48 protein-coding genes and 2 pseudogenes (2 of these 50 running past the window's edge) are annotated in these 57,671 nt (G+C 62.8%); 29 read left to right on the top strand and 21 right to left on the bottom strand.

The window, feature by feature from the left end:
* A protein-coding gene (locus tag PSH87_RS13310; protein WP_305434068.1) for a P1 family peptidase crosses the window boundary here: on the bottom strand, positions 1–730 show its 5' portion. The gene continues 374 nt to the left of window position 1, outside the view; only the first 730 of its 1,104 coding nucleotides appear in the window; it begins with the start codon at positions 728–730; its stop codon lies beyond the left edge, outside the window.
* Between the two features lie 152 nt (positions 731–882).
* Between PSH87_RS13310 and PSH87_RS13305 the strand changes: the two genes are divergently transcribed.
* On the top strand, positions 883–1,797 hold the full coding sequence (locus PSH87_RS13305) for an AraC family transcriptional regulator (RefSeq protein WP_305434066.1): 915 nt from the start codon (positions 883–885) through the stop codon (positions 1,795–1,797).
* Here PSH87_RS13305 and PSH87_RS13300 read toward each other — a convergent pair.
* Together PSH87_RS13300 and PSH87_RS13295 are read right to left on the bottom strand one after the other, a co-directional pair.
* Complete coding sequence (locus PSH87_RS13300) at positions 1,794–2,543, bottom strand: SDR family NAD(P)-dependent oxidoreductase (RefSeq protein ID WP_305434064.1); 750 nt, start codon at positions 2,541–2,543, stop codon at positions 1,794–1,796. The two genes, PSH87_RS13305 and PSH87_RS13300, sit on opposite strands and share 4 nt — an antisense overlap.
* A 105-nt stretch (positions 2,544–2,648) precedes the next feature.
* Positions 2,649–3,386 (bottom strand): class II aldolase/adducin family protein, encoded by a 738-nt coding sequence (locus PSH87_RS13295; protein WP_017739344.1) that lies wholly within the window; start codon positions 3,384–3,386, stop codon positions 2,649–2,651.
* A gap of 259 nt (positions 3,387–3,645) precedes the next feature.
* Between PSH87_RS13295 and PSH87_RS13290 the strand changes: the two genes are divergently transcribed.
* Both PSH87_RS13290 and PSH87_RS13285 read left to right on the top strand, forming a co-directional pair.
* The gene (locus PSH87_RS13290; protein WP_305434063.1) at positions 3,646–4,776 is read left to right on the top strand and encodes an LLM class flavin-dependent oxidoreductase; all 1,131 of its coding nucleotides are present in this window, start codon (positions 3,646–3,648) and stop codon (positions 4,774–4,776) included.
* An 11-nt stretch (positions 4,777–4,787) separates the two neighbouring features.
* Positions 4,788–5,849: an ABC transporter substrate-binding protein gene (locus PSH87_RS13285; RefSeq protein WP_124524463.1), complete on the top strand. Its 1,062-nt coding sequence runs from the start codon at positions 4,788–4,790 to the stop codon at positions 5,847–5,849.
* Here PSH87_RS13285 and PSH87_RS13280 read toward each other — a convergent pair.
* Complete coding sequence (locus PSH87_RS13280; protein ID WP_017739347.1) at positions 5,832–5,960, bottom strand: hypothetical protein; 129 nt, start codon at positions 5,958–5,960, stop codon at positions 5,832–5,834. The two genes, PSH87_RS13285 and PSH87_RS13280, sit on opposite strands and share 18 nt — an antisense overlap.
* Positions 5,961–6,116: 156 nt before the next feature.
* Between PSH87_RS13280 and PSH87_RS13275 the strand changes: the two genes are divergently transcribed.
* The 5 genes from PSH87_RS13275 (at position 6,117) to PSH87_RS13255 (ending at position 12,039) form a co-directional block, all read left to right on the top strand.
* Entirely contained in the window at positions 6,117–8,357 is a 2,241-nt protein-coding gene (locus PSH87_RS13275; protein ID WP_017739348.1) for a TonB-dependent receptor, read from the top strand.
* Positions 8,358–8,359: 2 nt separating this feature from the next.
* A complete protein-coding gene (locus PSH87_RS13270; RefSeq protein WP_305434060.1) occupies positions 8,360–9,541 on the top strand; it encodes an MFS transporter in 1,182 nt (393 codons plus the stop codon).
* 142 nt (positions 9,542–9,683) lie between these two features.
* Entirely contained in the window at positions 9,684–10,466 is a 783-nt protein-coding gene (locus tag PSH87_RS13265) for an ABC transporter permease (protein WP_305434058.1), read from the top strand.
* Positions 10,463–11,218 (top strand): ABC transporter permease, encoded by a 756-nt coding sequence (locus PSH87_RS13260; RefSeq protein WP_305434056.1) that lies wholly within the window; start codon positions 10,463–10,465, stop codon positions 11,216–11,218. The genes PSH87_RS13265 and PSH87_RS13260 overlap by 4 nt, the downstream gene beginning before the upstream one ends.
* A gap of 17 nt (positions 11,219–11,235) precedes the next feature.
* Entirely contained in the window at positions 11,236–12,039 is an 804-nt protein-coding gene (locus tag PSH87_RS13255) for an ABC transporter ATP-binding protein (RefSeq protein WP_305434054.1), read from the top strand.
* Between the two features lie 135 nt (positions 12,040–12,174).
* Here PSH87_RS13255 and PSH87_RS13250 read toward each other — a convergent pair whose 3' ends face one another.
* Entirely contained in the window at positions 12,175–13,242 is a 1,068-nt protein-coding gene (locus tag PSH87_RS13250) for a sigma-54-dependent Fis family transcriptional regulator (RefSeq protein WP_017739353.1), read from the bottom strand.
* 267 nt (positions 13,243–13,509) lie between these two features.
* On the opposite strand from PSH87_RS13250, the gene PSH87_RS13245 reads away from it, so the two are divergent.
* Genes PSH87_RS13245 through PSH87_RS13225 form a run of 5 tightly spaced genes read left to right on the top strand, consistent with a single transcriptional unit; the run spans position 13,510 to position 19,662 of the window.
* Positions 13,510–14,859, top strand: coding sequence for an amidohydrolase (locus PSH87_RS13245; protein WP_017739354.1), 1,350 nt, complete (start codon positions 13,510–13,512; stop codon positions 14,857–14,859).
* Positions 14,856–15,926 (top strand): PhnD/SsuA/transferrin family substrate-binding protein, encoded by a 1,071-nt coding sequence (locus PSH87_RS13240; protein ID WP_305434051.1) that lies wholly within the window; start codon positions 14,856–14,858, stop codon positions 15,924–15,926. Before PSH87_RS13245 ends, PSH87_RS13240 begins: the two co-directional genes overlap by 4 nt.
* Before the next feature lie 21 nt (positions 15,927–15,947).
* Positions 15,948–17,132 carry an LLM class flavin-dependent oxidoreductase gene (locus PSH87_RS13235; RefSeq protein ID WP_305434050.1) on the top strand — a complete coding sequence of 395 codons (1,185 nt, stop codon included), beginning with the start codon at positions 15,948–15,950 and terminating at the stop codon, positions 17,130–17,132.
* Positions 17,132–18,715, top strand: coding sequence for an ABC transporter substrate-binding protein (locus PSH87_RS13230; protein ID WP_305434048.1), 1,584 nt, complete (start codon positions 17,132–17,134; stop codon positions 18,713–18,715). The genes PSH87_RS13235 and PSH87_RS13230 overlap by 1 nt, the downstream gene beginning before the upstream one ends.
* Positions 18,712–19,662, top strand: a complete 951-nt coding sequence (locus PSH87_RS13225) for an ABC transporter permease (protein ID WP_305434046.1) — start codon at positions 18,712–18,714, stop codon at positions 19,660–19,662. The genes PSH87_RS13230 and PSH87_RS13225 overlap by 4 nt, the downstream gene beginning before the upstream one ends.
* Before the next feature lie 117 nt (positions 19,663–19,779).
* Here PSH87_RS13225 and PSH87_RS13220 read toward each other — a convergent pair whose 3' ends face one another.
* The 8 genes from PSH87_RS13220 to PSH87_RS13185 are packed head-to-tail and all read right to left on the bottom strand — an operon-like array spanning position 19,780 to position 26,877.
* Entirely contained in the window at positions 19,780–21,240 is a 1,461-nt protein-coding gene (locus PSH87_RS13220) for an ABC transporter ATP-binding protein (protein ID WP_305434044.1), read from the bottom strand.
* Positions 21,237–22,076, bottom strand: coding sequence for an ABC transporter permease (locus PSH87_RS13215; protein WP_305434043.1), 840 nt, complete (start codon positions 22,074–22,076; stop codon positions 21,237–21,239). Before PSH87_RS13215 ends, PSH87_RS13220 begins: the two co-directional genes overlap by 4 nt.
* A 5-nt stretch (positions 22,077–22,081) precedes the next feature.
* Positions 22,082–23,242: an LLM class flavin-dependent oxidoreductase gene (locus tag PSH87_RS13210; RefSeq protein ID WP_305434042.1), complete on the bottom strand. Its 1,161-nt coding sequence runs from the start codon at positions 23,240–23,242 to the stop codon at positions 22,082–22,084.
* Positions 23,243–23,290: 48 nt separating this feature from the next.
* On the bottom strand, positions 23,291–24,010 hold the full coding sequence (locus PSH87_RS13205; RefSeq protein WP_305434040.1) for a TonB-dependent receptor domain-containing protein: 720 nt from the start codon (positions 24,008–24,010) through the stop codon (positions 23,291–23,293).
* A complete protein-coding gene (locus PSH87_RS13200; protein ID WP_305434039.1) occupies positions 23,898–24,248 on the bottom strand; it encodes a TonB-dependent receptor domain-containing protein in 351 nt (116 codons plus the stop codon). The genes PSH87_RS13205 and PSH87_RS13200 overlap by 113 nt, the downstream gene beginning before the upstream one ends.
* Positions 24,245–25,522: a TonB-dependent receptor gene (locus PSH87_RS13195; protein WP_305434037.1), complete on the bottom strand. Its 1,278-nt coding sequence runs from the start codon at positions 25,520–25,522 to the stop codon at positions 24,245–24,247. Before PSH87_RS13195 ends, PSH87_RS13200 begins: the two co-directional genes overlap by 4 nt.
* 4 nt (positions 25,523–25,526) lie before the next feature.
* Positions 25,527–26,576 (bottom strand): ABC transporter substrate-binding protein, encoded by a 1,050-nt coding sequence (locus PSH87_RS13190; protein ID WP_305434036.1) that lies wholly within the window; start codon positions 26,574–26,576, stop codon positions 25,527–25,529.
* Positions 26,577–26,628: 52 nt separating this feature from the next.
* Positions 26,629–26,877, bottom strand: coding sequence for a hypothetical protein (locus PSH87_RS13185; protein ID WP_177325363.1), 249 nt, complete (start codon positions 26,875–26,877; stop codon positions 26,629–26,631).
* Here PSH87_RS13185 and PSH87_RS13180 point away from each other — a divergent pair.
* The 9 genes from PSH87_RS13180 to PSH87_RS13140 all read left to right on the top strand — a co-directional run bounded on the left by PSH87_RS13180 (position 26,876) and on the right by PSH87_RS13140 (position 39,976).
* The gene (locus PSH87_RS13180; protein ID WP_017739364.1) at positions 26,876–28,093 is read left to right on the top strand and encodes an acyl-CoA dehydrogenase family protein; all 1,218 of its coding nucleotides are present in this window, start codon (positions 26,876–26,878) and stop codon (positions 28,091–28,093) included. The two genes, PSH87_RS13185 and PSH87_RS13180, sit on opposite strands and share 2 nt — an antisense overlap.
* 83 nt (positions 28,094–28,176) lie before the next feature.
* Positions 28,177–28,713, top strand: a complete 537-nt coding sequence (locus tag PSH87_RS13175; RefSeq protein WP_017739365.1) for a sterol desaturase family protein — start codon at positions 28,177–28,179, stop codon at positions 28,711–28,713.
* A 172-nt stretch (positions 28,714–28,885) separates the two neighbouring features.
* Entirely contained in the window at positions 28,886–30,253 is a 1,368-nt protein-coding gene (locus tag PSH87_RS13170; RefSeq protein WP_305434034.1) for a cytochrome C, read from the top strand.
* Positions 30,250–30,762, top strand: coding sequence for a sorbitol dehydrogenase (locus PSH87_RS13165; RefSeq protein ID WP_305434032.1), 513 nt, complete (start codon positions 30,250–30,252; stop codon positions 30,760–30,762). Before PSH87_RS13170 ends, PSH87_RS13165 begins: the two co-directional genes overlap by 4 nt.
* A complete protein-coding gene (locus PSH87_RS13160) occupies positions 30,759–32,969 on the top strand; it encodes a GMC family oxidoreductase (protein ID WP_305434031.1) in 2,211 nt (736 codons plus the stop codon). The genes PSH87_RS13165 and PSH87_RS13160 overlap by 4 nt, the downstream gene beginning before the upstream one ends.
* Positions 32,970–33,289: 320 nt before the next feature.
* Positions 33,290–34,531, top strand: coding sequence for a multidrug efflux RND transporter periplasmic adaptor subunit MexE (mexE, locus tag PSH87_RS13155; RefSeq protein ID WP_305434029.1), 1,242 nt, complete (start codon positions 33,290–33,292; stop codon positions 34,529–34,531).
* A 15-nt stretch (positions 34,532–34,546) separates the two neighbouring features.
* The gene (locus tag PSH87_RS13150; RefSeq protein ID WP_017739370.1) at positions 34,547–37,726 is read left to right on the top strand and encodes a multidrug efflux RND transporter permease subunit; all 3,180 of its coding nucleotides are present in this window, start codon (positions 34,547–34,549) and stop codon (positions 37,724–37,726) included.
* Entirely contained in the window at positions 37,723–39,138 is a 1,416-nt protein-coding gene (locus PSH87_RS13145; protein WP_305434027.1) for an efflux transporter outer membrane subunit, read from the top strand. The genes PSH87_RS13150 and PSH87_RS13145 overlap by 4 nt, the downstream gene beginning before the upstream one ends.
* Positions 39,139–39,448: 310 nt before the next feature.
* Positions 39,449–39,976, top strand: coding sequence for a hypothetical protein (locus tag PSH87_RS13140; protein WP_305434025.1), 528 nt, complete (start codon positions 39,449–39,451; stop codon positions 39,974–39,976).
* Between the two features lie 722 nt (positions 39,977–40,698).
* On the opposite strand, the gene PSH87_RS13135 is transcribed toward PSH87_RS13140, so the two are convergent.
* Positions 40,699–41,715 (bottom strand): AraC family transcriptional regulator, encoded by a 1,017-nt coding sequence (locus tag PSH87_RS13135; protein WP_305434023.1) that lies wholly within the window; start codon positions 41,713–41,715, stop codon positions 40,699–40,701.
* 168 nt (positions 41,716–41,883) lie between these two features.
* Between PSH87_RS13135 and efeU the strand changes: the two genes are divergently transcribed.
* From efeU to efeO (PSH87_RS13115), 4 genes and pseudogenes are all read left to right on the top strand, one after another.
* Positions 41,884–42,717: an iron uptake transporter permease EfeU gene (gene efeU, locus PSH87_RS13130; protein WP_305434022.1), complete on the top strand. Its 834-nt coding sequence runs from the start codon at positions 41,884–41,886 to the stop codon at positions 42,715–42,717.
* Positions 42,718–42,727: 10 nt separating this feature from the next.
* Entirely contained in the window at positions 42,728–43,930 is a 1,203-nt protein-coding gene (gene efeO, locus PSH87_RS13125) for an iron uptake system protein EfeO (protein WP_305434020.1), read from the top strand.
* A 14-nt stretch (positions 43,931–43,944) separates the two neighbouring features.
* Positions 43,945–45,248, top strand: a pseudogene (efeB, locus tag PSH87_RS13120) (iron uptake transporter deferrochelatase/peroxidase subunit).
* A gap of 27 nt (positions 45,249–45,275) precedes the next feature.
* A complete protein-coding gene (gene efeO, locus PSH87_RS13115) occupies positions 45,276–46,094 on the top strand; it encodes an iron uptake system protein EfeO (RefSeq protein ID WP_017739377.1) in 819 nt (272 codons plus the stop codon).
* A 54-nt stretch (positions 46,095–46,148) separates the two neighbouring features.
* Here the strand turns inward: efeO (PSH87_RS13115) and PSH87_RS13110 are convergent, their stop codons facing one another.
* Both PSH87_RS13110 and pssA read right to left on the bottom strand, forming a co-directional pair.
* The gene (locus PSH87_RS13110) at positions 46,149–49,976 is read right to left on the bottom strand and encodes a hypothetical protein (RefSeq protein WP_305434019.1); all 3,828 of its coding nucleotides are present in this window, start codon (positions 49,974–49,976) and stop codon (positions 46,149–46,151) included.
* A 135-nt stretch (positions 49,977–50,111) separates the two neighbouring features.
* Positions 50,112–51,455 (bottom strand): CDP-diacylglycerol--serine O-phosphatidyltransferase, encoded by a 1,344-nt coding sequence (gene pssA, locus PSH87_RS13105; protein ID WP_305434017.1) that lies wholly within the window; start codon positions 51,453–51,455, stop codon positions 50,112–50,114.
* Between the two features lie 124 nt (positions 51,456–51,579).
* Between pssA and PSH87_RS13100 the strand changes: the two genes are divergently transcribed.
* Entirely contained in the window at positions 51,580–52,131 is a 552-nt protein-coding gene (locus PSH87_RS13100; RefSeq protein WP_305434307.1) for a TetR/AcrR family transcriptional regulator, read from the top strand.
* A gap of 55 nt (positions 52,132–52,186) precedes the next feature.
* Complete coding sequence (locus PSH87_RS13095; protein WP_305434015.1) at positions 52,187–52,666, top strand: nuclear transport factor 2 family protein; 480 nt, start codon at positions 52,187–52,189, stop codon at positions 52,664–52,666.
* A gap of 43 nt (positions 52,667–52,709) precedes the next feature.
* Here the strand turns inward: PSH87_RS13095 and PSH87_RS13090 are convergent, their stop codons facing one another.
* The 4 genes from PSH87_RS13090 to PSH87_RS13075 form a co-directional block, all read right to left on the bottom strand.
* Positions 52,710–53,867 carry a PQQ-dependent sugar dehydrogenase gene (locus tag PSH87_RS13090; protein WP_305434013.1) on the bottom strand — a complete coding sequence of 386 codons (1,158 nt, stop codon included), beginning with the start codon at positions 53,865–53,867 and terminating at the stop codon, positions 52,710–52,712.
* An 11-nt stretch (positions 53,868–53,878) separates the two neighbouring features.
* Complete coding sequence (locus PSH87_RS13085; RefSeq protein ID WP_305434012.1) at positions 53,879–54,193, bottom strand: hypothetical protein; 315 nt, start codon at positions 54,191–54,193, stop codon at positions 53,879–53,881.
* Positions 54,194–54,310: 117 nt separating this feature from the next.
* A complete protein-coding gene (lpxO, locus tag PSH87_RS13080) occupies positions 54,311–55,210 on the bottom strand; it encodes a lipid A hydroxylase LpxO (protein WP_026137134.1) in 900 nt (299 codons plus the stop codon).
* A gap of 203 nt (positions 55,211–55,413) precedes the next feature.
* A complete protein-coding gene (locus PSH87_RS13075; RefSeq protein ID WP_305434010.1) occupies positions 55,414–56,715 on the bottom strand; it encodes a Wzz/FepE/Etk N-terminal domain-containing protein in 1,302 nt (433 codons plus the stop codon).
* A 308-nt stretch (positions 56,716–57,023) separates the two neighbouring features.
* On the opposite strand from PSH87_RS13075, the gene PSH87_RS13070 reads away from it, so the two are divergent.
* A complete protein-coding gene (locus PSH87_RS13070; protein WP_017739386.1) occupies positions 57,024–57,416 on the top strand; it encodes a TIGR03067 domain-containing protein in 393 nt (130 codons plus the stop codon).
* Here the strand turns inward: PSH87_RS13070 and PSH87_RS13065 are convergent.
* Positions 57,406–57,671, bottom strand: a pseudogene (locus PSH87_RS13065) (class I SAM-dependent methyltransferase); it runs 538 nt beyond the window's last position. The gene PSH87_RS13070 and the pseudogene PSH87_RS13065 overlap by 11 nt on opposite strands.

The raw sequence follows: 57,671 nt of genomic DNA, 5'->3' as shown, positions 1-57,671 counted from the left end.
GGGTAATCACGATGGAGCCCATGCCAGGCACGCCGACATTCACCGGGCCGTGGTAAGGCGACGGCACATCCTTCAACACGCTGCCAACCGGGTAACCCGCCACCCGCAATGCGCCGCGCGCGCCGTAGTTGGCCTGCACCAGCACGCCGACGGTCCAGCCGCCCTCCTCCTCGCTCAGCACTCGTGACGACGTGCCGATGCCGCCCTTGAATTCATGGCAGATCATGCCGGTGCCACCGCCCACGCAGCCTTCTTCAACCGGGCCGCTACGGGCATCACACAGCGCCGCATGGACATGCTCGGCCGTCACATGCTGGTCCCAGATATCACTGAGGATGCCGTCATAGGTCTCCAGCACCACGGGCATGCACCAATAGGTGTGCTGCTTGCCCATGTCGCGCTCGGCGGCGACCAGCGCATCACGCACCACGCCGACGCTGTGGGTGTTGGTGTAGGCAATGGGCGTGGTCAGCAGGCCGGCTTCGCGAATCCACTCCAGCCCCGTGGCGTCGCCGTTGCCATTGAGCACGTGCACACCGGCAAAACACGGCGCCAGGTGCGCGGCAACCGCACGTGGCTCGATGACGGTCACGCCGGTGTGCATGGAACGGTCAGCGTGCTCGGCATTGAGGGTGTGATGGCCGACGCGCACGCCGGGAACGTCGGTGATGGCGTTGAACGCCCCCGGCTGGCCGTCGCCGATGGTGATGCCCAGATCTCGTAAACGCATGTTTTTACTCTCAATTGTCGAGTGAAGAACGTGCGGCGAGTCTAGGTTCACCCTGCGGCGGTGACGATAACCCTCTGTTGTTACCCCCGAGGCGTTAGGCCGCCAGAGGTGTAGACTCGTGCGGACTTTATTGACCGTCCCACAGGTGATGCATGGACCCGCTGTCCGAAGTGCTGTCCTTATTGAGAATTCGCAACTATCACAGCGCCTCGCTCACCTTGGGCGGCGCGTGGGCATTCCATTTTCCGCGTAGGGAAGGCATCAAGTTCACTGCCGTGGCCAAGGGCAGTTGCTGGCTGCACGTAGAGGGCGAACAACTGCCCCAGCGACTCCAGCAAGGCGATTGCTTCCTGATGACCCGGGGTCTGCCTTTCACCCTCTACAGCGACAAGTCGCAGCGCGTCCTGGACGCCGACGCGCACGTTCAAACACTGGCTGCCAACGAACTTTCCCTGCACTACGGCGGCGACGATGTGCAACTGGTCGGTGGCCGCTTTGACTTCACCGGCACGCCTGCCCAGTTGCTGCTCGGCACCCTGCCCCCGGTGGTGCATGTGCCAGGCAACGAGCCGCAGGCGTCGATCCTGCGCTGGGCACTCGAGCGTTTTATCGGTGAGCTGCAACACAAACGCCCTGGCCGATCGCTGATGAATGAACACCTGGCACACATCATGTTGGTCGAAGTCCTTCGCACCCATCTGGCGACACTGGGCAGTCACGGGATCGGCTGGTTTTTCGGTCTCGCCGACCGCAATCTCAACCTTGCCCTCAGCGCGCTGCATGACCAGCCGGCTCACCGCTGGACCGTGCAGGCACTTGCGCAACGGGCCAACATGTCTCGCTCGGCGTTCGCCCTGCGCTTCAAGCAGGTGGTCGGCACAGCACCCATGGAGTACCTCACCCATTGGCGCATGTTGCTGGCAAGTGACCGGTTGCAGAACTCCGATGATTCGGTCTCGACCATCGCGTTCTCGCTGGGTTACGAATCAGAGAGTGCGTTCAGCAGCGCCTTCAAACGCGTCATGTCCCAATCACCCCGCCATTACCTGCGCGAACACGTCGCCTAGTGCAGGCCGCCACCGATCACCAACACCTCGCCGGTGATCCAGCCCGCGTCTGCCGACGCGAGGAACGCTACCGCAGGCGCGATATCCTGGGGCTCGCCGATACGTCCCAGCGGCGTAATGGCCTCGATCTGCTGGCGGAACGCGTCCTCGAAAAAACCGCTGGCGTGCACGCCTTCAGTCACGACCAAGCCCGGGTTGATCGAGTTAACACGGATGCTCCTGGGCCCCAACTCATTGGCCAGCGTGCGGGTGATCGCATCCACGGCGCCCTTTGAGGCGGTGTACACCGTCGAGTTGGCTGGGGTGAATGCGGTCACGCTGGAGCTGATATTGATGATGCTGCCGCCAGCCGGATTAAACACCGCAACTGCCGCCTGGGTGCACTGGATCAGACCCAGCACATTCAGGTTGAACTGACGGTGAAACTCTTGCTCGGTGATCTGCGCCAGCGGGCTGGTGGCATAGACCCCCGCGTTGTTGACCAAGATATCCAGATGCCCGTGTTCATGCACAATCGCCTTGAACAGCGCCTTGACGTCGAGGCTGTTGGACACGTCCGCCTGGATCGCGTGAGCCCTGGCGCCGGTTTGCAGGATCTCTGAAACCACACGGTCGGCATCCTCGCGACTGTTGGCGTAGTTGACGATAACGGTGGCGCCCTCCTTGGCCAATTGCTTGGCAATCGCCGCGCCAATGCCCTTGGAGGCACCGGTGACCAATGCGATTTTCTTCTGCAGCTTTTTCATCTTCACTTCCCTCTCAGGCGGGTTCAAATCGATAGAAGCAGCCTAAGAGGTTCGGCATCTCGAGTTAATAGCCAGGCATCCAGGAAACATGCGTGATCGTCCAGACTAGCCTTGCTCAACCAACGCACGCCCCTGCTCCCACAACCCGGTCATGCGCCACTGCTGCTCCAGCACACCTTCACCGAATGGCCGCACGCCCCCAAGGTTTTCCCCAAGCGCTTGAAAGTACGCGCCCTCTTCAAACAACAAGATCCACTCGGCCGATTGCAGCAGGTCCGGCCCGAAGAACGTCGCGCCGCCATTGGCTTCCAGCACCGCTGGCGTGTGCGGGTTGGCGGCGAGCACGTCGAGGATGAACTCGGCTTCGGGCTGTCTGCGGTCGATGTACACCGGCAGCTCCCGGGCCAGCGTCACCCGTTGCGCCGCAGCATAGTTGAGCGGGAACACCCGATGCGCCGCCGCATAGCCGCCCAAATACGGCGTGTGCACATGGATCACCACGTTGACCTGCGGCGCGCCGCGAAAGGTCGCCGCATAACGTCGACCACCACCGCCCTGGCGGCTGGCGCTCAACGGCTGGCCCGGCACCAGGTGTTCGTCCAGATGCACCACGCCGTCGTAGCTGGCGACCACCGCGCGGATGCTCTGGTCATCGTCCCACGGGCCGGGCGTGGCCACGACGATCAACAGATCGGTGCCCGGCACCCGCACATGGGCCTGGAAGGTGTTGGTGGCGGTCAAGGTGCGGGTGTCCTTGAGCACCTTGAAAATCTTCGCGGTATCACGCTTGGTCTGTTCGACCTGGTGCAGCAGGGCTTCACTCAACGGGGCAGGCTGGCTCACTTGATGAACTCCAGAATCAGGGAATGGGTGACTCCACCTCTCAGCACGAGTTGTGCCAGCCGCCACAGGCCCGTGATCCGGGGCCTTGGCGCCGCGCGGATGTTGTCTCCCCAGCAACCACTGCTGACCGACTGCTGCCACAGCAGCACCCGGCCCCGCGCGTAGCCGGGGCGCGCCCGCAATTACGCTGCCCCGGGGGACTGGCATGGGCGTTGCTATCAGCCTCTGCAACGTTTTCCATTTCCTTTCGGGAGCCTGTATGAGCACGGAGTTTTTCTGGCGGTTGCCCCTCGGCACCGACGGCCAGCAACTGAGTACAGACCTGCACAATCGCGGCAGCTTCAACCGCAGCCCCGGGCATATCGCGCCGGGCCATCGGCCCAACGGCGAGCCGGACGGCTTCACCTACATCGACTACATCGCGCAAGTGGCCAAGGCCGCCGAGCTGGCCGGTTTCGAGGGCGCGCTGTTGCCCACCGGCCCGGAGCCGTGGATCGTCGCCGCGGCGCTGGCCCGCGAGACCCGGCGTATCCGTTTCCTGGTGGCGTTCCAGGCCACCTGGACCCTGCCCGCCTACGCCGCGCAGCAGGCCGCGATCCTGCAACACCTGAGCCACGGGCGCCTGGACTGGAACATCATCACCGGCGGCAACCCGGCCAGCCAGCGCGCCCAGGGCGACTTCCTCGACCATGACCAGCGTTACCGGCGCACTGGCGAGTTCCTCGACATCATCCAGGGCCTGTGGCAGCACGAGCAGTTTTCCTATGACGGCCAGGTCTACCAGCTGGAGAACGGTTCACTGCCCCCCGGCCTGCGTGCCGAACGCAAACCCGGCGTGTACTTTTCCGGTTTCTCCGAGCCGGCGCTGGACGTCGCCGCCAAGCACGCCGACGTGTACCTGAACTGGGCCGAGCCGCTGGACAAGCTCCAGCCGCACATGGACCGGGTGCGCGAGCGCGCCGCGCAACACGGCCGCGAAGTGCGCTTCGGCCTGCGCGTGGACCTGTTCGCCCGGGAAACCGAAGAAGCCGCCTGGCGCGACCTGCGTCGCCAGTTCGACGCCGTGGGCAATCGCGGCAGCAGCGAGGCCAAGGCCTTTGTCGGCGGCTCGGATTCGGTGGGGGCCGCACGCCAGACCGCCTATCACCAGAATGTCGACCGCTTTGAAGACCTGATCATCGGCCCCAACCTCTGGGCCGGTTTTGCCAAGGCCAAGCCCGGCCCCACCGTGGGCCTGGTCGGCAGCCATGAAAATGTCGCCGAACGCCTGGCCGAGTACCGCGACGCAGGCTTCTCGACCTTTATCCTCGCCAGCAACCCGCACCTGGAAGAAGCCCTGCGCATCGGCCAGGAAGTATTGCCGCTGGTGCAAGACCGCCCTTCGCGCTGAACAGGATGACCATGAGCACACCTTCTCTCGATACCCTCTGGTACACCCACAGCCCGGTGCCGACCGGCCTCGGCATCGCCGTGGAATCCGGGCGCCTGGCCGAGGCGTTCCTGCCGTCGGGCACCAATATCCAGGCCCTGCGCGAGTCCAGCGAGCGCGACATCCGCGAAGCCCACTACGACCATCACCTGCCCAACTCCGTGCGCCACGGCGGCAATATCCCGGCGATCTGGGCCTATGCCAATGGCGGCGACACACGCCTGCTGGGGTTGTCGTGGAGCGACGAAGTGCAGTTGATCCTGACCACCGTCGAAAGCGGCGTGAAAACCGTGCGCGACCTCAAGCACCGCCGCTTCGGCATCCCCAAGTGGGCCAACGTGCAGATCGACTTCACCCGCGCCCAAGCCCTGCGCGGCCTGGAAAACGCGCTGAAGCTCGAAGGCATGAGCGTCAGCGACGTGGACCTGGTGGACTACCCCTACGGCGGCACCTACAGCGATGAACAGATGCGCCACGTCCACGGCGCCCAGGTGTCGTTCGGCTTCAACCGCGCGCAACGGCGCAACAATGAACTGATCGGCCTGCTGCGCGGCGACATCGACGCGATCTTTCTCAAGGGCGCCCACGCCGTGCAACTGGCTGCCGAGTTCGGCTTGCATGTGGTGATCGACACCGGCTCCCACCCCGACCCGATGATCCGCTCCAACAACGGCACGCCGCGCACCCTCACCGTGGACGGGCATTTGCGCGAGCATCACTTCGACGCGGCGAAAACCATCGTCGACTGCGTACTGCGCGCCGAGCAATGGGCCTGGGCCAACCCCGAGAAAACCCGCCAGTTCCTCGCCCGCGAACTCAACACCAGCGAATACTGGGTGGCCACGGCCTATGGCGAAGATGCCCATCGGCGCCTGCGCACCATGCTCGATGAGCAGTCGATCCTGGCGTTGCAGGACTTCACCGATTTCCTCCATCGCTGGCAGTTCATCCCACGGCGTTTCGACGTGCGTGACTGGATTGATTTCAGCGTGCTGGAAAGTGTCCTCGGTGCCACTTCACGCTTGTCCGTCTAGTTTCATGACGCGCACCTCGGCCGGCTTGCCGGCCTTTTTTTCGCCCATGGAAAAGCCCGCCTGCTCATCCGCAAACAGCCCCTTGCTGACCGGCTGCTGCTGGGGCAGCAACACCCTCCGCAAGTCTGAATAAAACCTATAGATATCAACAACATAAAACTTGGCACAGGCCCTGCTATAGCGCTGTAGCTTTCCAGGTTTGCAGCGCACTTAAAAGACAACTTAAGCAGACCGAAAAGTACCAGCACCATTACTTTCGGAGGGGTTATGTACCGCATCAACAGGATCACCCACAGCCTATGGCTGGCCACCGCCTTGACCGGCACGCTGCACAGCCTGCCTGCACTGGCACAGGAACAGACGCCCGCCGCCGACGACAGCGGACCCACCCTCAAATCGGTGACGGTCACCGCCCAGCGCCGCGAAGAAAGCGTGCAGGACATCGCCAACGCGGTCAGCGCCGTGTCCGGCGAGAGCCTCGGCCAGACCGGCACCGACTACATCGGCAAGGCCCTCAAGTTCGTGCCCAACGCCCAGGCCAACAACCCGGACGGCGATGCACGGCCGCGCTGGTACATTCGCGGAGTGGGCACCGGCGACCAGGGCGCCGCCACCGTGTTCCCGGTGGGCGTGTACGTCGACGATGTGTACCTCAACGCGCCGCTGGCGGGCGGCGACCCGCTGTTCGACCTGGATCGCATCGAGATCCTGCGCGGCCCGCAAGGCACGCTGTATGGCAAGAACACCACCGGTGGCGCGGTGAACATCCTGACCAAAAAACCGAGCTTCGAGAACGACGGCTACGCCACCCTTGGCTACGGCAGCAAGAACGAGAAAATCGTCAATGGCGCCATCGGCGGCACCCTGGTGGAAGACCGCCTGGCCGCCCGCGTGTCGCTGTATTCCAAGGAGCGCGACGGTTTTATCAAGAACGTCTACGACGACAAGGATTACGACCGCGTCGACAACAAAGCCGTGCGCCTGCAATTCCTCGCCACGCTCAACCCCGACCTCACCGCACTCTGGACCCTGCACGACAGCCAGACCCGTGGCACCGCCGCCGGCCTGTTGCCGGTGGGCAGCTTCCCGTGGCTGGGCGGCTATAACCGCAGCAACCCGGACCGACGCTACATCGACAGCAACGTCGACAACAAATCAAAAATCGAACACGCCGGCACGGCCCTGACCCTCAACTACGACCTGGGTGACTACCGCCTCACCTCGATCAGCGCCTACGACGAAACCAAGCAACGCAGCATCAGCGACGATGACTTGTCGCCGGTGGAAAGCGGGCGCAACTACACCAACAACCGCTGGCGCCAGTACTCCCAGGAGTTCCGTATCGCCTCGCCCACCAGCGAAACCCTGCGCTGGATCCTCGGCACGCACTTCTTCCACGAAGACCTGCAAAGCGCCGGTGCCACCTCGGCCTTGCCGGATGAAGGCGCGTCCGAGGCCAGCTACACCGGCACCTCGTTCAGCCATAAAAACACCAGCTACGCGCTGTTCGGCAACCTGGCCTACGACTTCACCGACCAGTTCACCGTCACCGGCGGCCTGCGCTGGACCCGCGAGAAAAAAGCCATCGACCTGGACCTGGTGCAAACCACCGGCAGCAACTTCAACGGCGACTGGTGGGATTCAGGCTCCCTGCAAAACCCGGTGGACGTGACCGGTGCCGGCATCACCACCAACGGCAATGCCAAGCGCAACAAGACCTGGAGCGCGGTGACCTACGACCTGACCCCGGAATACCGCATCAACGACAACCTGCGGGTGTACGCCCGTTATGCCAAGGGCTTCCGTTCGGGTGCGTTCAACACCGGGCTGTCCAGCAGCCTGGAGCAGTTGAGCACGGTGCAGCCGGAGACCCTCAATTCCTATGAACTGGGGCTCAAGTCCGAGTGGCTCAACGGTCGCGTGCACGCCAACGCCAACGTCTTCTACTACGACTACCAGGACATGCAGGTCAGCGCGACCACCACCACCGCCAGCGGCAGCCTGGTGTCGTTGCTCACCAACGGCGCCGAAGGTACGGCGCGCGGCGCGGAGTTCGAACTGGAAGCCCAGGCCACCGACAACCTGCACCTGCAATTGGCCGCCTCGGTGTTTTCCAGCGAGTTCACCGGCGACCTGTGGAAGGGCAACAGCTTTATCCGCGCGCCACGCCACACCTACGCGCTGGGCGCCGACTACCGTTTCCCGCTGGATATTCCAGGCGCCCTGGTCCTGGGCGGCGACCTGCGTTACCAGAGCAAGGAGTACTTCATCTCGGCGTACCAGCAGTCGCAATGGACCTGGCTCAACCAGGGCGGCTACACCGTGAGCAATGCGCACCTGAGCTACACCACCGCCGACGAGAAGTACAACATCACCGGCTTCGTCAACAACCTCACCGACAAGCAGTACCAGAACCACGGCATTTCCCTCAACCGTGGCAGCGCGCCGTATTGGGCGTCGTTCGGTGACCCGCGCACCGCCGGCGTGACCGTGACGGCGAAGTTCTGAGGATGCCCGTGAACACCTCGCGCCCGGGTTTCCTGGTCAACTTCATGCTGCTGGCCACCTTCAGCGGCGCCACCATCGGCATGGCCAAGATCGTCACCACCTTGTACGCCCTGTCGCTGGGGGCAAACGCCATGCAGGTGGGGATCATCTCGGCCATGGAGTCCTTGGGCATGGTGTTTCTCACCTTGCCGGCGGGTTTCGTGATCGCCCGCTATGGCGCCAAGCCGATCTACTTTGTGTCGAGCCTCGGGCCGATGCTGGTCAACCTGCTGATCCCGCTGTTCAGCGGTTGGCTGTGGCTGGCGCTGGCGCAGTGGTTGATCGGCTTGTTCATTCCGTTTCGCATCGTCGCGATGAACAGCGCCTTCCTGCGCGAACTCAAGCACCTGGGGCTGAGCAAGGCCGGCTGGTATCGCGGCGCCTTGACCCTGGGCCTGGGCTTGCTGGGGCCGCTGCTGGGCAACCAGTTCAGCGGCGAAGGCCAGTTTCATTGGGCCTTCGTGCTGATCAGCCTGTGCTTTGGCGCGATGGCGGTGTACAGCCTGAGCTTCTGGGAAGGTGAACCGCCCAGCGAGCGCGCGCCCGCGCTCAACCTGTCGGCCATGTTCGGCGAAGCCCGTGGGCTGCTGGGGCATCGGGAGATCCGCGAGCCGTGCGCCATGGAGGCGCTCAACAGTGCGACCACCTCGGTGTTCAGCACGTTCATCATCCTCTATGCGCTACAGGAAGCGGGCCTGTCCCAGGACCGTGCGGTGGCGTTGGTGGTGATCGAAGGGGTTGGCGCGGTGCTGGCGCTGTTTGGCCTGGGGTACGTACTGCGCCACCTCAGCCAGGGTCTGGCCTATGGCTTGAGCCTGGCGTTCGGCATGGCGGCGCTGCTGCTGATCGGATTGAGCCACGGCTTTGCCTGGCTCGCCTTGGCGGGCGTGTTGTTGAGCCTTGCGGCCGCCGCCTTGCACCTGCTGAACATGAACCAACTCAGCCAGCAGGTGCAGGACAAGAGCAAGGTGTCGGGGCTGTTCCAGCTCGCCTCCATGGCCGGTGGTTTTGTCGGGGCGATGGCGGGCGGTGCGCTCAGTTACCTGATCGGCCTCGGCCCGCTGTTTGTGTGCTGGGCACTACTCATCCTGGTGATTGCGGCGGGCTGGTATACGGCGCGGCGCCAGGTGCCCGTCGCGGCCTGACTGCTGCTGTAGCAGCAGTGCACCAGCAACGCGTTGCCCGTGCAGCAGCGCGGTTGCCCGCCTTCACCCGTGTTTGCCGGGCCTTGGGCCTTGGCATACAAGCTGCACTATTGCCTTCAAGCAGACTGATAAGAGTATCCCCATGCCCCAACCTTCACTGCCGGTGCTTGCGTCCCGGCTCTCCTGGCTGATTTCGCCGCTGGTCTTGCTCGCACTGTGGGCCGGCGTCGCCGCAGCTGGCCTATTCCCCCGGCAATTGCTGGTGCCACCCGCCCAGGTGTGGCGCACCTTTGAACTGCTTATGGAAAACGGCGAACTGTTGGACCACTTGCTCACCAGCCTCGGCCGCCTGGGCTGGGGCCTGGGTATTGGCGCGGCGAGCGGGCTGCTGATTGGCTTGCTGATGGGCCTGTCGAAAACCGTGGAAGCCTATTGCGGGCCGCTGTTCCATAGCCTGCGGCAGATCCCCAGCCTGGCCTTGATTCCGCTGTTGGTGCTGGTATTCGGCATCGATGAAATCTTCAAGATCGTCATCGTCGCCGAAGCAGCTTTTTTCCCGCTGGCGTTGGCCACCAGCCAGGGGGTCAAGGGCATTCCCCGCAGCTATTTCGAGGTGGCGGCGGTGTATCGCCTGCCCTGGCTGAGCCTGGTCAAGGCCGTGGCGTTGCCAGCGGTGACGCCGCAGATTGTCACCGGCCTGCGCATCGGCCTGACCCGCGCCTGGGTGGTGCTGATCGCCGCCGAACTGCTGGCGGCCGACAGCGGCCTGGGGCAGATGATCGAGATGGCGCGGCAGATGTTGCGCATCGACGTGGTGATGGTCGGCATCGTCGTCACCGGCCTGGTCGGCTTCGCCCTCGACTGGTCCCTGCGCCGCCTTGAGCGCCGCTTGCAGCGCTGGCAACCGACGCGGGTGGCGCCATGAAACGCCTGCTCCGCCACGCCCGTGGCGCGCTTCTGCCCCTGCTGTTGCTGGCCGCCTGGGAATATGCCTCGCGCCAGGGTGCCAGCGGCGCCTATGCCGTGGTGCCGTTGGCGCAGGTGGTGGCCGGGTTGATGGAGATTGTCGGCAACGGCGAGCTGCTGACCAACCTGCTCGCCAGCCTGCTGCGCACCAGCCAGGGCCTGCTGTTTGGCGTGCTTGCCGGCACCCTGATCGGCGCGAGCATGGCGTTGTCCGCCTGGGGCGAGCGCTTGATTGCACCGCTGTTCCATAGCCTGCGCCAAGTGCCGATGCTCGCCTGGATTCCCTTGATCGCGTTGTGGTTCGGCAATGGCGAAAGCTCCAAGGTGCTGATCATCGCCCTCGCCGCCAGCTACCCGATGGCCCTCAACACCTTCGAAGGCTTGCGCCAGGTGGACGCGCGCCACCTCGAAGTCGCCCAGGCCCTGGTCCTCAGCCGCCGTCAACGCTTTGCCCTGGTGCTGCTGCCGTCGGCACTGCCCAGCCTGTGTACCGGCGTGCTGCAAGCGATTGCCTTCGCCTGGGTCACGGCGGTGGGCAGCGAATTGTTCCTCTCGGCCGGCCCCGGGCTGGGCAACCTGATGATGAATGCCGAAGCGGGCGCGCGTATGGAGATCATCCTGCTGTGCGTGATCAGCATCGCCGCCCTGGGCTACGGCATGAGTCTGTTATTCACCTGCCTGAGCCGCTACCTGCTGCGCTGGCGCCCCTGATTCTGGAAGGCTTGGACATGACTGCAATCGCACCGGACATTGTTTCCCTGACACCCCACATCCTGCCCGGCGCCCTTGAAATCAAAGGGTTGAGCAAGGACTACAGCCTCAAGGGCCAACGCCTGCCCGTGCTCGACGGCATCGACCTCAATGTCGCCCCCGGCGAGTTCGTCAGCATCGTCGGCCCCAGCGGCTGCGGCAAATCCACCTTGCTGCGGCTGATCCTCGGCCTGGACAACGACTACCGCGGCCAGATCCTCCTCGACGGCCAACCCGTCACCGGCACCAGCCTCGACCGTGGCATCGTGTTCCAGGACCATCGTCTGTTCCCGTGGATGACCGTCAGCCAGAACATCGCCCTGGCCCTGAAAAACCACCGCCTGAGCGCCAAGACCAAGCAGCAGTTGGTGGACGAACACATCGCCAAGGTCAACCTCGAAGGCTTTGCCGACGCCTACCCGCACCAACTCTCCGGTGGCATGGCCCAACGCGCCGCCATCGCCCGCGCGTTGATCAACACGCCAAAAGTGCTGCTGCTCGACGAACCCCTGGGCGCCCTGGATGCCCTCACCCGGGTGTACCTGCAACAGGAACTGCAACGCATCTGGGTCAAGCAGCGGTGCACGGTGATCATGGTCACCCATGACATCGAAGAAGCGCTGTACCTGGGGGATCGGGTGATTGTGATGCAGGCGCATCCGGGCAGGATTCGGCGGGAGATTGCGGTGGGTTTGCCCCATCCGAGGGATCATCTGTCGCCAGAGTTGCATGGGTTGAAGGCGCAGTTGCGCGCTGAGTTACTGGGCGAACATCAGGCCTGACACTGCCAACCCTGTGGAAACAGGCTTGTGTGGGAGCGGGCTTGCCCGCGATGGCGGACTGTCAGCCAATACCTCTGTTGACTGATCCACCGCTATCGCGGGCAAGCCCGCTCCCACAGGGGGGATGGTGTTGGGTCAGTCAACCTTGACCGGATACCCCCCAATCGGCGGCAACTCGCCAATCTTCTCCAGCCGCGCCCGCACAATATTGCGGCTGATCCCCAGCAACCGCCCCGTCTGCAACTGGTTGCCATGGCAGAACTGGTACGCCGTACGAAACACCTGCTCCTCGATATGATCGAACAGGTTGTCCAGGTTCTTCTCGAACAAACTGATCAACGCCGACTCCAGGTCAGCGCCGGCAGCAGGCAGCGCCTGGATCTCCTGGCGCACCGCCGCGCTCATCTCCACCAGGTGCAAATCCCCCGGTTGGATCAACTGCTGGCGGCACACCAGCAGCGCGTGATGAATGGCGTTTTCCAGCTCACGGATATTCCCCGGCCAGTTATGCGCCAACAGCTTGCGCTCGGCCTCGGGGCTGAGTTGCGCGCTGCTGTAGCCCAGGCGCCGGCAGTGTTCGGCGACAAAGAATTCGGTGAGCGGCAGGATATCTCCCGGGCGCTCGCGCAGCGGCGGCAGGCGGATGGTTGCCACGTGCAGGCGGTAAAACAGATCCTCGCGAAAATTACCCGCGACCACCGCATCCGCCAGGTTGATATTGGTCGCCGCCACCAGCCGCACGTTGATCGGAATCGGCGTGCGCGAGCCCAGGCGCACCACTTCGCGCTCCTGCAACACCCGCAGCAACTTGACCTGCATGCCCAACGGCAAATCGCCGATTTCGTCGAGGAACAAAGTGCCGCCGTTGGCCGCTTCAAACCAACCGGCCTTGTTCTGCGTGGCGCCGGTGAAGGCGCCCTTCTCATGGCCGAACAGTTCGCTCTCGACCAGGGTTTCGGGGAACGCGCCGCAGTTCACCGCGACGAAGTTGGCCTGGCTGCGGCGGCTCAGGTTGTGGATCTGCCGTGCGACCAGTTCCTTGCCGGTGCCGGTCTCGCCGATGATCAGCGCGTTGGCTTCACTGGGCGCCAGGCGCTCGATGCGGTTGAGCAGTTCCTGGGAACGCGGGTCTTTGAAAACCAGTACGGTGGCCCGCACCGTTTTGCTCAGTTCACGGGCGTTGGGGTGGGTGAGCAATGACATCTTACGGTCCTGTTTCCAAAGTACTTGGGCGCCATAGTGAACCAAGCCGCATAGATAAAATAATTATTAATTGGCATTTGAATATTCCAATAACGAATATGAGATTCACTGCTGCTGGAGCAGCAATCCATCAGCAACGAGGCGCTGCTGATTCAGCAAAAGCCCCCTCGAAAACGCCGTAAAACCCCGGAAACAGTGGATAGGGGCGCCTGGCATGCATTCTGCGTTGTCCCTCGGCATCTGTCGTTTGAACCCCGAGGCTTTTGCATGAATTTGACCCGCCCCCTCCCCGCGCTGCTCGCCGCCTTGCTCGTCGCGCCCCTGGCCAGCGCCGTTGAAATCGACCCGCAACGGTTGAGCCAACTGGACCAGGACATCCAGCGCGCCACCCCGCAGTTGATCGAACTGCGCCATGCCATCCACCAGCATCCCGAGCTGGGCAACCGCGAGTTCGAGACGGCCAAACGCGTCGCTCAGCGCTTGCGTGAGCTGGGACTGACGGTGCAGACCGAAGTGGCCCACACCGGCGTGGTGGCGATTCTGCGCGGCGGCAAACCCGGCCCGGTGGTCGCAATCCGCTCCGAACTGGACGCGCTGCCCGTCACCGAGCAAACCGGCCTGCCCTACGCCTCCACCGTCAGCGTGCCCTACAGCGGCAACGATTTCAGCCAGGCCGGCAAGACCGTCGGCGTGATGCACGCCTGCGGCCATGACGCGCACATCGCGATTGTGCTGGGGGTGGCCGAAGTGCTGGCCAAGCACAAGGACAGCCTGCCCGGCACCGTCAAGTTCATCTTCCAGCCCGCCGAGGAAGGCGTGCCGGTCGGCGAGAAAGGTGGCGCCCGCCTGATGATCGAACAAGGCGTGCTGGCCGAGCCGGCGCCCCAGGCGATTTTCGGCCTGCATGTGGGGCGTGGCGTGTCCGGTTCGCTGTCCATCAGCCGCGAGCGCACCACGGCAGCGGCCGACACCTTCGTCGCCACCGTGACCGGCGCGCAAACCCACGGCGCCTTCCCCTGGGCCGGCATCGACCCGATCCCCCTGGCCGCGCAGATCGTGCTCGGCTGGCAAACCATCCCGAGCCGGCAGATGGACCTGGTGGCGCTGCCGGCACCGGTGATTTCCGTCGGGCGCATCGACGCCGGCGTGCGCAGTAACATCATCCCCGCGCAAGTGCGCCTGGAAGGCACCGTGCGCACCTTGAGCCAGGCCCAGCGCGACGACGTGATCGAACGCCTGCGCCGCACCGCCAGCAAGATCGCCGAGAGTGCCGGCGCCAGCGCCAGCATCGACGTCACCCCGACGTACCCGGCGGGCTACAACAACAGCGCGCTGGTGGATGCCTTGCTGCCCCAGCTCAAAGCCTCATCCAAGCTGCCGGTGGACATCGAATCCGGCGTCTACGCGGCGGACGACTTCGCCGAGTACTCGCGCAAGATCCCCGGCGTGTTCTTCGGCCTCGGGGTGACGCCCGATGGCATCGATCCGGCGCACACCTGGCCCAACCACTCACCCAAGTTCCTGGTGGACGACAACGCGCTGCCGGTGGGCGTGCGCGCGCTGTCCCGCGTGACCCTGGCCTATCTCGTCAACAATGGCTTTGGAGCACAACCATGAAGCTTGCCTATAAACGTCTGATCGCCGCACTGGCCCTGATTCCCGCGCTGAGCGTGTTCGCTGCCGACACACCAAGCAGCGTACGCATCGGCATCGTCTCGTTCACCCAGGGCGGCAAGCCGGTGTTTGGCGGCATTCCCGGGCGCGTGATTGAAGAAGGTTGGTTGGAACAGCAGCTGAAGCAACGCGGGGTTGCCCTGGAGTGGCAAGCCCTGCCCCACGCCAATGCCGGCCCGCAGATCAACGAAGGCTTCTCCAACAACGACCTGGACTTTGCCGTGCGCGGCGACCTGCCGTCAGTGATCGCCCTGGCCGGTGGCGTGCCCGGCAAACTGGTGGTGCCCGGCGGCAGCGGCAACAACATCTACCTGGTGGTACCCAAGGATTCGCCCGCGCAGTCCATCGGCGACCTCAAGGGCAAGCGCCTGGCCCTGCACCGTGGGCGGCCGTGGGAGTTTCCGTTCAGCCAGTTCCTCGCCAGCCAGGGTTTGGCGCTGAAGGACTTCAAGATCGCCAATATCAACCCGCAGGTCGGCGCGGCGGCGGTGTCGGCGGGCAAGGTCGATGCCGCCGTGCTGCTCAGCGAGGCCTATCTGCTCGAAGACAAGCAGGTCGGCCGGGTGCTCTGGTCCAGCAAGCAAGGCGACGCCGACTGGCGCCTGGCCTCGGACCTGTGGGGCACCGAACGTTTTGTCGACGACCAGCCGCAACTGACCCAACTGGTCGCCACCGCCTGGGTCAAGGCCAGCCAATGGTTGGCCGATGAGCACAACAGCGACGAGTACTACCGCTTCTCGTCCCTGGCCGGCACCCCGCAAAGCGTGTTGCGCCGTGATGATCAGGGCGACCCGGTGCCGTGGGTGCAGCGCTGGGCACCGAAGACCGATGCGCAGTTGCTCAAGCACTTCGCCGCGCTGTCCCAGTACGCCCTCGACAACCAGTTGATCAGCAGCCAGCCCGACTTCAGCCAGGCCCTGGCCACCCGTTTCACCGACCAGGCGATTCGTGATCTTGGCCTGATCGACCTGTGGCCCAACCTCAAGGCCCAGGTCGAACGCGCCCGCTAATTTTTCCCCGGAGACTGCTTGATGAGCATCGACTTTTTCACCCGCCTGCCCCTGCATGGCGAAACCCAATTCCTCCCCGGCGACCCGCGCAACCGCGGCGACTGGCAAGCCCCGGAAAACAACAGCGGCGCCGTCTCGGACTTCGCCGTCGGCGACCCGTTCACCTACATCGACTACCTCGGGCAGATCGCCCGTGCCGCCGAGATCAACCGCTTCAGCGGTGTGCTGATGGTCAACGCGCCCAGCGGCGAAGAACCCTGGACCGTCTGCTCATTGCTGGCCCGGGAAACCCGCACGCTGAAATTCGTCAGTGCGTTCCAGCCGTTCCATTTCTCGCCGTTCGTGGCCGCGCAGATGGCCGCCACCTACCAGCGCGCCAGCGGCAACCGCCTCGTATGGAACATCATCAACGGCGGCTCCGAAGTGATGCAGCGCCAGGTTGGCGACGTCACCGGCCACGATGAGCGTTATGCGCGGGCCAGTGAGTTCATGGATGTGGTCAAGGGTTACTGGAACAACGAACAGTTCCACTACGCCGGGCGCTACTACAGCGCCGAAGGCGGCGGCCTGCGTGGCCCGCAGAAAAAAGCCGATCTGCCGCTGATCTGCACCGCCGGCTCTTCCGAAGCCGCGCGCGAATTCGCGGCCAAACACGCCGATTACTACCTGATGCGTGCCGAGCGCCCGGAAGAAATCCGCGCGTTGATCGACGACGTGCGCCGCCGCGCCGTGGCCCATGGCAATGGCAACCTGCGCTTTGGCTTGTCCGTCGATGTGGTCACCCGCCCGACTGAAGAAGAAGCCCGTGCCGAGGCCCGGCGCTTTTTCGACGAAGGCGTGGCCAAGGGCGTGGTCCAGCAACTGGCGGCCCACGACGGCCTGCGCTCGGCGCGCAAACTCGGTTTTGAACACGAATACGCGCAAAAACAAGCGCCCGGGTTCGATGACTTTTTCATCCACCCCACTGTGTGGTCCGGCTTCGGCTATATCGGCGTGCCGCCTGGCGTGGCGCTGGTGGGCAGCTACGCCCAGGTGATCGAACGGATTCACGAATACAACGCGGTGGGCATCGAGCTGTTTTTCCTCGCCGGCTACCCGCACCTGGAAGAAAACTACCGCCTGGGCGAACACATCCTTCCGCACTTCCGCCACCTGCGCCAACCCGCAGCGCGGCAGCCGGCCCAACCCAACGAACAGGTGGCGTGATGGACCCGACGTTTTTCAGCCGCCGGCGTTTTCTCGGCAACAGCCTGACCCTCGGTTCTGGCCTGGTACTCGGCAGCAGCCTGCTCAGTGCCTGTGGCGACGGCGCAGCACCGCAGGCCTTGGCCAGCGGTGCTCCAACCGGCCCGCAGTACGGCGGGCGCCTGCGCCTGGGGGTGATCGACGGCAGCCGCAGTGGCAACCTCGACGCCCATAAACCGGTGGGCAGCGGCATCATTCGCGGCTTTGCGCTGTACAGCAAACTGTGGGAATGGGACGAAAACATGCTGCCGCGCCTGGCCCTCGCCGAAGAGGCCGAAGTCAGCGCGGACGCGCGCACCTGGACCCTGCGCCTGCACAAGGACCTGGAGTTCCACCACGGCAAGACCATCGACGCCGACGACCTGGTGTTCTCCATCCGCCGCCTCACCGACCCACAACTGGCCTCGCCCTACGCGGCGCTGCTGCACTGGATCGACCGCGACAACCTGGAGAAACTCGACAACCGCACCCTGCGCGTGCGCTTCAAGGACGGCGCCGGGTTTGTACCGTTGCCGGAAACCTGGGTCAACTTCGGCGGCATCGTGCCGGTGGACTATCACCCAGTGACCAACCCGGTGGGCGCCGGCCCCTACAAACTGAAGAGTTTCACCCCCGGCCAACGCTCGCTGTTCACCCGCTTCGAGAACTACTACAAGGCCGGCAAGCCCTACGCCGATGAATTGGAAATCATCGACTTCAAGGACCAGACCTCACGCCTGGGCGCCCTGCAATCCGGGCAGATCGACCTGGCCAATGGCTTGGCCAACGAGCACCTGCGCCTGGTCGAGGCCAACCCGAAGTTGCAAGTGCTGACCTCGGTCACCGGCAACTGGCTGACCTTCGACATGAACCTCAGCCAGGCACCGTTCAACGACCCGCGCGTGCGCGAAGCCTTTCGCCTGATGGCCGACCGTGAAGAACTGGTGGCCCGCGCCCTCAACGGCCAGGGCCGCGTGGCCAACGATCTGTATGCGCCCAACGACCCGACCTTCGACCACAGCATCCCGCAACGCAGCTACAACCTGGAACGCGCCAAGGCCTTGCTGCGCGAAGCCGGCCAGGAGCATTTGAGCGTGGAACTGGTGGCCGACCAGGACAGCGGCGGCGTCGGCTCGGCGCTGGTGTTCGCCGAACAGGCCAAGCGTGCCGGCGTGGACATCCGCGTGCGCCAGGTCGACAGCGCGACCTTCAACGGCCCGCAACTCACCGAGTGGCCGCTGAGTACCGGGGGCAGCATCGGCGCGCCGTTCCTCACCTGCGGGCTGCACTCCGACGCGCCGGTGTCGGTGGCCAACAAGACCCACTTCAGCGACCCGCGCTTCGACCAGCTGTTCCTCGAGGCGCTGGCCCAACCCGATCTGGAAAAACGCCGTGTGCTGGTGCACGAAGCCCAGCAGATCCAGCATGACAAAGGCGGCATGCTGATCTGGGGCTACGCCAACCTGCTCGACGGCATCGCCCAGCGCGTCGGCGGCGCCCAGGCGGAAAAAACCCTGTTCCCGACCTGGCGCTTCGACAGCCTGTGGCTCAAGGAGCCGGCGTGAGCGGGCTGGCACGGCGCCTGTTGTCCGCGCTGGGCAGCGTGCTGCTGATCAGCGTGCTGGTGTTCCTCGCCATCCGCCTGCTGCCGTCCGACCCGGCGCGGGTGATCCTCGGGCCGGGCGCGCCCGAGGCGTCGTTGCAGGTGCTGCGCGAACAGTTGGGCTTGCATTTGCCGCTGTGGCAGCAATACCTGCACTGGCTCGGCGCGGCGCTGGGCGGTGACCTGGGCCTGTCCCTGGACTCCCAGGTGGCCGTGACCCAACTGCTGGGCCAACGCTTCGCCAACTCCCTCGCGCTGCTCATCCCGGTTGCCCTGTGCAACCTGCTGCTGGCCGTGGGGCTGGGCACGCTGCTGGCCCTGTACCGCGACCGCTGGATCGACCGCCTGACCCTGCCCCTGCTGGTGATGTTCAAATCATTGCCGGGGTTTGTGCTGGCGATCGGCTTGATCATGCTGTTCGCCACCAGCCTGTTCACCTGGCTGCCGGCGGTGTCGCTGCTCGACCCGGAACACTCGGCGTTCACCCAGGGGCGCTACCTGGTCCTGCCCGTGGCCGCGCTTGTATTGGCGAGCGCGCCGTACCTGATCCGCCTGGTGCGTGGGGCGATGATCGAAGCGCTGCACAGCGACTACCTCGAAGCCGCCCGCCTGCGCGGCCTGCAACCCTGGCGGCTGGTGCTCGGGCATGCCTTGCCCAACGCCGTGTTGCCGCTGATCCAGGGGTTGGCGTTGACCCTCAGCGTGTTTTTCAGCAGCACGTTGCTGGTGGAGATGGCGTTTACGTATCCGGGGGTCGGCAGCTTGCTCAACGACGCGATTCGCCTGCGCGACGTGCCGGTGATTCAAGGCGGGGTGAGTGCGATTGCGGCGTTTGTGGTGGGGGTGAACCTGCTGGCGGATGTGTTGGCGAGGCTATGCGTGCCCAAGCTGCGCACCCAACACATCTGACTACATGGGATCAAAACTGTGGGAGCGGGCTTGCCCGCGATGGCGGTGGGTCAGTCAAGCATATTTCGGCTGACACACCGCAATCGCGGGCAAGCCCGCTCCCACAGTTTTTTTGTGTCATTGAGACTTGAGTGTCATGACCCGATCCGCAATCGCCCGCACCACATTCAAATCATGGGTGACAAACACCAGCGCCATCCCCTCCGCCTGCAAACCCCTCAGCAATTCGAGGATCGACGCCTGCACCGACACATCCAGCGCCGAGGTGATCTCATCGCAAATCAACAACCTCGGCTCGCACACCAGCGCCCGGGCAATCGCCACGCGCTGGCGTTCACCACCGGACAAACTGCCGGGATAGGCATCGGCAATCGCCACGGGCAAGGCCACGCGAGTCAAGGCTTGCTCGATACGCTCGCGCAATGCCGCGCCGCGCAGGCCAAAGAAGTGCCGCAGTGGCGTGGCCAGGCTTTGCGCCACGGTGTGACGCGGGTTCAAGGCACGCAGGGGGTTCTGGAAGATGTACTGGATGCGCCGCCGTTGCTCGGACGAGCGTGCGCCAACCTCGAGATTCAGCGGCGCACCCGCAAATCGCAGGCGCCCTGCTGCCTCTTGTGCCAGGCCGACCAGCGCGCGGGACACGCTGCTTTTGCCGGAACCCGAGGCGCCCACCAAGGCCAGGCATTCGCCCCGGCGCACGTGCAGGTTCACCCCTGCAACCACGCGCCGTCCGGCATAACTCACCGCCAGCTCATCGACCTCCAACAACAGCGGTTGCTGCGACAGATCCTCCAGCGGCCGCGCCGCCAGCCTTGCCGCCGCCAGCAAGCGTTGGCTGTACGGGTGTTGCGGCTGGCGAAACAACTGCGCGGTCTCGGCGCATTCCACCACCCTGCCGGCGTACAGCACCATCACCCGGTCGGCCAGGGACTCGACCACCCCCAAATCATGGGACACGTACACCGCCGCCACACCCTGGGTTTTGCACAACTGGCGCAAGGCGGCCAGGAAGTGCGCCTGGGTGGTCACGTCCAGCGCGGTGGTCGGTTCATCGAGCACCACCACTTGCGGACGCAGGATAAACGCCAGGGCGAGCAATACCCGCTGTTGCTGGCCGCCGGACAATTGATGGGCAAAGCGTTTGAGAAAGCCTTGGTCATCCGGCAGCCCCACTTGCTGCAAGGTGTCGCGCAGGCGCTGTTGGCGTTCCGCTCGTGACATCTGCGGGGCGTGGGCGGCCAGGGTTTCCTGCAACTGGCTGAGGATGCGCAGCGCCGGGTTCAGCGCCATCGCCGGGTCCTGGGGGATATAGGCGATCACGCCACCCCGGGCCTGGCGCAAGGCTTCGCCCTGCAAGCCGAGCAGATCGCTGCCGGCGACCAGCACCTGCCCGCCACTGATCCGCGCGCCCTTGCGCACATGGCCGAGCAACGCAGTGGCCAGCGTGGTCTTGCCCGAGCCGGACTCCCCCACCAGGCCGAGGATTTCTCCCGCCTCCAGCGCAAAATGGATATCAGCCACCACCGCCTTGCCGCTGTCCAGTTGCACCCGCAGGTCCTGCACACGCAGCAACGTCATGGTGTGTGCTCCAGTACCCCGGCGCGCACCCGGCCGATGCCTTCGGCGAGCATGTTGCTGGCATAGGCGAACACGCCGACTATCAGCAGCGCCGGCACCAGCACGGCCCAGGGTTGCAGGACCAGCCCGCCCTGGTTCTCGCTGATCATCAGGCCCCAATCCGCCGCCGGCGGCGCCACGCCGTAGCCGAGAAAGCTCAGCCCCGACAAGATGCCGATGGCCCAGGTCAGCATGCTGCCAAAATGCACGAGCATGGGCGTGAGGATATTCGGCAGCACTTCGCGCAGCAGCAGGTGACGGCGCGGCAGGCCCATGGCCCGCAGCACTTCGATGAACTCCTGCTCGACCACGGCCTGGGTGCTGGCGCGGGTCTGGCGGATCATGCCGGGCAGGAACGCGAAGGCCACCGTCAGCACGATCAACCACGGCTCGCGCCCCAGCAGCGAGACCACCAGCAGCACCAGGATCAGCTCGGGAAACGCCAGGGACAGGTCGGCGCTCCAGCGGATCAAACGGTCCAGCGGCCCACGGGAAAACCCCGCCAGCAATCCCAGGCCCGCGCCCACCAGCAAGGCCAGCGAGGCGGCCGCCAACGCCATCCACACCACGCTCCAACCGCCCACCAGCACCCGTGACAGCACGTCATGCCCGAGGTAGTCGTAACCCAGCGGCGCGCCCGCGCTGGGCGCGCCGTACACCGGGCCGAGCAGTTCACTCGCGCCATGGGGCGCCAGCAACGGCCCGGCCAATGCCAGGCCGATCACCAGCAGGCTCAGGCCGGCGCCCTGGCGCACTTGTCGGTTGGCGGCCAAGGCACGCCAAGGTAAGTACAGCATCGGGCTCACCTCGCCGACAACAACGGGATGTCGAAACCGTGATCCAGCTCCAGCAACGGGAACAGCAGATCCGCCACGCGCTGCGCTTCATCGATCAGCGGATAACCCGAGAGGATGAACGCCGACACGCCCTGCGCCTGGTACTCACGCAAACGCTCGGCCACCTGGGTGGCGCTGCCCACCAGATAGGTCCCGGCCGCCGGGCGCAGGATGTCGAACCCAAACAGGCTCGGCCCGACCCACACGTTGGGGTAGATCTCCAGTTCCCGCGCCGTGGGCAGACGGCCTTCGCGCAGGGTTTGCAGGTTGCGTTGCACCTGGGGATCGTCGCTGACGTAGGTCTCCAGGGTTTCGCCCGGGGGCAACTGCGCGGCCACGCCGTCGAGGGCGGTTTGCAGGGAGGTGCGTTGCAACAACAACTCGGCGTGGGCCCACGCTTCCTCTTCGGTCTCGCGCACGATGATCTGCAAGCGCGTGCCGAACCGCAGGCGGCGCCCGCGCTTGGCCGCTTCGGCACCGACGCGGCGGAACTTGTCACCCAGGCGTGGCGGCGTGTCGGCAAAGCTCAGGTACACGTCGAGCAGGTCGGCCGAATGGGCCACGCCGGCGTCGGACGTGCCGGCGCCCCAGAACTCGATGGGTGTGGATTGCGTCGGCGCCAGCCAGCCGCCCAACGGGTGATCGGCGTCTGCCGGATCGCGCGGCGCCAGGTTGATGTATTTACCGGCAAAGCCCTGGGTTTCACCGGCGTAGACACTGCGAAAGGCCCGCCAGTAGTCGCGGCTGAAGTCGTAGCGCTCGTCGTGGGGGAAATGCACGCCCAAGGCCGCCAGGCCGCTGTCATCGCCATTGACCAGGTTGAGCAGCAGACGCCCGCCGGAATACTGGTCGAAGCTCAACGCCCACTTGGCCAATACCGCTGGCGACAGTTCGCCGGGGTACTGCGCAATCAGAAACCGCAGGCGTTGGGTCGCATCGATCAAGGCGGCGGCCGTGGCCAGGTTGGAATTGGGGCTGGTGCCCAGCAGCGAGCCGTAATAGCCAAGACGGTCGGCGACCACGGCAACCTGCTTGAGCTGTTCGAAACCGGTCACCCAGCGCCCGGCCGCTTCCCACGGGTACGGGCCATCGGGGGGGGTGAGGTACCACAGGAGTTTGATCGTCATGTTTTGTCTCTCCAAAAAAGGCTCAGGGATGCACGCAAGGGCATGGCCCTAGAAACGGGTCAGTGCGCTGACCCCAAAGGTGCGCCGGTCGCCCCGCGCGTCCCAGGCCACATCGAAGGGCAAGGGCACGCTGTCGGTCTTGTATTGTTTGTCGGTGAGGTTGTTGACGTAGGCGGTCAGGTCCAGGTCCAGGCGCCCGCCAAAGTGGTAGGTGGCGCTGGCGCTGCCCAGGGTGTAGCCGCCTTGGGACACGCTGTGGTCTTGCTGGGCGGTGGGCAGGAAGTAGATGCGGCTCTGGTAGCGCCAGTCGCTGCCGAAGTTGAGCGCGTCGCCGTTGTCCAGCGGGATGCGGTAACTGGCGCCCACGGCCAGGGTGCGCGACGGCGAACGGGCGATGCGGTTGCCGGAGTAATCGACGCCGCCGGATTCGAAGTCCTGCAACTCGGTGTGCAACAGGCCCGCCGAGGCGTTCAGGTGCAGGTTGGTGAGCGGCAGCGCTTCAAGTTCGAACTCGGCGCCGCGAATCACGCCCTTGCCGCTGTTGGTCAGCAGCGACACCACCTGGCCGTCACGCACCGACACGGCGTTGACCTGGATGTCCGAGTAGTCGTAGTAGAAGACGTTGGCGTTGGCGGTCAGGCGTTCATCGAACCATTCACTCTTTGATCCCCAGTTCGTAGGCGTCGACGTTTTCCGGCGCCACCACCGACGCTTCGGCCTGCACCAGCGCGCCGCCGCTGAAACCACCGGAGCGAAAGCCCTTGGCATAGCGGAAATACACACGGGCGTTGTCGTTGAGCTGGTACTCGGGGGTGATGTCGTAGGTAAGTTTGTTCCAGGTGCGTTTTTCGTCCTGCACCACGGTGGTCGCCAGCGGCCCGGTGTAGTGCTTCCACCACTGGTCGGCGCTGGCGAACGACACTGAGTCGCTGCCCGGTGCGGCCACGCGTTGCAGGTCGATGTCCTTGGTTTCGCGGGTCCAGCGCAGGCCGGTGGTGATGCTCAAGGGCTCGCTGACCTGCGCCAGGTGGTGCTGCCGAAGAGCGCGAAACTGTCGGTGGTCTGGTCAATCGAGGTCTTGCCGTAATCGGCGACGCCGAACGCCTGGTTGTAGTCGGCCGGCAGCAAGGCACTGCTGGAGGCGCTGTCCAGGTGTTCGTGGAACAGGTGGGTGCCGATGATCCAACTTACGGGCTGGTTTTTCGCCGAGGACAGGCGCAGTTCCTGGGACGCCTGCTTCCAGTGGTCATCGGAATAGGAGCGGCCGAATTCGTAAATGCTCATGTTCGGCCCCTGGGCTTTTTCCTGGATGTCGTCGAACGCGGTGATCGAGTCCAGTTGCAGCTCGCCGAGGCCCCACTTCAACGCCAGTTGCACACCGTTGTGCTGGATGCGGTCGTCGGCCTTGCCGGTAAACGCGGCGTGGCCGGTGTTCGGCTTGGGCGCCGGGCCGAACAACGTGCTGTCGCCCGCCCCTGCGCCCCAGGCGCGGGTGGCGATGCCCTGGCCTTTGTAGTCGCGGGCGTGCAGCTGCAGGGTGGCTTGCAGGTCGTCGTTGATTTGCGCCAGCAATTGCAGGCGCAAGGCCTGGTCGTGGATATCGCCGACGGTGTGGCCGTCCACCTGGTTTTTCAGTTGGCCGTCGCTGCTCTGGTCGATAAACGCCACGCGGCCGGCCAGCTTGTCCTTGAGCAAGGTGCCGCCGTAGGCGCCTTCATACAGCTGGGCGTTGTAGTTGCCGGCATCGGCCTTGAAGTAGCCCGCAGGGTCTTCGAAGGTGGGTTTGCGCGAGACAAAGTTGATCGCGCCGCCCGTGGTGTTCTTGCCCCACAGGGTGCCCTGGGGGCCGCGCAGGATTTCGACGCGCTCCATGTCATACAGCGGGAAGCCGGTGGCCACGTGGGGGTCGATGTACACGTCGTCGGTGTAGATGCCCACCGGGTACACCGTGGTCGAGGCCATGTCGCCGGAGCCCATGCCACGGATGTACCAGCGCGGCCGCTGGTGGCCGGCGAACTCCGGCGCGATCGCATTGGGCACGTTGCGCAAGGCCTTGCCGGCACTGAAGCCGCCGCCGGTGCTTTCGATGTCCTTGGCGCTGACCACGGAGATCGCCGAGGGTACGTCCTGCAGCGATTCTTCGCGTTTCTGCGCGGTGACGGTCACCGTGGGCAATGCCTCGTTGGCCACCGGTTCGTCGGCGGCGGCAAGTTGACCGTGCAGTGCCAGGGCACCGGCAATGGCCCAGGCCAGGCGGTTGAAGTGAAAGTGTGCGGGCATGGGCTTACTGTCCTTGGCTACGGTTGAGCAGTGCGCGGGCGTCGTGCAGCGGTTGCGGGGCGACCCACTGGGCGAGGTCGAAATCGTGCTCCAGGAAGCCGTGGCGGTAGAGGAAGTTCTTTTGCAGCGCCAGGTATTCCAGGCGCTCGGCCGACAGGTCCGGGTGCAGCGAGGTATGGAAATCCCCCCGATAAGCCGCCTCGACACCGGCACTGGCGGCGCGGGTTTCTTCCGCCAGGATGGCGCGCAAGGCGTCGAGGTTCTGCGCAGCCCAATCGGCAGCACGCAGGGTTTGCGCGAGGAACCGCACCACCACGTCGTAGTGCTCGTCCAACAGGTTCTGGTGGATCGTGATCGGGCGCGGCGTGCCGTTGTTGATGCGCTGGCGTGGCGTGGCCACCTGATCGAGGTCGATGCCCACCACCAAGCCCAGGCGCTGGGCGGCGTCGGCGGCCGAGGCGCCTTTGACGTAGACCGCGTCCACGTCGCCGCGCACCAGGTGATCGAGGCCCGACCACAGGCGCTGCAAACCTGCCTCGGGCGGCAGGCTGTCGTCACGCGGGTGCAAGGCCACTTCCACCAGGTCCACATCGCTGAAATCCAGGCCGGCCAACGCCAGCGCGCCCTTGTAGCCGGACAGGCTCATGGCCCGGGCGATGCTGCCAGGACGATCCCCGGCTTCCCAGGCCGGCAGGGCCAGGCGCTTGCCGCGCAGGTCGGCGGGCGAGCGAATACCCGAGTCGGGGCGCACGAGGATGGTTTGCCATTCCTCGATCCAGGTCAGGCCGATCAAGCGTGTCGGTGTGCCGGCGCCGCGTGCGGCCAGGGCCGGCACGTTGCCGCCTTCGCGAAACAGCCCCGGCAGTTCGTGATCGTAGTGATGACGCCCCAGTTGCAACGCGTCTTGCAAGGTGGCGACGCGGATACCGTCGCGGGCGAACTCTTCGCCCAGCCAGCCGAGCTTGAAGGCAATACCCGAGGCGGTCGGCACCGGGCAGCGGGTGAACCACAACGTTTCCAGGGTGGAAGGAGGCAAGGCAGCGGCAATGGGCATGGGAACTCCGGTCAGCACAAATGAAAGACCCGTTAGCGGGTGGATGGGCAGCTCATCGCAACGACCATGCCAACCAACTATCTAGCTGATTTACAAGGGGTTTATTTGCCTTCGAAGTTTCAGAAAGCGCCGACTGCTGCCAGCGCAGCAGGCCACCAGCAGCCATTGCTGCCAATGCCACAACCCGCGCGATTGGGTGGCGCCAAAGCCCCCTGCGCATGGGCCAATGCGCGCTGGCGCAGAACTTGCTCAGGGCTGGCGTGAGTGTTTTTTTCATCTGCCCAACGAGACGTTTACCCATGAGCGACATCGCCCTGCCCCTACGCACCGAACGCCAGGCCCTGGACGCCGCCCGCGCGGCCGCCCTGCGCATCGCCGAGCTGGCCCGCGACCCTGCGAACAACGAGCAAATCCCTGCCCGCCAGGCCCAGTGGCTCTCCGATTACGGGCTGACCGCCATCGGCGTGCCCACCGCCTTGGGTGGCCTCGGCGCCTCCGTACACACCCAGGTCGAGGTGGTGCGGATCATTTCCACGGCCGATGGCGGCGTCGGCCAACTGCTACAGATTCACTACGTCATGCTGCGCGGCATCCTCGAGGACTACAGCGCCACCGCCCGCCAGCGCATCGTCAGCGATGTGCTGGCCGGCAAGCGCCTGGCCAACGCCCTGGCCGAAGTCGGCGGGAAAAACAAATTTGCCTTGAAGACCCGCGTCGAGCGGCGCGCCGACGGGCAACTGGTGCTCAACGGCAGCAAGTTCTATTCGACCGGCGCCTACCTGGCCGACTGGATCTGGCTGGCCGCCGCCTCGGAGCAAGGTGGCGCCGGTATCTGGCTGCACCGCGACACCCCCGGCCTGACCTTGGTGGACGACTGGCGTGCGTTTGGCCAGCAGCATTCGGTGAGCGGCACCGTGCGCTTCGACGAGGTGATCCTCGACCCCGATTTCGTGCTGCTGCGCGAAGGCCCGATGAAGCGCACCGGCCTGACCTTCCCGCAGATCCTCCACGCGGCCATCGACACCGGCATCGCCGCCGGCGCGTTGCAGGCCGGCGTCGAGTACTTGCGCGTGAACGCACGGCCGTGGGTGGAGAGCGGCGTCGACCATGCCTATGAAGAGCCCCACGTGATCCGCCAGATCGGCGAATTCGCCGTGGCCCTGCGCGCCGCCGAATCCCTGCTGCGCGACGCCGCCCGGCTGTTTGACCAGCATCTGCTGGATGAGCACGACACGGTTCTGCAAAGCGAGCTGATCCTGGCGGTGGCGACGGTGCGCGCCCACTCCGACAGTGCCGCGCTGAAAATCTCCAGCGAGATCTTCGCCCTGCTGGGCGCCAGTTCCGCCCTGAGCAAATGGAACCTCGACCGCTTCTGGCGCAATGCGCGGGTGCACACCACCCATGACCCGATCCGCTGGCGTTTGCACCACGTCGGCAATTACTACCTCAACGGCGTGGACCCCGGCGAATACACGGCGATCCTCGCCAAAGGTGAACAAGGCCGCAAGACCGGTTGAGGGTTGCTGCACGGAAGCGCCAATGTGTGATCCAATCGCCGCCGATTCGCCCCAACCATCGGCACTACAAGGATATTGCGCACATGGCTGCTTCCAATAAATGGCTGATGTCGTCAGTCGCTTATTACCTCGACTTTTTCAGCGTCCCGCTGTTTATCGCCCTGGCCCTGTACCTCGCGCCATTTGACGCCGGCCTGGCGCTGCTGGGCCTGCTGGCCTGGACGCTGGTGGAATACTCGACGCACCGCTTCCTGTTCCACTCGCTGTACCGCCGCGAGCACTGGACCCACCATGTCGACGTGCTGGCCTATATCGGCGTGTCGAGCTGGAAGACCAGTTCCACCTTTGCCGCCCTGCTGCTGTTTGCCTGGTACAGCGGGCTGACCTCGATGTTTATCGGCGCGGTCACCGGCTACTTTTTCTACATTTCCCTGCATTACGTGATGCACCGCCCGGAGCACTGGGCTTACCGCTTTATCCCCGGCTTGGTGGCCAACCATGACCTGCATCACCGCAAAGGCATCGAGAAAAACTTCGGGGTGTCGTCGCCGCTCTGGGACCATGTCTTTCGCAGCTACATCCGCGCCGATGCGCTGAGCGCGGACGAAACGCCCGCCTGATGAGCATCCAGCAGCAAGGGCAGTGCGGCAATTGCACTTATTACGAAACAATCTAGCCGCCCATACACCGGCCTGCGCCGCCTTATCTACGCTCAGGGACGTGCCAGGAGGCGTATTGAAGAGTCCATGACGGACCCACTGTCTCCTGGCGCCTGATGCCCAGGAGATCACGATGAGAAAGGAACCCCATCGCCCCCGGCCTGGGTTCGGCTGCGCGTTGTTTGGCGCATTGCTGAGCCCACTGGTCGTCGCGGCCCCCACGCTGTCTACGCAAATCCCCTTCGATGTCACGGCCACCCCGCCGTTTTCCCTCACCAGCCTGCAACAGAACTTCGACGACATGTCGTGGCAGACCTTTATTGCGCTGAACTGGCCAGCCCTGGCCGACGGCAACCCCAATACCGGCGTACAGATCGGCCAGCAGGACGCGGCCACGGTGTGGGAAGGCTACCGGGAGAGTTACCAGATCTTCCTGCCCCAGGGCCAGAAGCCGCAGCCGTTTCGCGCGCCGGTGGCCGTGCCGCCGGCCTGCGAGGGCAAGGGTTCCGGGCGCTTGCTGCAACAGATGGGCAAGGTTCCGGACGTGCTGGATGAGTTTATCCAGCCCTTTGAAAGCGGCCCGCTGGTGGACCAGAGCGGCGTGTACACGCGCAATGAAATCGTGGTGAACCAGTCGATGTTCGACGGCATCGTCAACAACGGCCTGTACAGCGTGCAGGGCCAGCAGGCGTTTTTTGCCGCCAGCCCGACCAATGCGGTGGCGTTCAGTTGCGGCAACCCGAACACCAGCGAGGTGGGCTCGATCATGGTCAAGGCGTCGTGGAAGGTGCTGGACGGCAATGATAAGCCCGGCAGTTTCCACACGGTCGATGCCTTGGTGTATACGCCGGGCAACAGCGACCCGAGCAAGGGGCCGGTGGTGGCGGAGTCCTGCACGGCCGAGCCGGTGGGCCTGGTCGGCCTGCACATCGTGCACAAGACCACCAGCGCGCCGCAGTGGGTGTGGTCCACCTTCGAGCACGTCGACAATGTGCCGGAAAAAACCACGCCACCGGCCGAGCGCAAGGGCCCGTACCTGTTCTACAACGCCAGCAGCCACGCCGAGGTCAACCAGCCGCCGCCACGGCCCTGGAACCCGGCGGTGAAGGCCACGCCATCGCAGATCGTGCGCGAGATCCCCCTGACCGATGCGACGAAAACCCTGAACAACACCTACCAGACCTTGCTGCGCACGGTGAACCCCAACAGCGTGTGGGCCAACTACCAGTTGATCAGCACCCAATGGCCGACCCTCAGCGGCCAGCCGCCGTGCCAGATCTCGGCCACCGTGCCCCTGGGCAAGCCGGCGCCGTCGTTCCTCGCCAATGCGACGCTGGAGACGTATATCCAGGGCAGCGTGCCCCAGGCGTCGTCCAGTTGCATCGCCTGCCACGGCAATGCGGCGACCCACGTCACGCAGTCGCCGCGCACCAGTTTCGCCGACTTCACTTACCTGCTCGAACGCGCCCAATCCACCGGGGCAACAGGGAGCCAGCCATGAGTACCGACCTCGACAACTTCACCGGCCTGAGCGTGGTGCTCACCGGGATCAACCAGGAACTGCTGGCGCCCTCCGTTGACCCCATCGGCCTGCCCACCACCTTCCTCGCCTTCATCGGCCCGCGCCTGGGGCAGAACGTGCTCAGCGCCCTGCTCGGCCAATACGCGGCGCTGCTGGCCGAGCAACAAACACCGCAGCAGATCGGCACCGCCATCCTCATGCAGAACGGCCAGCCCGCCGCCACGCAAACCGCCCAGGCGGCGCGCGCGATCATGAAGCTGTGGCTGCTCGGCGTGTGGTACCAGCCGTATACCCAAGGCGCATTCCCGGCGAATGAGCAAACCGTGGTCAGCGCCGAGGCCTACACCCAAAGCTGGGCGTGGAGCATCGCCCAGGCGCACCCGATGGGCTACAGCGAGTTCTTCTTTGGCTACTGGAACAGTGCGCCGCCGAGCCTTGAGGATTTCACCGGCGTTGCCGCCAGCACCCAGCCAGGAGCCTCGTCATGAGTACCGAACAAGCGGATGTAGTGATCGTCGGTGCGGGCCTTGCGGGCAGCCTGATTGCCTATCAACTGGGATTGGCCGGGGTGAAGGTGCTGGTGCTGGAGTCCGGCCCGGAAATCCCGGCGAACCGAAACCAGTACCTGGAGCGGTTCTATACCGCCACCCTGAAAACCCCGGAGTCGCCCTACCCGCCCGTCAGCACCCTGAGCCCGGCGCGCAACCCGGCCGAGCAGAACGCACCGCGTGCGACCATCGCCGACCTGATCCTGGGTTGGAACAACCCCGACGTCAGCTACCTCGTGCAAAAAGGCCCGCTGCCGTTTACCAGCACCTACGAGCGCGTGGGCGGCGGCACCACCTGGCATTGGGTGGCGACGTGCCTGCGCATGCTGCCCAACGACTTTCGCCTGAAGTCGCTGTACGGCGTGGGGGTGGATTGGCCGATCAGCTACAACGACCTGCAAAGCGCGTATTGCCGCGCCGAGGCGGAAATCGGCGTGGCGGCCAACGTCGCCGACCAGGGCTACCTGGGCATCACCTTCCCCGCCAACTACGAGTTCCCGATGACCAGCATCCCGCTGTCGCTGGTGGATGGCAGCTTTGTCAGCGCGGTGCAGGGCCAGTCATTCCAGGGTTTGCCCTTGGTCGTCAGCCCGACCCCGGCCGGGCGCAACTCCCAGCCGTATGCCGGGCGCCGGGTGTGTGCGGGCAACACCAACTGCACGCCGATCTGCCCGATCCAGGCCAAGTACGACGCCACGGTGACGATGAACAACGCGCTCAACACCGGCAATGTGCGGATCCTGTACAAGACCGTGGCGAGCAAGGTCACCGTGGCGGCGGACAAGACCATCAATGGCATCGAGTTCATCCAGTATCAACTGGGCGACGGGCCGGCGACCGGCACCGGCGTGGCCATCGGGCAGCGTTATGTGATCGCCGCCCATGCCATCGAGACGCCCAAGCTGCTGCTCAATTCCACCAGCAGCGCCTGGCCCAATGGTGTGGCCAACAGCAGCGGCCAGGTCGGCCGTAGCCTGGCGGACCACCCGATCTATCTGGCCTGGGGCTTGATGCCCGAAGGCAAGACGGTGTTTCCGTATCGAGGGCCGGTGTCCACGTCGGGCATTGAAAGCCTGCGCGACGGGGCGTTTCGCAGCCAGCGTGCGGCGTGGCGCATCGAGATCGGCAACGAAGGCTTCAACTGGCCGATTGGCGATCCCTACACCACCGTCGCCGACCTCATCGATGGCACCAACGTCAGCCGCACCAACCCGCTGCCCAATACGGGAGGCGCCTCGCAGGTGCTGTTCGGCACGGCGCTGGTGCAACAGTTGAACAACCTGCTGACCCGGCAATTTCGCGTGGGCTTTCTGGTGGAGCAAGTCGAGGAGGATCCCGATAACGCCAACTGCTACATCGTGCCATCCAGCCAATACAAGGACCGTCTGGGCATTCCGCGCCCGGAAATCCATTACGACCTGTCGGACTACACCAAGGAGGGCTTCAAGCAGGCGCGCATCCTCGCCAGCCATGTCATCACCGAATTGCTCGGTGCTACGGAGCTGACCGCCGACATCCCGCCGGGGGTGTTCGTCTACCAGGGCGAATCCTATTCGTTCCAGGGCGCCGGGCATTTGATGGGCACCTACCGCATGGGCGCCGATCCGAAGACCTCGGTGGTGGACAAATACCAGCGCAGTTGGGACCACGCCAACCTGTTCCTGGTTGGTGACGGCGTGTTCCCCAGCACCGGCACGTCCAACCCCAGCCTGACCATCGCTGCGCTATCGATCCAGGCCGGCGACACCCTGTGCAACGACCTCAAGGCCGTGACCGTGCAGGTGCAGGCCAACCAGCCGTGGCAAGGCAGCGGCGTGCAGATCAGCGGGCCGAGCCCACGGTTGGTGCGCTACGTGAGCGGCAAGTGGCTTGCAAGCCCGGTGGGCGGCATGGTGGATGGCAATGGCAGCGCGGGGTTGATTGCCAAGGCGGGCTATACGTTGCCGGGGGCCAATGAAGGCGCGTTGATTGGGCGCGTGGGCAGTGGGGGGACGCCGTTTTTGGTGGGGGATTTGGCGCTGGTTCCGCCGGGGGAGACGGGGGAATTGCAGCTGTGTATCAATGATGATCTGGAGGGTAGGTATGGGATTGGACTTGCAGATAACCAGGGGGCGCTGACGGTGCAGGTGGGGTTCGGCACTTTGTAATACGCGGAGATCCAAATGTGAGAGCGGGCTTGCCCGCGATAAGGGAGTGTCAGCCAATTCATGTATGACTGACACACCCTCATCGCAGGCAAGCCAGCTCCCACAGTTTTGACCGAGCCTGGCAGGTACTTCTGCACAACCTGCAACAGTCCTTTGTTATCAACGACATTGATAGCACCCTAACGAAACCCCCATCCTAGAGGGCTTTCCCGCCGCTTATATCATTCCGAATGATAGTTACCTTTGCTTCATTCGATTCGTGACATAGCACCCCGCCGCGCATGATCCGCCCATCTCAAATACATTGGCGGATGCACCTCATGGAACAGTCACTCAAACATTTGCGCTTCCCCCTGGCGATCCTGGCCGTGGTGGTGATGAGCGCGTGCGGCAAGACCCCGGAACAAGCGGCCGCCATGCCAGCTGCCAAAGTCAGCGTGGCCAAGGTGCTGGAGCAGCCGGTCAACGAGTGGGATGAATTCACCGGCCGCCTGGAAGCGCCGGAGACCGTGCAGATCCGTCCGCGGGTGTCGGGCCAGATCGATCAGGTGGCCTTCATCGAAGGTGCCCTGGTGAAGAAAGGCGACCTGTTGTTCCAGATCGACCCGCGTCCGTTCCAGGCTGAAGTGCGCCGCCTCGAAGCCCAACTGCAACAAACCCGTGCCGCCGCCAGCCGCAGCGACAACGAAGCGCAACGCGGCGAACGCCTGCGCCAGAGCAATGCGATCTCCGCCGAATTGGCCGACTCGCGCACCACCGCCGCCCAGGAAGCCCGCGCCGCGGTCGCCGGGATCCAGGCGCAGTTGGACCTGGCCAAGCTGAACCTGAGCTTCACCCGCGTGACTTCGCCAATCAGCGGCCGCGTCAGCCGTGCGGAAATCACCGCCGGCAACCTGGTAACCGCCGACGTCACCGCACTGACCAGCGTGGTCTCCACCGACAAGGTCTACGCCTATTTCGACGCCGATGAGCGCGTGTTCCTCAAGTACACCGAACTGGCGCGCCAAGGCCGTCGCGGTGCGACTACCCCGGTGTACCTGGGCCTGTCCAACGAAACCGGCAACCCGCACCAGGGCCAGATGAACTTCGTCGACAACCAGGTCAACCCGGCCACCGGCACCATCCGTGGGCGTGCGGTGTTCGACAACACGGACGGCCGCTACACCCCGGGCCTGTACGCACGCTTGAAGCTGGTCGGCAGCGGCACCTACTCCGCCGTGTTGATCAACGACGAAGCCGTCGGCACTGACCTGGGCAAGAAATTCGTGCTGGTGATGGAAGGCGACAAGCCGGCGTATCGCTCGGTGGAACTGGGGCCGAAAATCGAAGGCTTGCGCATCGTGCGCAGTGGCCTGAACAAAGAAGACACCGTGATCGTCAAGGGCTTGCAACGCGTACGCCCTGGCTCGCCGGTCGCCCCGGAAACCATCCCGATGGCCAGCAAGGAAACCCTCGCCGCCTTGGCCCAACAACGACAAGCGCTTGAAGCCAGCAACCTGGAGCAAGTGGCGCCGGTAAAATCCGCGCCCAAGCTCGCAGCCGTTGCGACTCCACGCGGTTAAGGGATACGACTCAAGATGAATTTTTCCAAGTTCTTCATTTCGCGGCCGATCTTCGCAGCGGTACTGTCGCTGCTGATCCTGATCGCGGGTGCGATCTCGCTGTTCCAATTGCCGATCAGCGAATACCCGGAAGTGGTACCGCCGACCGTGGTGGTGCGCGCCAACTTCCCCGGCGCCAACCCCAAGGTCATCGGTGAAACCGTGGCCGCGCCGCTGGAGCAAGCCATCACCGGCGTCGAGAACATGCTGTACATGTCCTCGCAATCCACCGCCGACGGCAAGCTGACCCTGACCATTACCTTCGCCCTGGGCACCGACCTGGACAACGCGCAGGTGCAGGTGCAAAACCGGGTGACGCGGACTCAGCCAAAACTGCCTGAGGAAGTGACGCGCATCGGTATCACCGTGGACAAGGCCTCCCCCGACCTGACCATGGTGGTGCACTTGACCTCCCCGGATCAGCGCTACGACATGCTCTACCTGTCCAACTATGCCTTGCTCAACGTCAAGGATGAGTTGGCGCGCCTGGGCGGCGTGGGTGACGTGCAGCTGTTCGGCATGGGCGACTATTCCCTGCGTGTGTGGCTTGATCCGAACAAGACCGCTTCGCGCAATTTGACGGCGACGGATGTGGTCACCGCGATCCGCGAGCAGAACCGCCAGGTGGCGGCCGGTGCCTTGGGTGCGCAACCTGCGCCGAATGCCACCAGCTTCCAGTTGTCGGTGAACACTCAAGGCCGTCTGGTGACGGAAGAAGAGTTCGAGAACATCATCATTCGCTCCGGCGATAACGGTGAGATCACCCGCTTGAAAGACATCGCACGGGTCGAGCTGGGTTCCAGCCAATACGCCCTGCGCTCGTTGCTCAACAACCAGCCGGCGGTGGCGATCCCGATCTTCCAGCGTCCGGGTTCCAACGCGATCGAGATCTCCAACGAAGTGCGCGGCAAGATGGAGGAGCTGAAAAAGAGCTTCCCGCAGGGCATGGACTACAGCATCGTCTATGACCCGACCATCTTCGTGCGTGGCTCCATCGAAGCGGTGGTACACACGCTGTTCGAAGCGCTGATCCTGGTGGTTCTGGTGGTGATCCTGTTCCTGCAAACCTGGCGCGCCTCGATCATTCCGTTGGTGGCGGTGCCGGTATCGTTGATCGGTACGTTTGCAGTGATGCACCTGTTTGGCTTCTCGCTCAACGCGCTGTCGCTGTTCGGCCTGGTATTGGCGATTGGTATCGTGGTGGACGACGCCATCGTGGTGGTGGAGAACGTCGAGCGGAATATCGAGCTGGGCCTGGAGCCGTTCCCGGCCACTGAAAAAGCCATGAGCGAAGTGACCGGCCCGATCATTGCCACGGCATTGGTGCTGTGTGCGGTGTTCATTCCGGCGGCATTCATCAGCGGCTTGACCGGGCAGTTCTACAAGCAGTTCGCCTTGACCATTGCGATCTCGACGGTGATCTCGGCGTTCAACTCCCTGACCTTGTCGCCGGCCCTGGCTGCCGTGTTGCTGAAAAGCCACAACGCGCCGAAAGACCGTTTCTCCAAGGTGCTCGACAAGCTGCTGGGCGGCTGGTTGTTCAAACCGTTCAACCGTTTCTTCGAGAAAGCCAGCCACGGTTACGTCGGCACCGTACGCCGAGTGATTCGCGGCAGCGGCATTGCCCTGTTCCTGTACGCCGGCCTGATGGTGCTGACCTGGTTCGGTTTTGCCCACACCCCGACCGGTTTCGTACCGGCCCAGGACAAGCAATACCTGGTGGCCTTCGCCCAACTGCCGGACGCCGCCAGCCTGGACCGCACCGAAGATGTGATCAAGCGCATGTCCGACATCGCCTTGAAGCAACCGGGCGTGGAAGCCGCGGTCGCCTTCCCGGGCCTGTCGATCAACGGCTTCACCAACAGCCCGAACAGCGGCATCGTGTTTGTCACCTTGAAGCCGTTCGATGAGCGCAAAGACCCAAGCATGTCCGCCGGTGCGATTGCCGGTGCGCTGAATGGCAAGTACAGCGACATCCAGGAAGCCTACATGGCGATCTTCCCACCGCCGCCGGTACAGGGCCTGGGTACGATTGGCGGGTTCCGCCTGCAGATCGAAGACCGTGGCAACCTGGGTTACGACGAGCTGTACAAAGAAGTGCAGAACGTCATCACCAAGAGCCATAACGTGCCGGAACTGTTTGGCCTGTTCACCAGCTACACGGTCAACGTGCCCCAGGTCGATGCCGCTATCGACCGCGAAAAGGCCAAGACCCACGGCGTGGCGATCAGCGACATCTTCGACACCCTGCAGATCTACCTGGGCTCGTTGTATGCCAACGACTTCAACCGCTTTGGCCGTACCTACCAGGTCAACGTGCAGGCCGAGCAGCAGTTCCGCCTCGACGAAGACCAGATCGGCCAGCTGAAAGTGCGTAACAACAAAGGCGAGATGATCCCGCTGGCGACCTTTATCAAGGTCAGCGACACCTCGGGCCCGGACCGCGTGATGCACTACAACGGCTTTATCACCGCCGAGATCAACGGCAACGCCGCGCCGGGCTACAGCTCGGGCCAGGCGGAAGCGGCGATCGAGAAACTGCTGAAAGAAGAACTGCCCAACGGCATGACCTACGAGTGGACCGACCTGACGTATCAGCAAATCCTCTCGGGCAACACTGCACTGTTCGTGTTCCCCCTGTGTGTGCTGCTGGCGTTCCTGGTACTGGCGGCTCAATACGAAAGCTGGAGCCTGCCACTGGCGGTGATCCTGATCGTACCGATGACCCTGCTGTCGGCCATCACCGGGGTGATTATCTCCGGCGGCGACAACAACATCTTCACCCAGATCGGCCTGATCGTACTGGTGGGCCTGGCGTGCAAGAACGCGATTCTGATCGTCGAGTTTGCCAAGGATAAACAGGCGGAGGGTCTTGACCCGCTGGCTGCGGTGCTGGAGGCGTGCCGTCTGCGTCTGCGGCCGATCCTGATGACCTCGTTCGCGTTCATCATGGGTGTGGTGCCACTGGTGTTGTCCAGCGGTGCCGGTGCCGAGATGCGGCATGCCATGGGTGTGGCGGTGTTCTCCGGGATGATCGGCGTGACCTTCTTCGGTCTGTTGCTGACGCCAGTGTTCTACGTACTGATCCGTCGCTATGTGGAGCGCCAGGAAGCGCGCAAAGCGGCCAAGGCCTTGAAGCTGGAGACACAGCAATGAGCGTGAAAGTATTCCTGCCGAGCTTGCTGGTACTGGCGCTGAGCGCCTGTGCCGTGGGCCCGGACTACAAAACCGAGAACCTGGAGGCGGCCAATATCACGGCCGCCGCCGACACCAAGAGCTACGACCACGCCAAGTACGAAGGCATCTGGTGGCAGCAGTTCGAGGACCCGACCCTCAACCAGCTGGTGACCCAGTCGTTGAGCGGTAACCGCGACCTGCGCGTGGCGTTCGCCCGCCTGCGCGCCGCCCGTGCGATCCGTGATGATGCGGCCAACGACATCATGCCGGTGGTCACCTCTCGCGCCAGCAGTGATGTGGGCAAGGGCCAGATCCCCGGCCAGACCACCAAGCGCGTCACCAGCGAGCGCTATGACCTGGGCCTGGACATGGCCTGGGAAGTCGACTTGTTCGGCCGCATCCGCCGCAACCTGGAGGCCAGCGACGCTGACCAACAGGTCGCAGAGGCGGACCTGTACCAACTGCAAGTCACCATGATTGCCGAACTGGTGGATGCCTACGGTCAACTGCGCGGCGCGCAACTGCGCGAACGCATCGCCCTGGACAACCTGAAGAACCAGCAGGAATCGCGCACCATCACCGTCAGCCTGCGAGATGCCGGTGTCGGTGATCAGCTGGACGTAGAACGCGCAGATGCCCGCCTGGCGGCGGTCGAAGCCAGCGTGCCGCAACTGCAAGCCGAACAAGTGCGCGAGCGCAACCGCATCGCCACCCTCCTCGGCCAGCGCCCGGACAAGCTGAGCGTGGACCTGAGCCCGAAAGACCTGCCGGCGATTGCCAAGGCACTGCCGATTGGCGAACCGGGGCAACTGCTGCAACGGCGCCCGGACATCCTCAGCGCCGAACGCAAACTGGCCGCCGCCACCGCGCGCATCGGCGTGGCCAAGGCCGACTTGTTCCCACGGGTCAGCCTCAGCGGCTTCCTCGGCTTCACCGCCGGGCGCGGCTCGCAGATCGGCTCGGCCGCGGCGAATGCCTGGTCCCTGGGCCCGAGCATCACCTGGGCCGCGTTTGACCTGGGCAGCGTGCGCGCCCGTTTGCGCGGTGCGAATGCCGAAGCGGACGGCGCGTTGGCGACTTATGAGCAGCAAGTGTTGCTGGCGTTGGAAGAGTCCGAGAATGCGTTCAGTGACTATGGCAAGCGGCAGCAACGGCTGGTGTCGTTGATCCGTCAGAGTGAGTCCAGCCGCGCGGCGGCGGACCTGGCGGCGATTCGTTACCGCGAAGGTACGGTGGACTTCCTGGTGCTGTTGGACGCGCAGCGTGAGCGGTTGGCGGCGGAAGACTCCCAGGCCCAGGCCGAGGTGGATTTGTATCGCGGGATTGTGGCGATCTACAAGGCACTGGGGGGTGGCTGGCAGCCGGATACGGTGGTGGCCAGCGCGAAGTGATTTGATTTAAAGAGCTCCTTTGGTTGGTCGCATCCAGCCAATTTTTAGCCCCGTGGTCCATTTGGTCGCGGGGCTTTTTTTTGAGGTTTTTTTGTGGGAGGGGTCTTAAAACATTGAGGGTAATAACTGTAGGGCGATTAGAAATCTCTTGTAGGTTTTTTCGTAATCCAGCCTGCCGTGGTATTCACTGGCAGTGACTTACTTTAATTGAGCCTGAAAATGCATAACTGACTGTCGTTCACCTTGTCTCAAGAAAACAGTGAGACTGACGAAACGCCGATGTAACTTCCAACTATTGAAGGGCACCATCATGGCGATTTTGTTGACTGCTGAACAAATGCGGCACACCAAGGCTTCCAATCCTTTCCAGATCAAGAACCCCGGACAGGTGACGAATCAATTCACCATAACCGAGGCACCCAAAGCCGCGGAGACACTAAAGCTTACCGACACTAAACAAATCGTTGAGCTGAAGGCGTTTTTGAAAAAATATGACATGACGTCAATCAGCACGGACGAACTGAAAGTCGTTGGCAGCCTGCTTTACAAAAACGAAATGATTAGCCGCCGGTCCTTCGGCATGTTTATTTCTGGAGATGGTGCGTCCGACGCAAACGGAAAGCAAACGGACACGCATGTGAAATTCAATGCTATCGCCCTCTTCAACGAAAAGCTTGAAGATACTATTGCGCATTTCAACAGCGATCCGGCAATCCCGAGGCGGGAAGGAGCTACGGACTATTTGCAGGGAATGGTAGATGCAAACCATGCAATAAACGCACTTGCATTCTTCATTAATTCGAACAGTAGTAATTTGTCTATCGACGAGCGAGCCTGAACTGGAGGGGCTCGGCAGGAAGCAGTGCGCTAGGCTTAGCCTAGCGCACTGACCTTTCGGCAGCCTACCGACCGTACCTGGCGGTACCGGAGTAAGCTTTTGGAAGTTCTTCGTCATTGTTCACTTGAACTCGATAAGTTCCGAGTGGCCCATTGTACGTAGCATTGCTACCTATACCGAACGTCTCTCGTTTCCACGAACCGCCTACCTGGCGCTCAATGTAAACCTCTGGACCTCTACCCACACCCAGCGCAGAAACCCGTACATCGATATTTGCATTTGAGCATCCGTTGACAGACGTTATCGTAAACGGACCATGGGCTGTATCGGCTTGCTTCCCCGCCACAATCCCACTAAAGCTATCCGTTATATACAAACACGCCGCAGACACCTGCGACGACATCACCATCAACACAACAAACGGCAACGCAATAAGACTTTTCATGATCACACCTCAAAATCAACAATTAATTTTCAAATATGCACAGAAAGCCAATCTATTGGTTTATTTATCCATAGAATTCCCTCACAGTTAAACAGTATGTCCAGCTTCCTACACAGCAATCTAAAGTCACTGCGACTGGCAGAAGGAAACACACGGCTTACTGTGCACGAATTCAGGCTGTGAATATGCCAGTCGCTTCCTAAAATCATTAAGGAGCGCTCTGTCATATTAATTCGATGGAATGAGTCAGCGACATCCTAATCCCGCTCAGACTCAACTAACCCCGGGCACTTTCATTCAAAATCAAACTCCGATAATGCCCCGGATTCGACCCCACCCATTTACGAAACGCCTTATAAAACGAACTAGCATCGGCAAACCCCAACCGCGCCGCAATCTCGGCAAAGCTGATCTGCGGTTCGGCCAGCCAGACAATGGCCAACTCTTTACGCACGCTGTCCTTGAGGCCCTGATACGTCTGGCCCTCTTCCGCCAGGCGTCGGCGCAGGGTTGAGGCGGAGATGCACAGGCTGGCGGCCAGGCCGTCGGTTTCCGGCCAGGTGTCGGGGGGCAGGTGGCGCAGGTCGTGCTTGATGCGGGTGGCTAGGCTGTCGGGGTCGCGGTATTTGACGAGGATGTTGGCGGGGGCGTGGGCGAGGAAGCGTTTGAGTTCTTCGGCGCTGCGCTTGATCGGTAGGTCGAGGCAATCGGCGGAGAAGATCATGCGGGTACGTGGCCGATAAAACCGTAGGTTGTCGGAAAACATCACCTGGTAGTCGTCGCAAAAGTCCGGCTGCGGGCAGCGCAGTTCAATCGCCAGGATCGGAATGCGCCGCCCCGCCAGCCAGCAGGCCACGCCATGCACGATCATCCAATAGGTGAAATAGGTGAACGCGCGTTTGGGCGCGGGTTCCGCCAGCACGATCTCTGCCAGGCTCTGTTGGCGCACCAGTTGCGCGGGCATTTGCTCCAGCATCAAGGACAGAAACCCCAACGCGGTTTCCAGGGCCGTGGCGAGCGTCGGTTGCGCCATCGAGGCGTGACAGAGGAACGCCAGGCTACCGGATTTGAGCCGGCGCGGGTCCATGCCGAAAAACTCGTCATCCCGACGCCGCGCCAGCAGGCGCCACAACCGCGCGTAGGCCGTCGCCGGTACGCGGGCGCTGGGCTGCTCCAGCAACGCCGGGGCAATCCCGACCTTGCTCAGCGCTTCAACCGTGGCCGCCCCCGGCGCACAGCTCTGCAACAAGGCTTCGCGCACGAGGTGAATGGAGATGGAGTCTTTTTCCGACATGGGCAGTTGGGCGTTCCGGCGGCACACAAGATGGCGTGCATCATAAGGGCGGTTGCCCTTCGCCACCACCGTTCAGCCACTGTTCAGCAAACGTCAAGAATTGTTGTTTAGCAATGAGTATCATTATGTTACAACTTAGCCTCCTATCTAGTTGTGACGCGGTGCCGAATGCTTGTTCCTTTTCTCATCATGTTGCGCGAAGGCATTGAAGCCGCATTGATCGTTGGCATCATCGCCAGTTACCTGCAACAGACCGGCCGTGGCCAGTGGATGCCGGCGGTGTGGATTGGTGTATTCCTCGCCGCCGCGCTGGCGTTGCTGGTCGGTGGTGGCCTGGAATTGGTCAGCGCCGAATTTCCGCAAAAGCAGCAGGAATTGTTCGAAGGTGTTGTCGGACTGGTCGCGGTAGCCATCCTCAGTTCCATGGTGTTCTGGATGCGCAAGGTGGCGCGCTCCATCAAGCATTCCCTGCACGAGTCCCTCGACCAGGCGCTGGCCGGTTCCAGGCATCAGGTCACCGCACTGATCCTCATGGTGTTCTTCGCCGTGGCCCGTGAAGGGCTGGAAACCGTGTTCTTCCTGCTGGCGGTGTTCCAGCAAAGTGAAGGCCCGGGCGCGCCGATTGGCGCCCTGCTCGGCTTGATCCTGGCGATCGTCGTCGGTTTCCTGATCTACAGCGGCAGCATGCGCCTGAACCTCGGTGCGTTTTTCCGCTGGACCGGCCTATTCATCCTGGTGGTGGCCGCCGGCATCCTCGCCAATTCGGTGCAGGCCCTGCATGAAGCCGGCGTGTGGAACCACCTGCAAACCGTGTTGTTCGATTTCAGCGCCGTGTTGCCGATGGACAGCCCACTGGGCTCGGTACTCGCCGGCATGTTCGGCTATCAGGAAGCACCGACCGTCAGCACCCTGGGCGCCTATTTGATCTACCTGGTGGTGGCGCTGGTGATGTTCTTCCTGCCCTCGCCCGTCGCCCAACCTTCCTCCGTTTCCAGCCAGTAAGGACCGTCCCTTGTCCCACCCAACTCCTCAACCGGCGCTCCCACCCCGCGCCCTGCGCTGGGCCGTGGCAGGCTCGGTGGTCGTGATGATCGCCGCCGGTGGCCTGTTCTACTACGCGTCGCAACTGGCCGCGAGCAAGCGCCAGGCCAACCACAATGAAATCGCCGTGACCATTCATGGCCACGCCTGCGAGCCGAATGCGCTGACCGTACCGGCCGGCCGTGCGAGCTTTCGCATCATCAACCGTTCCGACCGCGCGGTGGAATGGGAAATCCTCGATGGCGTGCTGGTGGTCGAAGAACGGGAAAACATCGCCCCCGGCCTGAGCCAGGTGATCAACGCCAACCTGCTGCCGGGCGACTATGCGATCACCTGCGGCTTGCTCAGCAACCCGCGTGGCACCTTGCATGTGACGCCGACGGCGGAGTCCGACGCCCAGGCCAAGGCCAAGCCGTCGATGGTGGCGTTTATCGGCCCGCTGTCGGAGTTCCGCGTGTACCTGAGCAGCCAGGGCAGCGCGCTGGTCAAGGCGGTGACTGCCTTGCAACAGGCCATCGACGCCGATGACCTGGCCCAGGCGCAAGCGCTGTACATCCCGGCCCGTGAGGCCTACCAGCGCCTCGCCCCGGCGTCCCAGCGCCTGGCGGAGCTGGACAACGGGATCAACGCCCGTGCCGATTACTTTGAAAAGCGCGAGCAGGACCCGGCTTTCAGCGGCTTCCACCGCCTCGAATACAGCCTGTTCCAGCAGCGCAGCCTCGATGGCCTGGCGCCGATTGCCCAGCGCCTGCTGACCGACGTCACCGCCCTCAAGCAACAACTGCTGGCCCAATCGCTGCCACCGGAGCAGTTGGTGAGTATCGTGGTGCGCAACCTCAACAGCCTGGCGGACAGTCGCGCCCTCAGTGGTGAAGAAGAGCGCTACAGCCACACCGACCTGTATGGTTTCGCCGCCAACCTGGAGGCCGCGCACAAGGTGGTCGATCTGATGCGCCCGCTGCTGGGCAAATCCGCCGCCGAGCTGTTGCCGAAAATCGACAGCGCCCTCGCCGCCTTCGACGCTGAACTCGCCGGTTTCAAGACCAGCAACGGTTATACCCCCTACGACAGCGTGACCGCCGATCAGCGCCAGCAGATCGCCGACAAGGCCAAGGCTCTGGCCGCCGCACTCGATGGAATCGATCCCGCCCTTGGCCTTTCCGGCCTGCAGTGAAGACGACCGCACACATGAGTGATTCCGCACACACCAACCTCCAGCGCCGCCGTGTCCTGCTGGGCATGGCCGCCACCGGCGTCGCGCTAGCGGGCAGCAGCCTGAGCTGCCCGGCCATGGCTGCCGCCGAGCAAGTCACCAGCGCACCGCGCAGCGACAAGACCCAAGACCACCATGATTTCTTCGGCAGACACCAAAGCGGCATCGTCACCCCGCGCCCGGCCTGCGGCATGCTGGTGGCGTTCGACGTGCTGGCCAGCGACCGCGAAGACCTGGAGCGGTTGTTTCGCACGTTGAACGAGCGCATCAGCTTCCTGATGACCGGCGGCACCGTGGCGCAAGTCGATCCGAAGCTGCCGCCCACCGATTCGGGGATTCTCGGCCCGGTGGTCACGCCGGATAACCTGACCATCACCGTGTCCGTCGGCGAGTCGCTGTTCGATGAGCGCTTCGGCCTGGAACACGCCAAGCCCAAGCGCCTGAGCCGCATGGTGGGTTTTCCCAATGACGCGCTGGAACCGGCGCAGTGCCACGGCGACTTGAGCCTGCAATTTTGCTCCAACACCCCCGACACCAATATCCACGCCCTGCGCGACATCGTGAAAAACCTGCCCGACCTGCTGCTGGTGCGCTGGAAACAGGAAGGCAGCGTGCCGCCCCAGGCCCCGAGCAAACCCGGTGAGCCGGCGCAGAGTGCGCGTAATTTCCTCGGTTTCCGTGACGGTTCGGCCAACCCCGACTCCAACGACGGCAAGACCATGGACCAGATCGTCTGGGTCCAGCCGAGCAGCGACGAACCGGCCTGGGCCGCCCATGGCAGCTACCAGGCGGTGCGCATCATCCGCAACTTCGTCGAACGCTGGGACCGCACCCCGCTGCAGGAACAGGAAAGCATCATCGGCCGCGTCAAGACCACGGGCGCGCCCATGGGTGGCCAGCAGGAAAAGCCAGGTCCCCGACTACAGCAAGGACCCCGAAGGCAAGTTGACCAAGCTCGATGCCCACATCCGCCTGGCCAACCCGCGCACTCCGCAGACACAGGGCAACCTGATTTTGCGCCGGCCGTTCAACTACTCCAACGGCGTCAATAAAAACGGTCAGCTGGACATGGGGCTGTTGTTCATCTGCTACCAGGGCTGACCTGGAGAAAGGCTTTATCAGCGTGCAGACCCGGCTCAATGGCGAGCCCCTGGAGGAATACCTCAAGCCGGTTGGCGGCGGGTACTTCTTCACCTTGCCGGGAGTCACGGGCCCCAAGGATTTCATTGGGCGCACGCTGCTCGCCGCCACGCACCCGCACACCACTGCCAACACCTGAAACCCACCCCACAGCGGAAACCGTCCCATGAAGAAGTCGACTCTCGCGTTGTCGTTGCTACTGACCCTTTCGCCACTGGCCGCGTTCGCCGCCACGGCGCCGCTGGACCTGGTAGGCCCGGTGTCGGACTACAAGATCTACGTCACCGAAGAAATCGCCGAGCTGGTCACCCAGACCCAGGCCTTCACCGATGCGATCAACCAGGGCGACCTGGCCACGGCCAAGAAACTCTACGCGCCGACCCGCGTGCACTACGAGTCCATCGAGCCGATCGCCGAGCTGTTCAGTGACCTCGACGCGTCCATCGATTCGCGCGTGGATGACCATGAAAAAGGCGTGACCGCCGAAGACTTCACCGGCTTCCACCGCATCGAATATGCGCTGTTCTCGCAGAACACCACCAAAGGCCTGGAGGCGCTGACCGCCAAGCTCAACACCGACGTCAACGACCTGAAAACCCGTGTGGATGGCCTGACCTTCCCGCCAGAAAAAGTCGTCGGCGGTGCCGCCGCGCTGCTGGAAGAAGTCGCCGCCACCAAGATCTCCGGCGAAGAGGACCGCTACAGCCACACCGACCTGTATGACTTCCAGGGCAACATCGACGGCGCGAAAAAAATCGTCGACCTGTTCCGTGGCCAGATCGAGAAACAAGACAAGGCGTTCCTGGCCAAGGTCGACAAGAACTTCGCCACCGTGGACAAGATCCTCGCCAAGTACAAGACCAAGGACGGCGGCTTCGAGACCTACGACAAGGTCAAGGAAAACGACCGCAAGGCCCTGGTGGGCCCGGTCAATACCCTGGCTGAGGACCTGTCAACCCTGCGTGGCAAGCTGGGCTTGAACTGATCGCACCTACCGGGCTCTCGTGCACCTCGTCAGGGCGCACGAGAGCCACAGGTTTCAACCCGGCTGGGGGGTGAACTGCGCAAGTGGCGCACCTGTGGGCCGCAGGGTGGTCGAGTCGATCGCATACCACTGACCGTTTTTCTGAATCGCATACATCTCACGGTTTTGACTGGTGCCAAAGCGACTCCCCGGCCATTGCCCTGCTGAGGGGGCGATACCCGTAAAGGGGGTGTCTTTTGCCCCAATGATCCACCGGATTTTCTCCATGATCGTATTGATCATGTAGATCCCTGGGCCAACACGGGCCGCTTCGCCCATCAGGATTTTCCGGGTTGCGGCCAGCGACTTTGGCCCGGCTTTCAGCACATCAACCGCACCAGCCAACGGGTTGAACACACTCATGAAGAACGAGCCCGCCCCCTTCAGGCCGGCCATGCTGAATGCCTTGCGACTGAATGGGATCAACATCTTCATACCGCTAAAAAACTGCCTCGCCCCGACCAGTCCGCCGGTGGCAATGAATGAAGCAAAGTCGATCAGCAACCCCGTCAAACCCTCTGCCACCTTGCCCTGCGCAAAGTCAAACACAGCCCCGACGAACGGGATAAGGCGCAACATCAGACGAGCATTTTCCGAAGAAAACATTTTGCCTGATGCAAACGGATAGGTACGGCGGCTGTGCAGCGTTGTCGGCTGGTTGGCGTGCTCAAGTAACGCGTCGCGCTTCCCGTCAAAGCTGTGTGCCAGAAACGTTTCCACCATCCGTGCTGTTTTGTTCGAGCTAAAGGTATTGGGAACGCGCCGCGAGGCTATTTCTGTCGTTGCCGGCAACTCCGTTGCCGTCTTTTCAATAATCACCATCGATTTTGCACCGGGCTTGGGTGGAGAACCCGTGCTGTACGCATCAAAGTCAAACGGCTGTTCAGTGCCCCTTTGGAAAGGCGTCTGCACATAGGCAAAGGGCCCATGGGGTTTGCGGCCCGCCTTGGTTTCGCCACCGAGCGGCAGGCGGTCAGGTAAATCGGTGCGCTTGACCATCTGCATCGAACCGGGAAACACCTCGTAGTAACCAAACCAGGGTGTTACAAGCCCGGTTTCGTAACGTAGCAATAGGCCGTGAGTGCCCCTGTTACTCGCCACTTTGGAATCCGGGCCCTGGTCGTCCTCCAGGGCTTCCCCGGTTTCCTTGCGTACGCTGAAGAACTCGATTTTCCCCGACTCCAACGCCCTGCGGTCTTCCAGCGGCAACTGCGCAAGCATCAGTTTCAGCGCCGTGGCTTGGGCGACGCGGGTATCGGCAATGTATTGATCGACCGCCGGCGCCACCAACGGTTTTATCTTCGGCAGTTGCTTGATGCGTTCCAAAAAAGTGGCCTGGGAGATTTTCGGGTGGTTGAACTTGTATTTCTTTTCTCCACTGACCAGGTAGTTCACTAACCGATCCAACAAAAGTAGAGGATCATCGTCAACTTGATTGGTCAGGATGACATCGGTCAACAGCGGTTGGCGGGTTTCCATGTGCCCGTGCTGCCGGGAGTCATATTTGACATCGGTGTCCAACTCAAGCTTGAACGTACGAAGTTCTTCCTCGGTCATTTCCGGGAATAACCGGACCAACTCCTTGATCAGAACAGTGGTCTGGGTCGGCGGTTCGCTGGTCAAGGTGTTGAACGCGTCGCGGGTTTGGTCTTCCCGTTCGGTAAATGCTTGCGCAGCGGCTTTGTAGTCCCCAGGGGAGTAGTGTCCGTCCGCAGTCGCTGGGAAAATACCGGCCATTACCCCCCAGTCCAGCAAAGGTTTGGTAGCCAGGCTCTTTTGCAGGTATTCCTGATTCGGCCCGCTGGCGTCTAGCCGGGAAAGCGCCATGACTTGCGTAAAATTCATCAAACGCGAACTGCCCGGACCACTCAGGGTATCGGCGATTGCACAGCCCTGACGCAGCTCCAGCCAACCGGTCGAGCCAACCTTGACGTTTTGCGGGTCTTGGTTGAGCACCTGCCTGGCGTCTTCAGGCACGCGGGTGTCAGCCTTGACCAGCATCTCTGGAGCCGACTGGGCAAGGAACAGGTGAGCCACCAGTGGCGTCAACCCGGCGTCCACGCCTTTGCTTTCAAGATGCATTTCGACGTCATCGCGCACCTCTTTGAGTGAGCGCCCCAAATTGCCCGGCTGATACAACGAATACCCCGCCACCTGCCCCGCGACACCCGGCATGGTGGCGTCAACACTCAACTTGAGCGCAGTGGCCAGCAGTTGGTGACGTTCGGCCCGGGAGAGCGCTTGCCCCTCGGCCACACTGTAGAGCTTGAGGGCCTTGGCAATCTCATCGGCCTTGGCGATGGCCTTGGACGAATCAAAAAAATCCGCCAGTTGCCGGTCCGGATCGTGAAAAGACTGACCAAACGACGGCCTGCCGGAGAAGCCCTTGAGCAACGACATGACGCCCGCCGATGCCGCTTTCATTGTTTCAAGTGAGCTGGAAGACAGCGATCCCTCGGTTTGCACGTAAGGGGTCATCCCCGCGTAGTCGCCAGCCAGCGGGGGTGAAGGCAATTTTGTATTGAACCACTGCAGCGCTGCACGCATCTGCCCGACGGTTTGCGGTACGTCCGGCGCATAGTAGGCCAGAGTCTGGCGCATGTCGTACCGACGGGTGGAATACAGGGCGTTACCGGCTTTCTCACTCTGCTGCACCAACCGGTCGAAGTCTTCATTAAACTTGCGCGCGGTGGCTTGTTCGTTTGCACTGCCGTGCCCTGACATTAGCTCGACGTCCGCGTCAAAGGAATCTTGAAGGGAGATCCACTGCCCGTTCGCTCTGAGCATTTGCAGGTCACCTTCCGTTATCCTGAATTCGCTGCCCAGCCCTGCGACACCGGCCCTCCCCAGGAACGCCTTGAAGGCGGCTGATGCGAGAAACTCAACGAATTGTTCGCGTGGTGACGTACTCGCCTGGTCCAGGGAGGAGCCCGGTTCAACCCATATCGCCTGCTCATTCAGTGTCAGCTCATCACCCCCCTGCTTGTTCTTGATCAGGGGTTGCAACTGCGCCCCCAGGCGCTCACGGACAGCGCTGTCGCCGCTGTGCTGCTGCAGTTGCTTGAACTGTTTCTCCCACTGAGCACGCTGTGCCTGTGAAATCCCGGGCCAGCCCTCTTGCTGGAGTTGTTTACCCAACCGCGGCGCAGCCTTTTCATTCAGAGGCGGTTTCACCCCGTAAAAGTCCAGTACCACATCCCGTGGAACAGGCCCCTGAGTCGGCCCGGGTGCCACCGGAATCCCTAGATCATTTGGCGAGAGCACTTTGTGCAGGGCACTGACCTTTGCGCTGACCTCCCACCAACCAGAGCCATCGGTGGTGGTGAACCGCTGGAAGGACTGTTTGCCATTGACGACCACGACGCCAACCACCGAGTCGCTGAACACACGCACAGTCGACAATTTGAGCCCCTTGGATTTGAACCAGGCCTGGATGGGCGGCTCCTTGATCGCTTGGTCGTACATCTCGAGAAATGACGAGATGGATGCGTTTGGTGGGATGAGTTCTTCTTTTGCGTGGCCCGTGTTCAACCAATGCACCATGTTTTCCTGCAACGTAACGTCCGCTGATTGCGCGACATCGCTGGCAGGGAAAAGACGGCTGGCCGTGACACTCCCGGAAGTCGGCTCGATGCCTGGAGTGGTAGCGTCACGTTTGGACCGGTTTGTTTTCGTCTGTGGTCGCCCCTCGTGCTGCAAGGCTGCGGTATTGGGTGGCGGCCCAGACAGACGATCGGCAGGCGCCGTCTCAGGACGGCTTTGCGCAGACGGTGCGGGGGGCTGCGGGGCGCGGAACAACCTGTTGAAAGCGGTATCCGCACTGTTGACATGGATTGACGACATTTCTATTGCTCTCTAACCAGTGAAGTGGCGAGAGTTCTTGTCCTTAAGAACTGTCAATAGAAAACGTACAAGACAAGCCGAATGCAAAGGGTAAGCAAATTCTCAATCGGTTGACGGCCATGGCTGAGCCTGGGCCTAAAGAATTCGGTACAGCAACCGCTCAATGCGCACGCGGCTGACACGCCGTAAAAACTTGCCGACCGCCGCCGGGTAATCCACCAGGGTTTGCAACTGCTGATAACGCTCGATGCGCGTGGCGTGCTGGAATATCTGCGCGAGCTCGGTGCGTCGCGGCTCCAGCCATTGGCCCTGGGGATCATCGATCAGCAAGGCGTTTTCCAGGTCCAGGCGGAACGCCCGCGGGTTGAGGTTGTTGCCCGTCAGCAACGTATAGCGCTGGTCGACCCACATGCCCTTGAGGTGGTAGGTGTTATCCCCGTCGCGCCACAGGTGCAGGTTCAACTGGCCACTGTCGAGCATCGGCTGATGGCGCTTGGCAAAGCGACGCAGGCTGATCTCATACAGGTAGGGCAACGCCGCGATCACCTTGAACGGCTCGCTGGGCGGGATGTAGAAGTCGTTGGCGGTCTTGTCGCCGACGATGATGTCGATTTTCACCCCACGGGCCAGGGCGCGATTGATCTCGCGGGTCACCGGCAGCGGCAGGTTGAAATAGGGGGTGCAGATGGTCAGTTGCTGCTGGGCACTGGCGATCAGTTCCAGGATCACCCGGCTCAAGGGGTTGTTCTTGCCCACTCCCAGCAGCGGGCTGACCGACAGGTGGCCATTGGGCAGTTGGCCCGCCGTGGTGTCATAGGCCGCGTGTTTCAGGCGGCTGCGCAAGTCGCCGATGTCGTTGCGCAGGCTGCGGGTGGTGGGCGGGTTCGGCAGGTCGAGGCGATGCACGGCCTTGGACGCCACCAGGCCATGCTCGATCAGATGCTGCATCGAATCGGCCAGCGGCTGGCTGTGGATCAAGTGGTAGCGGTCGAAGCGGTACTTGTCGAACTTGTGCAGGTACACATTGTTCAGGCTCGCGCCGCTGTACAGCACGGTGTCGTCGATCACAAAGCCCTTGAGGTGCAGCACGCCGAACAGCTCGCGGGTCTGCACCGGCACGCCGTACACCGGCACTTCACTGGCGTGGCGTTCGGTCATGGCCTGGTACCAGGCGCTGTTGCCCGGTTGCTTGCCTGCACCGATCAGCCCGCGTTGGGCGCGCAGCCAGTCAACCACCACGACGATGTCCAGCTCCGGCCGCGCAGCCTTGGCGGCGTGCAGGGCGTCGTAGATTTCCTGCCCGGCTTCGTCGTGCTGCAAGTACAGCGCAACGATGTAGATGCGCCGCGTCGCCTGGGGGATCAGGCGCAGCAGGCAGCGACGATATTCATCGGCGCCGGACAGCACGTCAATCGCGTCGGGAGTGAGGGGGAAACCGCGCAGTTTGGGCAACAGGGAGCGTTTGAAGAACGACGGCATAGGGCTCGCAATGGGTCGAATCCGAAGAGGCACCGAGCTTACACCATGGGGGTGCTCAGGTCTTGCGGCGGCGCATGGAAAAATTTAATTGACCAAGAAGAACGATCGTTCTACTGTTCGCCACATGAACGACATGACCCGCGACATTATCCTCGACGTTACCGAAAAGTTGATCTATCGCCATGGCATCGCCGCCACCGGCATGGACTTCCTGGTGAAAACCGCCGGCGTCTCGAGAAAAAGTATCTACCGTTACTTCGCCAACAAAGACGAATTGGTGATTGCCGCCTTGCAGCGCCGCGACGAGCGCTGGCTGCAATGGTTGCGCACGCAAGTGGAGCGCCAGGAAGGCAGTGGCGAACGCCTGTTGGCGCTGTTCGACGCCCTCAAGGCGTGGTTCGGTTCCGCCGACTTTCGCGGCTGCGCCTTTATCAACACCAGCGGTGAAACCGGCGACCCACAAGACCCGGTGCGCCTGCTGGCCAAGGCCCATAAACAGAAACTGTTCGAGTACGCACTTGAACTGTGTCACGCACATGGCACCCCCGACCCGCGACAGCAGGCCGCGCAACTGCTGATCCTGATCGATGGCGCCATTACCGTTGCCCTGGTGATGGGTGATTCAACCGCGGCCGATAATGCGCAATGCATGGCGCGAACGTTATTGGCGCTTTGAGCCCATAAGCCAGGCAACTTTCCGATAATCCCTTATTGTTTTAAGGAGCATGCCAATGTCATCAGACATCGATGTACGCCCACCCTTGCCGCCCTTTACCCGCGCATCGGCCATCGAGAAAGTGCGCCTGGCCGAAGACGGCTGGAACTCCCGCGACCCGCAACGGGTGTCCCTGGCCTACACGCTGGACACCCGCTGGCGCAACCGCGCCGAGTTTGCCCACGGCCGCGAGCAAGCCAAGGACTTTCTCACGCGTAAATGGGCCAAGGAGCTGGACTACCGCCTGATCAAGGAACTGTGGGCCTTCACCGACAACCGCATCGCCGTGCGTTATGCCTACGAGTGGCATGACGACTCGGGCAACTGGTTCCGCTCCTACGGCAACGAGAACTGGGAGTTCGATGAAAACGGCCTGATGGCCAATCGGTTTGCCTGCATCAACGACCTGCCGATCCAGGCGAGCGAGCGCAAGTTCCACTGGCCGCTGGGGCGGCGCCCGGATGATCATCCGGGGCTGTCGGACTTGGGGCTTTAGCCTGTAGCCGCAAGCTTGAAGCTTCAAGCTTGCGGCTGCCCGCTCAGTCCTGATTCAGGCCCACGCGGTACAACACGCCATCATCCTCATCCGTCAGCACATACAAGTAGCCATCCGGCCCCTGCCGCACATCGCGAATGCGCGCTTTCAAACCGCCCAACAGCCGTTCCTCGTGGACGACCTTGTCGCCGTCGAACTGCAGGCGGATCAGCTCCTGGCTGGCGAGTGCGCCGATAAACACGTTGTGCTGCCAGGGCTTGAAGCGGTCAGCGTCATAAAACGCCATGCCACTGATGCCGGGGGACTGCTCCCAGACATGGTGGGGCTGCACCGTGCCCTCTGCCGTCTTGCCTTTGGCTTCCGGGATTGGCGTCAGCGAATAGTTGATGCCGTGGGTTGCCAGCGGCCAACCGTAGTTCTTGCCGCGCTCGATGATGTTGATCTCATCGCCGCCACGGGGCCCGTGTTCGTTTTCCCAGATCGTGCCGCTCCACGGGTTCAGTGCCAGGCCTTGCGGGTTGCGCTGGCCATAGGACCAGATCTCCGGGCGCACACCTGCCTGGCCCACGAACGGGTTGTCATCCGGCACGCGCCCGTCCGGGTAGATGCGTACGACCTTGCCTTGCAATTTGTCCAGGTCCTGGGCGGTCGGGCGATCGTTGTTTTCGCCCAAGGTCACGAACAGGTAGCCATCCCGGTCGAACGCCAGGCGCGAACCAAAGTGGTTACCGGTGGACAGCTTGGGCTCCTGGCGCAGGATCACCTTGAAATCCTGCAAACCGCTGAGGTCATCGGCCAAGCGCCCACGCCCGACAGCCGTGCCGGCGGTACCGCCCTTGCCACCGCCTTCGGCGTACGACAGGTACACCATGCGGTCCTGCTTGAAGTCCGGCGACAGCACCACATCAAGCAAGCCGCCCTGCCCTTTGGCCCACACCTGCGGCACGCCGCCAAGGGGCGCCGACAGTTTGCCGTCCGGGCTGACGAAGCGCAGATGGCCTGGGCGCTCAGTCACCAGGAAGCCTTGCCTGTCTGGCAGAAACGCCACCGCCCATGGATGGTCGAGGCCCTGGGCGATCGGCGTGACCGTGAGGCTGCCTTGCTCGCTGGGGAACTGTTGGGGGCCAGCGGCATAAACCGCCGACAGTGGAACCATGGCGGTCGCGCAAAGGGCGGCCAGAAGGGTTTTACGTAGGTGCATTGGGCGAGTCCTTACCGGCGATTGCCGTTGGCATCGTAAGTGGGGGCTTTGGTTTCGCTGGCTGGGCGGCTGGGGGCGGTGTTGCGCGTGGGATAACGATTGCCGATGCCGCCGTTGTCCAGGGTCGGTGCGCGCGGCGCCGGGCCGATTTGAAGCCCGCGAATGGCCGGCGCATTGGGCTGGGTGCCCTGCATGCTGTTGGGGTTGGCTCGGTGGATCGGGCTGTTGTTGGCGTCGTTGCCGCCCGGCAGGTTTTGCGCCTGGGCACCGGGGAGCATGAAAACACCCAGTGCCAGCAGTGCAAGGTGGCGTACACAACTATTCATGACAAAGCCTCTCAAGGGCGAGTAGTACGTGCTTTCGATAACACGCTACGCCGAGGGTTCGCCTTTGGTAACTAAATAGTTTCTCATCAGGTGTAACACGATCTGTCTGCGAGGCCCTCAGATCAACAGGAAAATGGCCGCCAATGCCGCAAAGATCGCCCACTTCTCCAGGTAATAACGCGTGCGGTTGCGCTTCTTCAGCGCCTTGCCGCGCAGGCGAATCTTGTACAGCCGGGTAAAGGCGCGGTTCAGCCCTCCGGTCTTGTCGCCCGCGTCATTCGGCGAGCCCGCCGCCGCCATCACGTTGCGGCTGAACCAGCGGTTGAAGGCCGCCGCCCAGCGGTATTTCATAGGCCGTTCGATATCGCAGAACAATATGATGCGGTTGTGCTGCGTGGCGTTTTCGGCGTAATGGATATAGGTCTCGTCAAACATCACCGCCTCGCCATCGCGCCAGGCGTAGCGCTCGCCATCGACGTTGATATAGCAGGCCGCATCGTTGGGCGTATCCAACCCAAGGTGGTAACGGTAGGAGCCGGCGTAGGGGTCGCGATGGCGCACCAGCTTGGAGCCTGGTGGCAGCTCGGCGAACATCGCGGCCTTGATCGAGCCGATGCCCTGCACCAATTCAGTGGTGCGCGGGCACAGTTTCATTGCCGAGGGATGGCTGTCGCCGTACCACTTGAGGTAGAAGCGCTTCCAGCCCGACTTGAAGAACGAGTTGAAACCCACGTCGTTGTACTGGTCCGAGCGCTTGATTGCGCCGGCACGCATCAGGTTCTGCCCTTCCTGGCGAATTTCTTCCCAGTGTTCCTGCAATGGGCTGAGGTCTGGGAAGTCGCTGGGGGCCAGATAGGGTCGGCTGGGCAGCTTGGAGAACAGATAGAGAAAGCAGTTGATCGGTGCCAGGAAGGTGGAGTGGTCGCTCAATTGGCGGCCCAGTGTGTGGCGCACCCGACCACGCAAATGCACATACGCAATGGAAGCAACGTAGAGAACAACAATAAAAAGTTTCACGGAATTTCGTCACACGTCAGGAGAAAACAGGCTGCTCCTGCGTGCCCACGACGGCCGAGGTTTGGATAAGCAGCAGCTGCAATCACAATTCACAGACAGGCAGCGCAAGCGGCTCAGTAACAAGCCGCTGCGTGACCATTTGGCAGATATTTAGCCACAAGTTGTAACCAAAGGTTAGCGAAGAATTGTGAAAAGCTGTCCACTCAGCCTACTTGTTGCGGCACCTGTCGTCCTTGCGGATGAACCCGACGCAGGCCCGCAAAATATCGCACCATCGCCACCAGCACGCCCAGCATCAAGCCAGCGAACACGCTCAACGCCACCACTGCGGCCTTGCGGGGCTTGATCGGGGCCAATGGTTCTTGGGCCGGGCGGTCGATCGTCGCCACTTTCAACCCGTCCATGTCAAGGTTGAGCGCACGCAACCGGACAGTTTCCATGCGGAGCCATTCAACATCCTGCAGGAAGATATCTTCGTTGCCGCGCGCTTTCAGGGCGTCAACCTCACGATTGACCTCCAGCAAACGTAGCTTTCTGTTGATTTCGGCAACACGCTCGTTGGTGATGTCGTCACTGCTCCGTTGCTGCAATACCGCACGCTCAGCTTCGAGCACCTGTGTTCCCATGAAGAACAAGGGCACGGTTTGCTGGGAAACCTCCGTCACCTGGCTTGCCCCCCGCAATGCCGCCGCGCCCATTACCGAGGGCGTGGTCGGCCTTGTGATACCGACGGATCGGGCGATGGCAATGGCTTCAGCCAGTCGCGCCAGGCGATGGGAGCGCTCCTTTGCCATCTCCTCGCGCAGGGCGCTGAGTTCATCCTGCAATTGGCCACGCTTGATGCCATCACTCTCCAGCAACCTGGCGATTTTCGTGGACTTTTCGTTCTCATAGTTTTCACGGGCGGCATCGATCTTGCGGCCGACCTCCGCGAGACGATTGTTGACGATCACCTTGACGTCAGCCGCAACACGCTCACGTTGGCGGGCAATTGCGTAATCGACGAAGCCATTGAGGATCGCCACCCCGCCGCTGCCCTGGGGGTACTGCATTTCCAGGCGTATAAAAGTGCCGGGGGCATTGCTGTTTTTCGGATCGGGCAACACCTGGCTGAGGAGGCTGCGATCAAACGCGTCGAAGCTTCGTTCCTGGCTTTGCCCTGGGCGTTGATACGTTTCGAACAGCTTGGCATTGGCCTTGAAAAACCCAAGCCGGGTGTCATAGGAGTCCAGTTGCAACGCCACTTTACTCAATGCGTCGGCCGGCGACAGTGGGTAGACCTCGGAACGGTTGAGCGCGTCCAACTCATTGAGCTCGACCGCCCGCAGCACACTGCTGGCCTGGTACACCTGAGGCGCAAACATCGCGTAACCGATACCCAGGATTGCCGCGATGGCTGCGCACGTGGCAACCAGCACGCGTTGCTTCCAGATCCCATGGACCAGTTCAAAAAGATCAATCTCATCCGAGGCCGGATGCGCAATAGTCGGGGGGATTTTGTTCACCGTAAGTTCGCCCTGAAGAGTGGTTAGTCAGCGCCCAACAACACAGACCTGAATAACGACGGAATAAACAGGGGGCAACGTCAAGGGCAAAAGAGGCGCCCTTTGTTACTCGCGAAAGCATAGAGGGTTGCGTGGGTGACGTTGCCCGACGGCGAGAAAATAGCGCTAATCCATTGCCTATAAAGGGAAAATCTGGACACGCACGAACAATAAAGATTAGTCCTACAACATTCGGGAAATTAATTGACTGAACGCTGCCCATTACCGCTAACTAGCGGCGATTAGCCCTTCAATAAAAAGGATTTTTTATGTCACTTAATACAGATCCAGACCTGCAAGCACTGCAAGGCATCTGGGAACAAACCGCACTGGAAGACAGTGGCGTGCTCAACCCCGTCGATGCCCACAGCGCGCCCGGCGCCATCACGACGATTGCCGGTGATCGATTCGAAGTGACGACCGTCAGTGGCGACGTGTTGCTTGCCGGACGGTTTTTCCTGGACAGCACAACCACCCCCAAGAGCATCACCTGGATCGACAGTATCGGCGACGACGCTGGCAAACAGTTGCCTGCCAGCTATCGCCTGGAGAAGGACGAATTTGTGTTTATTGCCGCGGATGAGCATATGCCTCGCCCGACCCGATTCAGCACGGGCCCGGGCCAGACGATGCGCACGTTCGTACGCCGACTCAGCGCTTAGTCGCGGTCAGGGTAAAACACAACGGTAACTGCGCAGGCTGGTGCTCATATTGGTCATACAGTTCCTCACGGTTGGAGTGGGGATACTCCTGCAAATGGCCAATCTGCAATCCCGCTGCTATCGCCCCGCTGATCACGCTGCCCAGGGTGTGCACGAACCACTAGGACGTCGGCCCCGCCACCTCGCCCTGCCCTTCATAAACAATGGACTCCTGCAGCACAAAGGGATCGCGCTGAAAGTACGAACTGGCGGGCA

Source organism: Pseudomonas sp. FP453 (assembly GCF_030687495.1).
Taxonomy (GTDB): Bacteria; Pseudomonadota; Gammaproteobacteria; order Pseudomonadales; family Pseudomonadaceae; genus Aquipseudomonas.
Note: the sequence above shows the minus strand (reverse complement) of the source record. Positions and strands in the feature narration are given on the sequence as shown.

Excerpts from the sequence above, each read along its gene's own strand:
- PSH87_RS13100 (WP_305434307.1), top strand. The coding sequence starts at position 51,580 with ATGAACGACATGACCCGCGACATTATCCTCGACGTTACCGAAAAGTTG.
- PSH87_RS13300 (WP_305434064.1), bottom strand. The coding sequence starts at position 2,543 with ATGAAAAAGCTGCAGAAGAAAATCGCATTGGTCACCGGTGCCTCCAAG.
- PSH87_RS13235 (WP_305434050.1), top strand. The coding sequence starts at position 15,948 with ATGAGCATCGACTTTTTCACCCGCCTGCCCCTGCATGGCGAAACCCAA.
- efeO (WP_017739377.1), top strand. The coding sequence starts at position 45,276 with ATGAAGAAGTCGACTCTCGCGTTGTCGTTGCTACTGACCCTTTCGCCA.
- PSH87_RS13095 (WP_305434015.1), top strand. The coding sequence starts at position 52,187 with ATGTCATCAGACATCGATGTACGCCCACCCTTGCCGCCCTTTACCCGC.
- PSH87_RS13145 (WP_305434027.1), top strand. The coding sequence starts at position 37,723 with ATGAGCGTGAAAGTATTCCTGCCGAGCTTGCTGGTACTGGCGCTGAGC.
- PSH87_RS13290 (WP_305434063.1), top strand. The coding sequence starts at position 3,646 with ATGAGCACGGAGTTTTTCTGGCGGTTGCCCCTCGGCACCGACGGCCAG.
- PSH87_RS13215 (WP_305434043.1), bottom strand. The coding sequence starts at position 22,076 with ATGCTGTACTTACCTTGGCGTGCCTTGGCCGCCAACCGACAAGTGCGC.
- mexE (WP_305434029.1), top strand. The coding sequence starts at position 33,290 with ATGGAACAGTCACTCAAACATTTGCGCTTCCCCCTGGCGATCCTGGCC.
- PSH87_RS13185 (WP_177325363.1), bottom strand. The coding sequence starts at position 26,877 with ATGGGTAAACGTCTCGTTGGGCAGATGAAAAAAACACTCACGCCAGCC.
- PSH87_RS13070 (WP_017739386.1), top strand. The coding sequence starts at position 57,024 with ATGTCACTTAATACAGATCCAGACCTGCAAGCACTGCAAGGCATCTGG.
- pssA (WP_305434017.1), bottom strand. The coding sequence starts at position 51,455 with ATGCCGTCGTTCTTCAAACGCTCCCTGTTGCCCAAACTGCGCGGTTTC.
- PSH87_RS13165 (WP_305434032.1), top strand. The coding sequence starts at position 30,250 with ATGAGTACCGACCTCGACAACTTCACCGGCCTGAGCGTGGTGCTCACC.
- PSH87_RS13210 (WP_305434042.1), bottom strand. The coding sequence starts at position 23,242 with ATGACGATCAAACTCCTGTGGTACCTCACCCCCCCCGATGGCCCGTAC.
- PSH87_RS13160 (WP_305434031.1), top strand. The coding sequence starts at position 30,759 with ATGAGTACCGAACAAGCGGATGTAGTGATCGTCGGTGCGGGCCTTGCG.
- PSH87_RS13190 (WP_305434036.1), bottom strand. The coding sequence starts at position 26,576 with ATGCCCATTGCCGCTGCCTTGCCTCCTTCCACCCTGGAAACGTTGTGG.
- PSH87_RS13175 (WP_017739365.1), top strand. The coding sequence starts at position 28,177 with ATGGCTGCTTCCAATAAATGGCTGATGTCGTCAGTCGCTTATTACCTC.
- PSH87_RS13205 (WP_305434040.1), bottom strand. The coding sequence starts at position 24,010 with ATGCCAAGGGCTTTCGCTCCGGTGGTTTCAGCGGCGGCGCGCTGGTGC.
- PSH87_RS13245 (WP_017739354.1), top strand. The coding sequence starts at position 13,510 with ATGAATTTGACCCGCCCCCTCCCCGCGCTGCTCGCCGCCTTGCTCGTC.
- PSH87_RS13255 (WP_305434054.1), top strand. The coding sequence starts at position 11,236 with ATGACTGCAATCGCACCGGACATTGTTTCCCTGACACCCCACATCCTG.
- PSH87_RS13170 (WP_305434034.1), top strand. The coding sequence starts at position 28,886 with ATGAGAAAGGAACCCCATCGCCCCCGGCCTGGGTTCGGCTGCGCGTTG.
- PSH87_RS13285 (WP_124524463.1), top strand. The coding sequence starts at position 4,788 with ATGAGCACACCTTCTCTCGATACCCTCTGGTACACCCACAGCCCGGTG.
- PSH87_RS13220 (WP_305434044.1), bottom strand. The coding sequence starts at position 21,240 with ATGACGTTGCTGCGTGTGCAGGACCTGCGGGTGCAACTGGACAGCGGC.
- PSH87_RS13230 (WP_305434048.1), top strand. The coding sequence starts at position 17,132 with ATGGACCCGACGTTTTTCAGCCGCCGGCGTTTTCTCGGCAACAGCCTG.
- PSH87_RS13250 (WP_017739353.1), bottom strand. The coding sequence starts at position 13,242 with ATGTCATTGCTCACCCACCCCAACGCCCGTGAACTGAGCAAAACGGTG.
- PSH87_RS13090 (WP_305434013.1), bottom strand. The coding sequence starts at position 53,867 with ATGCACCTACGTAAAACCCTTCTGGCCGCCCTTTGCGCGACCGCCATG.
- PSH87_RS13260 (WP_305434056.1), top strand. The coding sequence starts at position 10,463 with ATGAAACGCCTGCTCCGCCACGCCCGTGGCGCGCTTCTGCCCCTGCTG.
- PSH87_RS13305 (WP_305434066.1), top strand. The coding sequence starts at position 883 with ATGGACCCGCTGTCCGAAGTGCTGTCCTTATTGAGAATTCGCAACTAT.
- PSH87_RS13085 (WP_305434012.1), bottom strand. The coding sequence starts at position 54,193 with ATGAATAGTTGTGTACGCCACCTTGCACTGCTGGCACTGGGTGTTTTC.
- PSH87_RS13195 (WP_305434037.1), bottom strand. The coding sequence starts at position 25,522 with ATGCCCGCACACTTTCACTTCAACCGCCTGGCCTGGGCCATTGCCGGT.
- PSH87_RS13265 (WP_305434058.1), top strand. The coding sequence starts at position 9,684 with ATGCCCCAACCTTCACTGCCGGTGCTTGCGTCCCGGCTCTCCTGGCTG.
- PSH87_RS13240 (WP_305434051.1), top strand. The coding sequence starts at position 14,856 with ATGAAGCTTGCCTATAAACGTCTGATCGCCGCACTGGCCCTGATTCCC.
- PSH87_RS13150 (WP_017739370.1), top strand. The coding sequence starts at position 34,547 with ATGAATTTTTCCAAGTTCTTCATTTCGCGGCCGATCTTCGCAGCGGTA.
- PSH87_RS13135 (WP_305434023.1), bottom strand. The coding sequence starts at position 41,715 with ATGTCGGAAAAAGACTCCATCTCCATTCACCTCGTGCGCGAAGCCTTG.
- PSH87_RS13140 (WP_305434025.1), top strand. The coding sequence starts at position 39,449 with ATGGCGATTTTGTTGACTGCTGAACAAATGCGGCACACCAAGGCTTCC.
- PSH87_RS13270 (WP_305434060.1), top strand. The coding sequence starts at position 8,360 with ATGCCCGTGAACACCTCGCGCCCGGGTTTCCTGGTCAACTTCATGCTG.
- PSH87_RS13275 (WP_017739348.1), top strand. The coding sequence starts at position 6,117 with ATGTACCGCATCAACAGGATCACCCACAGCCTATGGCTGGCCACCGCC.
- efeU (WP_305434022.1), top strand. The coding sequence starts at position 41,884 with ATGCTTGTTCCTTTTCTCATCATGTTGCGCGAAGGCATTGAAGCCGCA.
- PSH87_RS13180 (WP_017739364.1), top strand. The coding sequence starts at position 26,876 with ATGAGCGACATCGCCCTGCCCCTACGCACCGAACGCCAGGCCCTGGAC.
- PSH87_RS13110 (WP_305434019.1), bottom strand. The coding sequence starts at position 49,976 with ATGTCGTCAATCCATGTCAACAGTGCGGATACCGCTTTCAACAGGTTG.